Consider the following 57,671-nt stretch of genomic DNA (forward strand, 5'->3'; position numbering starts at 1 on the left):
CTGGCGGCTTGCAATGGCCCACAACACTGGGTTTGGGCCGGTACAGAGACGGAAATTGCTACTTTGGCGCAACGTCTGGAGCAACAGCAGATTCGTTGCCAGCGTCTTAATGTTGCTTGTGCAGCACATTCAGCCATGCTTGATGGCGTACTGGAGGCATTTTCTCTGCGTTGTAGCCAGTTGCAACCTGCATTGGGGGAAATTCCGCTGATTTCTACCCTGACAGCTAATATTGCAACGGCTGAACAATTGGCTTCACCGGACTACTGGCGTAACCATATGCGTCAGACTGTACGTTATTACCCGGCTGTTGAATTTGCCCGCCAGCAAGGGGCGACATTATTTATGGAGATGGGGGCTGATGCACAATTAACCGGCATCGGGCGGCGCATCAGTCTGCCACAGGAAACCTGGATTGCTGGCGTACAGCGTCAAAGCTCTCCAGAGACAGCACAGCAAACGGCGCTTATGCAACTTTACTGTGCTGGTGTGCATCTTGATTGGCCGCATCTTTTCCCCATCACTGGGGAAAAATGCCACGCGCCGCTTTATCCATTTGATGAACAGCATTACCGTTTCCCTGCTACCAAATCTGTGCCGCCCACAACCAATATCAATGCTGGACTTGATGTAAATGCTCTTCTCGATCCTGCCATTGAGCAAAACTCCGATGCTGTAACACTACGCGTGTTGTATACCGATGCATTGGTATATCAATGTCATGGGCGTGATGCTGAACAAGGTTTCGGGGCCACCGACACGATTCGGGCTGGCCGACTGCAACCTTGTTGGCGTCCTTTGTTGGAACAATTATTAACCTATTGCGTCCAGCAAGGTTATTACCGGGAAATTTCTGGGCCAACGGCGAGTAAAATGTATCGTCCTGAGCGTCCTCTGCCTTATGCCAAACGCCGGTTATTAGAGGCAAGTTTACTCACTGTTTTCCCGGCTTTGATTTATGCCGGTGAGCGTCTGTTTGCCCTGTTGAGCGCTCGTTGCGATTTGCCGCGCCAGTTTGTGGCAACACCAGCTGTGGTCAACTCATGGCTTCCGGCGCCACAACCGTGCCCTGATACCCACTATGCCCTACATTGGCGTACAATAAACACCATAGATATCCCAAGATCTTCAACGGCATATGCTCTCTGTTCTTCAACTACAAATGACGAAGTGGTCAATCGTTGGCATCAGGCGGGTATTCGTTTACAGCCAGAAAGCGGAAACATCTTATTACTGCTTACCGGCAATGATGTACTTGAATTATGCAATCAGGTTATTACCGAATTAAAACGTGATGAAGCGACATCACTAACCGTTGTCACCTGTTGCGCTCAACCGGAAACCACCTTATCACCAGAGAATATCAACCTAGCTCAATACGCTGTCTGGGCGTTGTTGCGTGTCGCAGTTGAAGAATATCCCCATCGTCGTATTCAAGCGATTGATATTGCTGATATCAATGATGCTGATGCTTTGTCATTAGCGCTTGGTTATTTGAGTGAACGTAACCGTTGGCTGAGAGTACGCGGCAATCAAGTCTCTGTACCGGTTTTACAACGTCAACCATTGCGGTTCTCTCAACAGCCGATGTCGATTCCCCATCAGGGTTGGCATATCGTAACCGGGGGAATGGGCGGAGTTGGTCAGATTTCCATCCGTTGGTTGTTGGCCCAAGGCGCACGTAGAATTGCGGTATTTGCCCGTCGTCAACATGCGGATTGGGACGCTTTTGTTCAAGAGTTATCACTGAATACTGAATGTGAGATACGCTGGATTAAAGTTGATGTTACTGATACGCCAGCCATGTTAAATGCAGTGCGGACGCTGGCACAAGAGGATGGTATCGCCGGGGCAATTCATGCGGCGGGTATCGCTGATCACACGAGGTTGGCAGAACTTGAACCTCAACGTCTGTCACAGATGTTATCAGTAAAAGCGCTGAGTGCATCGGCATTGCAAACTGCCCTTAAGCAACATAATGCACACTATCTGTTGCTTCATTCTTCTGCCGCATCAATGTTAGGCGCTCAAGGACAAGGTGCCTATGCCGTTGCCAATGCTTACCTGGAGTCTTTGGCTCTGACGGCACCGGATTCATTGATGGTAAAAGCGCTGGTCTGGGGTGTTTGGGGTGGCGTTGGTATGGCCCGCGACCAGCGATTAGTGGAAAAACTGGCACAAGATGGCATGTTGCCGTTCAGCGTCAATGAAGGTATCTGGCATTTTAATCAATCTCTGCGCAGTGCATCTCCTTGCTATCTGGCAATACGGTTGGATGAGCATCATCCTGATATTCTGCGTCGTTTACAGGCTGACATTACAACTACAACGCTGACTTCTTCGCACGTTGTCGATAACACGCGGTATCAGGATGAAGAAGAACGGCTCTATTGGTTGCGTCAACGTATCGCTGCGTTGTTACGGTTGGAACAGCCTGAACGTTTGGAACCGCAACAAGACTTACTGCAATTTGGTTTGGATTCCCTGCTGTTCCTAGAGCTAAATGCGGTGATCCACCAGCAATTTGGTTTCAGACTAACTGCCGAGTTGGCTTATCAGAATATGACTTTAGAGGGGCTTAATCGGCTTATTGGCGACGCGTTACCTGAACAACCAGTAGCCTGTTATCAGCCTGAGATCATTATTGACAACGCCCAACGTCATGCTCCATTCCCTCTGACCCCTATTCAGCATGCTTACTGGATTGGTCGTACTCAGGCTATTGATTTTGGCGGTGTTGCGTGTCACGTCTTATTTGAGTGGGATCTGACACTGGATCGTTTTGATATTCCGCGTTTTGAGAAGGCATGGAATGCTTTGATCCAGCGTCATGGCATGTTGCGCATGATAGTGGATGAAGATGGACAGCAAAGAATTTTGCCTGAAACGCCTTGGTATGTTTTATCGCAAGATGATTTGCGTATGCTGGATGAAACAGCTTGTGAACAGGCATTGGTTCAGCGTCGCCATACACTTTCTTATCAGGTTCCTCCAGCAGAACAGTGGCCGTTGTTTGAAGTTTCTGTTTCTCTGCTACCGAATGCGCACTGTCGCTTACATATGAATCTGGATCTGTTGCAGTTTGACGTACAAAGCTTCCGAATCATGATGGACGATTTGCAACGCGCTTATCACCAGCAACCATTGGCTCCACAAGCATTTACTTTCCGTGACTATGTGATGGCGGAACAGGCTCAACGGGCAAGTAAAGAGTGGCGAACATCATGGGCATACTGGCAGGAACAATTACCTTCGTTGCCTCCGGCGCCAAGATTGCCGTTGAATCCACAACTACCTCAGCGTAGTCAGCCACAATTCACAACTTATGAAGGTCGATTAGCACAATCTGATTGGCAAATGCTTAAACAACGTTGGCAACAATGGGGAGTGACTCCTTCTGCCGGTCTGTTGACGCTGTTTGCTCATACTTTGGAATGGTACAGCCGCCATCCGTTGTTTACCCTCAATCTGACATTCTTTAACCGGCAACCTTTCCATCCAGAGGTTCAAGATCTGATTGGTGATTTTACCTCCGTCATGTTGATGGATTTTGACTTACGCAAGACAACTTCCCTGCGTGCCAGCATGGAGAAAACCCAAGCTTTGTTATGGCAACGACTGAGCCATAACTATGTCAATGGTGTTGAGGTATTGCGAGAACTTGGCCGCCAACAAAATGGTGAAGCCCATAGCAGACAACCGCTGACGCCGGTGGTTTTCACCAGCATGTTAGGAATGGCGCAAGAAGGCGTCGCTATCAAACAATCCATCACCCAGTTACTGGGCGATCCGGTCTTTGTGCTGAGTCAAACCCCGCAAGTCTGGCTGGATCATCAGGTCATGGAAGTGGATGGTGATCTACTGTTTAACTGGTACTGCATGGATGACGTATTGGCGTCGGGAGTTATTGAAGCACTGTTTGCTGCTTATAGCGCGCTGTTAGTGCAAATTTGCCGACAATCTGACCGTATAGAACATTATGATCTTCATACACCACCTTCTGGCCATGCACGTTATGATTTCTGGCCGCAACAACCTGAATTGCGTCAGGCCGAGCAATATCTGCGTGCTAAACCTGAAATCCGACTGGCAGAAATTCAACCATGTCAGGACGACACGCAAGGTTATAATGTATGGCTGGTGGCGGAAAATAATCTGCCATTACAGTTATCAGAACCACAGGCGATAAACACCGATCTGTTACCTCTGCCTGAGTTAACCGAACAACAGGCGTTTGAACGCTCTTGGCAATACATTGAACAGCAAGCATTACTCGGCTTGAGCCAGACATTACTGCGCCACAACTTGTTCACTTCTCCTCAGCAATATCACTCTCGTGAAGAGATTGAACAACGTTTACAACTTGCGCCACAGTATCAGCGTCTTCTTACCCAATGGTTGACGTTATTAAACAACCAAGGATTTATTGAAAAAACCGCTGGTGGATACCGCTGTTTGCAACCGCTGAATCATGTTCCTTCTCCTACGGCAAAGCTGGACGACGCAGTGTGGTGTCAAACCATTAGCCGTTATGTCGCGACATGTATCGAGCAACATGACGCCCTGCTTGCCGGGCGAGGTAATGCTTTGGAACTGCTGTTTGCCGATAAACAGACCACTGCCAGCCTCTATAGCGAGAATCCCGCGTTGCGGTGTCTGAACCAAACTGCCGCTGAAATTATCCGGCAATTGAATCAAGTATCTGATCATTTCACCATGCTGGAAGTTGGCGCAGGAACCGGTGCAACCTCAGCGAAGGTACTTGAATATAATGCACAATCGATTGAAAGCTATCACTTTACCGATGTTTCGCCGCTATTCCTGGATGATGCACGCCAGTTGCTCAATCATTATGGCGAAACCGTAAAATTTGCTCTGTTCGATATTAATCAGCGTATTGATTTTAGCCAGCATCCAGAATCCGGTTACGACCTGATTATGGCGGTTAATGTGTTGCATGATGCAACCCATCTGCAAAACACCTTACAGCGTCTGTCACGATTACTGAAAACCGGTGGATGGCTGCTGATTATTGAATCAACGAAACGTGAAAGCGCTATGCAACTCGCTAGTGTTGGATTTATTGAAGGTATTAATGCCTGGAGTGATGATCGCGGCGACAGTGCATTGATGGCGCTTGCGGGTTGGCGTAAGTGCTTGGAAAAATCCGGCTATCGGGTTTCATTGGAATGGCCGGGACAAGATGGACCAGAACTGCATCAACAACTGATTCTGGCGCGTGCTGAACGGCAAGTACGGCTTAATGTCAGTGAAATAGCGGCGCAATTTTCCGCTTTGCCTTACTCATTGCATGTTCAACAGCAAGAACAATTGCCGTTGATCGTGACCGCTAAAGAGAGCACGGCACAGTCATCAACTTCGGAAACAGCGCAACCGGAAACGGCGGATGACCAGTTCTATGATATAGAACAGCAGGTTATCGCGCTCTGGTGTTCACTGCTTCCTCAGCCAATACAGCGCCACAGTGACTTTTTCCAGAGTGGCGGTGACAGCTTAATTGCTACCCGGATGGTAGTGCAATTGCGTCGTCAGGGCTATGAACAGGCAAATCTGCAACAACTGTTTGAACATCCTAAGTTGAGCGAGTTTTGCCGTACTTTGCGGACAATTGAAACAGTTGAAACAACACTAGCTACACAGGTTGTTCCACTTGAGACTAAACCAGCATCGGAGCAAACACTTCCACTTACTGCGTTGCAATATGCTTATTGGTTGGGCGAGAGCCAACTGTTCCAGTTTGGTAACGGTATCGCTCATTTCTATGCTGAACTGGCTATCAATAATCTTGATCTGCCTCGTTTCACTACTGCCTGGAACCGTGTAATCAACCATCATCTGCAATTACGTGGCTATGTGAAGGATGGGCAATATCATATTCTGTCGGAAGTTCCCTGCTATACCCCGACGGTAATCGACTGCCGTGACATGATACCTGCTCAATGCGAAACAAAGCTCGCTGATGCCCGCGATATTCTGCGCACTAAAGGTGTTCCTAGTGATAATTGGCCGCTGTTTGATTTGACGCTATATCATATTGATGACCGGACACATCTATTGCATTTGACTATCGATCTGTTAGTCGCTGATGGCAAAAGTCTGACGTTAATTCTAAGTGATTTGCAACGCGGGTATCAGGAGCCCAATTGGCAGCCAGAACCACCGGCCGCGACTATTAGTGACTATATTCAAGCACTGGATGATGAGAAAACAGGGGAAGCCTGGCAACAAAGCAGACAATATTGGCTTAATCGCTTACCTTATCTGCCTGATGCACCGGAGTTGCCGTTAAAAGATCATCAGTCACAAGAGCTTAATCAACAATGTCTGACGGGATGTATCAATCCGCAACAATGGCAGCGTTTGCAACAACGCGCAGCAGAATACCGAGTGTCCCCATCACAGGTTATGTTGACGTTATTCACCCATGTTCTGGCGGTATGGAGCAACAGTGAGCATTTCACTATCAATGTCCTGCATGGCAACCGACTGTTAATGCCACAACATTGCGATACGTTGGTGGGGAATTTGTCTACCACGTCATTGTTGGAAGTGGATTTACGCAACAGCACAGGATTCAGTGACTCGGTAAGTCGGATTCAGAAACAGTGGTTAGCTGATCTGCAACATGCTCTATTTGACGGTCAATTAGTACTCAGAGAGAAAAATCAGCACCGTCACAATCTGAACGCCGGTATGCCGATCGTGTTCAACGATACAACCGGTACTGCGGGTCAAGGGCCATCAGGGTTGGGAACGCTGAATCTTTTCGGTGCGCAAACACCGCATGTTTATCTCGACTGTATGCTGATTTCCAGCTCAGATGGTGGCGTTATCATTCAATGGGCAATTTTACCGCAACTGTTCCAGCCACAAGTCGCAGAAAACATGTTTGCCCATTATCAGGCTAGCGTCGCCGCCTTGCTTGAACCCGATTACCAATGGAATGTCCCACTTCCAGAGTGGCTCCCGGTAAATGATCGGATTTTGTGCCAAAACAGTAATGCGACAAAGAATGGTTTTCCGCCACATACGCTCTGTTCGTTAATTGAACAGACGGTAAACCGCTACCCACAACGTACTGCCGTAGTCGATGCTCACCGTCAAATCGATTACCGCACTTTGTGGTCACAAAGTCTGGCATTGGCTGACCATTTACTGGCGCAAGAAAATCAGCATTCGTCTCTGATTGGCGTGGTGATGGAAAAGGGTTGGGAACAGGTTGTCGCGGTTATAGCGATTTTATTGGCGGGACGGGCTTATCTGCCTATTGATGCCAGCTACCCGCAACAGCGCATTCATCAGCTATTGGCATCAGGAGAAGTTGATACTGTATTAACTCAACCTAAGTTTGCTCAACAGATGAGTTGGCCTGATGGTGTACAGGTTACCGCGCTGGATGAAACATTACTTAACTGCTTGCCGAAAAATACCGGCGAGCAGCGCTTGTCTGCCTGTCCTGAGGACTTAGCTTATGTGATCTTCACATCAGGCTCTACTGGCAAACCGAAAGGCGTGATGATAGATCACCAAGGAGCCGTTAATACCATCCTTGATATTAACCAACGTATTGCCCTCAATGAACATGATAGCGTGCTGGCAATCTCAGAATTGACATTCGATCTTTCAGTTTATGATCTGTTCGGTACTTTAAGTTGCGGGGCCAAACTGGTTATTCCTTCTCCCGGTGACAGCCGACAACCCGACAAATTATTGACGTGGTTACAGCAAGAATCGGTCACTGTTTGGAACTCTGTTCCAGCATTTGTACAACTGCTTGAGGAGTATGCCAGAGATTATCCACATTCTTTGGATAGCCTGCGTTGGGTATTGATGAGCGGTGATTGGATACCGACCAGTTTGCCGGAAAGATTATCTGCCCTTCACCCTGCGTTGAATCTTCTCAGTTTGGGCGGTGCAACCGAAGCATCAATCTGGTCTATTGCCTATCCTATTGCTCAGGTTGATCCAAACTGGCGCAGCATCCCATATGGAAAACCACTGGCTAATCAGACTTTCTATGTGCTCAATGCAACGCTTTCACCCTGCCCGGTCTGGGTAACGGGGGAACTCTATATTGGTGGACAAGGGTTAGCACTAGGCTACTGGGCTGATTTAGAAAAAACTGCCCAAGCCTTTATTACTCATCCTCAAACCGGTGAACGGTTGTACCGCACCGGTGACTTAGGGCGCTGGCGGCCAGATGGTAATATTGAATTCTTGGGGCGCAACGATCACCAAATTAAAGTTCGTGGCTACCGGATTGAGTTAGGCGAGATTGAACACCGCTTATGTGAGCACCCGGATATACAACAAGCGTTAGCGTTTGCACATACTACGTCAAACGGCGCATTGCAACTCGTCGCGGGTGTGCGTTTATCTGATGAAGCACCGCTATCTACAGAACTTTTACCGGTTCTGCCGCATTGGTTGCAGCAGACCTTACCTGCTTGGATGTGTCCACAGCGCTTTATCATTCTCGATACCCTACCCGTATCAGACAACGGTAAAATTGACAGACGCGCATTAGCGGCCTTGGTTGGGGAAGTACAGGAAGTCAATCCAGTATCATCCGTTGCTCTCAGTGTGACAGCACAAGCTGTGTTGGACCTTTGGCAATCGGTATTGGCACAACAAGCTATCAGTGTGCATGAGAGTTTCTTTACGCTAGGCGGTGATTCTCTGGCGGCGGTGCGGTTAATGGTAAAAATTAATCAGACGTTTAACCGTCAATACCCACTCAGCCTGCTACAAACTTACGATACCGTACACTCATTGGCTGAATTTATTGAACATCAGCCAGAAAGCCTTTGCCAAGGAGTGATATTGAACAAGGGAAGTGTTGAGCAACCGGCACTATTTATTGTGCATCCTATTGGTGGACATCTGTTGGGGTATCGCCATATGGCGGCCAATTTCGGCGACCAACGCCTGATTGGGCTGGCGTTTTCCCCGGATAATTTAAATACAGATACCCCTTCCGTGGCAGCGTTGGCGGCTGACTATATCAGTCAAATTCGTGCTTTCCAGCCGCAAGGTCCTTATGCTTTGGCAGGATGGTCTTTTGGTGGATTGGTGGCCTATGAAATGGCTCATCAATTGCGAGCGATGGGTGAACGTGTTTCTCAATGCATCCTAATTGACAGCTTTGCGCCAAATGTCCGCACTGATCTGACGCTGGATGAAACATTTTGTCATCGTTATTTCCTGCTCGATTTGCAGGGACAATTCCCAAGTCTGACTCTGGATGATCATGTTATCGCTGCTGATACGGAAACTTTCCTTAATGCATTGCACGATGCCTTGCCACAATCTGCACAGATTGATAGCTCGCTGACCGCACTTTATGACGTATGGCGCTATAACTTGAATGCATTGCTTGACTACTGTCCACCGCAGACTTCACAGCCTTTCTGGCTTATTCGGGCAGCACAGGCACTACCTGATTTTATGGATTATCTCGATCCAACCACCATCGCCTCAAGCGATCTGGGCTGGCAGGCTTTTGGTCCGGTCAATGTGACGCAACTTGCGGGCGACCATTACACCCTATTCCAACATGAACATGTTGGTTTATTGGTTACTTGTCTGAAAGATATCTTGAATTCAGTATCAACCACTAATTTTGTTAAGGAAAACATATGATAAAGCCACGGCGGGTTCTGATTGTCGGTTCGAAATTTGGCGAATTATATCTTAATGCATTCTTACAACCTCAGTCTGGTCTGGAACTAGCTGGCATTTTGGCTCAGGGCAGTGCTCGCTCGCAGCAACTTGCTCGTGATTTTAATGTGCCACTATTCCGCTCATTGGATGAGCTACCAGATGATATTGATATTGCCTGTGTGGTAATACGGGCAGAGGTGATTGGCGGCAAAGGTGATCGGCTCACTCAAGCACTTTTGGCTCGTGGAATTTCTGTCATTCAGGAACATCCCCTTGATGCAGAGGCCATCAAAAGACATCAATTAACCGCCAAAAAACATAATGCAGTGTTTTGGGTAAATAGCTTTTATAGCCAATGCCATGCTGGAAGAAGTTGGTTACACGCGGCACGGCAAGTTAGTCACTTATCACAGCAGCGTCCGGTAAGTGGTTATTTGACAACCAGTCGCCAATTGCTATTTTCCGCGCTCGATCTGTTGTTACAGGCATGTCACTGTCCGGAACAGATGGAGATAGTCTATGTTGGTCAGCGAAGCAATGCGTTTCACTGTTTTGAACTTAGCTTCGCAAGAACAACCGTAACGTTAAACGTGCAATCCTACTTGGACCCGAGAGATCCAGATATGCACAATTTGGTGATGCATAAAATGACACTAATCTGGCCTGTCGGTTATCTGACACAGGAAGCCAGTTATGGGCCGGTTATTTGGACACCCGTTCTTCATGCGCCTGATCATTTGAATAACAAACAAAGCCTCTACCTGAATGCCTGTCAGCCGGATGGTAACTATTTGCACCAGACAACATCACAAATCCTTTGTCCAGCGACGAAAAACTGGATGACGGCATTTGAATGTGATGGTGCTAAAGGTGTGGCATTGCTACTCAATACTTTGAGTTCTGTATTGAACGGCGCCCCCTGCCCGCCTGCTTTTGCTTACGATTACCAACTGCGGTTAGCTGGTTTATGGCAACAAATTTTGCGCATTATGGGAGAGCCTATTACTCAGGATTTACCGTCCCCTGTTTGGATTGAGCCAGCAAAATTGATGTTAACTGAGGAAGAATGTTGATGACGTGGGCACTCCCTACACATCCGATGATTCGTCCGTGTCTGACGACTCACGGCGAACCCAAATACACGTTGTTAATCTGCCCCTTTGCTGGGGGCAGTACCAGTGCATTCCGCCACTGGTCCACACTGAAAAATTTAGATATAGCGGCTTCATTGGTAATTTACCCCGGACGTGACAGCCGCATGGCGGAAAAGGCTGCTGCCAGTATTGCTCCATTGGCGCAATCACTTTCTGACTTGATGGCGTCATTCACCCCCGCACAGAGAGAGAACCTGATACTTGTCGGTCACAGTATGGGAGCACAAGTTGCTTTTGAAACTTGCCAACGCCTTGAGCAACAAAGTTGTTCACCCAAGGCGCTGGTACTTTCGGGGTGCCATGCGCCTCATCTTCAATCTCGCCGCCAATTGAGCGGGTTGCCTGATCATGAGTTTCTTGAACAATTGATTGATATCGGCGGTTGTAGCCCGATTTTGCGAGAAGATCCCGGCTTGCTTGAGCTGTTCTTACCGATGCTACGGGCCGATTTTCTTGCTACCGAACGTTATTACCGGCCCATTCAGACTGACGCTGTAAAACTGCAAACACCAACATTGCTGCTTTATGGCAGTGAAGACAAAGAGGCTTCTGCGATAGAAGTTCAGCAGTGGCGGCAATGGCTTGCAGACGGAGAGCAACATCTTTCATATCGCTACAAGGAGGTTGTAGGCGACCATTTTTATATTACTCAAGAACCTGAAAGTTTTATTCGTCACATTACACAATTTATACAATATGTACAGGAGTTTGCATAATGGCACCTTTTTCTATTCCAGGGAAAACACTTACTTTGACGCCAGACTATCTTTGGAATGGCAAAACGCTAGACCAACAACTTGCCGGGTGGGCTGGTATTTGGGGCGATAAAACAGCGCTGATCTGTCAAGAACAACAACTAACTTACCGTGAATTGCACCAATCCGCAGAGAGATTAGCCAGCGGACTATTTCGTCGTGGGGTCCGTCGTGGAGATAACGTTATGGTACAACTGCCTAACCGTATCTCTTTTGTCGTTACCTGTTTTGCCCTGTTTAGGTTAGGCGCTCACCCGGTGTTATTAATGCCGACACAGCGGACACATGACGTTCATGCCCTTTGCCAGATTGCTCGCCCGGTTGCTTACATTATTCCCGATTGCATCCATGATTTTGACTACCGGGAAATGGCACGAGAAATTGCGGCATCTTGTCCCGATTTGAAACAAATTATTGTTGACGGAGAAGCGGAAGAATTTACCGCATTGGCATCCATTGATGATGAACCGGTCAATATTCCTGGTCCAAGCTATGGTGATATTGCTGTTTTATTGCTTTCAGGGGGAACGACCGGTACACCGAAATTAATTCCCCGTACTCACGACGCCTATACCTATGATTTTGTGCTCTCAGCCCGTCTGTGTGCGGTAAATACGGAAAGTGTTTATTTGGCCGTACTGCCTGTCGCACATAACTTCACGTTAGGCAGTCCCGGTATTTTAGGTACCCTTTCCCAAGGCGGAAGTGTCCTTCTGAGCGATACCGCCAGTTGTGATGAGGCTATGCCGTTAATCGAGCAACACAAAGTGACCCATTTGGCATTAGTACCGGCTCTGGCACGGCTCTGGGAACAGGCCCGCGACTGGGAACAAAGCGATCTTTCATCCCTACGCTGTTTGCAAGTGGGAGGCGGCAGGTTGACGCCAGAACTAGCGGAACAGGTAATAGCACGCCTTGGGCCTTTGCAGCAGGTGTTTGGTACAGCGGAAGGATTACTCTGTTATACCCGATTGGATGATTCCTATGAGGTCATCATTAATACCCAAGGGCGGCCGTTATCAGAAGAAGATGAGATCAAAATTGTTGATGCCAATTTGCAATCTGTAGCACCTGGCGAGGTAGGAGAACTTATTACACGAGGTCCTTACACCATTACGGGATATTACCGTGCAGAGCAGCATAATACCGTGGCTTTCACCACCGATGGGTTCTATCGTACCGGTGATCTGGTTCGTATGACCTCAGATGGCAATCTGATCGTTGAGGGCCGAATTAAAGAACAGGTTAACCGCAGTGGTGAGAAAATTTCGACCCAGGAAGTTGAAACCTTGTTGCTGCAACACCCTGACATTGATGATGCCGTTGTCATTTCTGTGCCCGATGAGCTGTTGGGTGAACGAATCTGTGCCTGTTTACCTAACAACGGCAATCAACCAGAACCGGCGCAGATAGAGGCATTTCTACAGCAGAGAGGGGTTCAGCGTCATAAAATTCCTGACCAATGGTTGTTTGTCACCTTTTGGCCGTTAACTACAGTGGGAAAAATTGATAAACGCCGTTTGGTACAGATGGCACAAGCGGAACATGGCTGTCCAATGCAGCAATATCATGAACAAACGGTTGTTATTACCAGCACTCCGCTAGATTTGATTACGCATTTGCTTTCAGATGACGAGGCACAACCTTATATGCTCTATGAGGTAAAAGGTGAATGGTCATTGGGGATAGGCTGCGCAGCGACCATCAGTGCGGATGCATCAGGACAACTGATTGATTCACAAGGTAATCGTCATCCATACGATATCAGCACATTGAGCCAAAAACTTGAACAGGCGCTTAATGCCCTTCCCATTCAGGATTGGCGGGCCTATGGAAGAACGTTATTTGAATTCTCTCATATGACATATGGGCTGCCATTAGAACAACAAAACGAAGCGTTAATAAAAATCACTATTCCACAACATGAATTACGCATAACTCAAGGACAGGTTCTGATACGAACGCTCGAAGAAGGTCAACTCGCCATATTGAGTGAGAAAGTTCGCCAGGCTGATCAATTAGGCACACCGGTTTTCTCATGTACAGAAGATATGGAAATCATTAATCAGCCAGACGCGGCGAAGCATTATCAGGATAACGTCGCCAATGCGGTTAAGGATATTGCCGTGGGCCATTACCAGAAAGTGATCCTGTCACGTCGGGTTGAACTTGGTTCAGGTATTGATATGCCACACAGTTACTGGTTAGGCCGTCAGGCTAACACACCTGCCCGCTCCTTCTTCTTACGGGATGAAGATTTCTCTGTTTATGGTTTCAGCCCAGAAACAGTGGTTGAAGCAGATGGTTCAGGTTGGGTCAGTACACAACCATTGGCTGGAACCAGAGCCTTGACACATGATAAAGATCAGGATCAACGGTTGAGAGCAGATTTGCTTTCTGACCCGAAAGAGATCTCCGAGCATGCTGTTTCGGCCAAATTGGCATTAGAAGAGTTGGCGTCGATTTGTCAGGCTGACACACTTTGTGTATCAGAGTTTATGGCGATTCGTAAACGGGGTTCGGTACAACATTTGGCATCACGGGTAAAAGGATTACTGCAAACAGACAAAAATCGTTGGGATGCATTTATCGCCCTATTCCCGGCGGTAACCGCTTCGGGGATACCCAAAAAACCTTCTTTACAAGCAATTTCACGTTACGAAGGTGAACCACGCCGACTTTATAGCGGTTGTGTCATGTTATTAGATAGCTCAGGTAAACTGGACGCGGCGCTGGTATTGCGTTCTCTCTATCAGCATCAAGGACGCAGTTGGCTCCAAGCTGGCGCAGGATTGGTCAGAGATTCCAAACCAGAAAGAGAATGGCAGGAAACCTGCGAAAAACTTGACTGCATTATGAAATACGTTCGCCGTTACTCTGGCAAAAAAGAGTAAATGAAGTCATAACACTTTTTCTTCCCAACCCCGGGAAAACCAGAATTGTTTCTGGTTTTCTCTAGAATTCAGGTTTCTAAGGAACAAGCCTCGTTATTTTCAACGAGGTTTGTCAGCGGTCTGAGCCATCATTAAGATGGCCAATAATAGTGAGACTCATCGTTTTAAAGGCATGTTATTAACTATGCAGTTATTGCCTTTAAGTTATTGTTTAATGCGTTCATAAATTGAACTATGACATCCATTGAATTAGTGTTTCGGATGGATAGAGCTGTGTTAATGGAACCGGTAATACGGGCTTGTTCTACCAACTCATTGTCGATGATCTTGTTTTTTGCGAGCCATTCAGCAATATCCGTCCAGGACCATAACGGGCGACTGCTATCCACGCGCAGAAGAGGCGTAGGGAAATCACCTGCTCCACGGCTACCCTTACTGTATCGAGATAAAGCGGCTTTGGTGGTTCCTGCCAGTTCAGCCGCATCACTTAAGCTAACTACATCACCAATATCTACAGATAGACACATTAAACCTGAAACCGATTCAATACCAGCTATTGCAGACATGACGGCTTTTGCGTAATTTTCGCTGTTGCGGGTAAAATTAACGTACAATGTACCATTGTATGCAGCAGGGTGGGCATCGCTGCATCCTGCTTCATACAAAGCATCTGATATATCAAACAAATCATCGTCAGTAGTGATTTTTTTTCCGCCTACCACAATGCTAAAACTGTATTTTCTCATATCTACTTTCCTATGATTGAGAAGTGAGACTTCGATAAAAAGGCCGCCGTTTGACGGCCTTGATATTATTTGCATTTATCGACTAATGAGATTATGTCTTTCGCGTGGTCTTAAGGGCTATCAGGTGTTCCCCAAACTGATTTTTGGTGGCATTTATCTTCACTGCCACAGCGTAAAATCCTGACTGCATGGCCTTTGCCTTTACGTTTCACGTAGGCCCAGCCTTGAGACACGGCATAGGCAATAGCCACATTAATCTCTTTGTTTTTGTGATACGCGATAGACAATACTCCTTTTAAGTCTCACTTTTTTAAAGAACACAGTTGGTCAAAGCAACCAACGGTAACAATAGTAACCAAAATGATTTTAATGTCAACCTTTGTTACCGGATTTAAGTTGCCGCGCCACATCTCGCCTCTGCCCGATTTCCAAGCTAACTCCTAGACGACTCATTTTCTACTATGCTTAATCAGTCACTTCTAATTTTTCCTTTCGTGACAACCATTAACTTAAAAAAACCAAACAAATAGATATCAGCTTGCAACTATTCCTGCTGGTACCCATTTTACTTGGAGGCAATAAATATGTTCTCTCGTCGTGATATCTTGAAGGCGTCCGCAATTGGCGCGGCCGCCGCTAGCATGGGCGGTATGATTAAAGCCGCTGTTGCTGATGAACAACACGATACAACCACTGCTGGCAAGAATAAACCGCCAATAAATGCCAAAAGTTTGTATAAATATAAATTCACCGATAGCAAAAAACGGATATTGGAAAATGGATGGGCGCGGGAAGCCACGGTAGAACAATTCCCGATATCTGAAGGGATTGCCGGTGTTGATATGTTACTTGAGCCGGGTGGCGTGCGTGAACTTCATTGGCATGCTGTTGCCGCTGAATGGGCATATATGCTTGAAGGTCATGCACGTATTACCATTATCGATCCGGAGGGCAAAAGTGAAGTAGCTGATTTTGGCCCCGGAGATATATGGTATTTTCCCAAAGGTCATGGTCATTCTATTCAGGCGCTTGGGGATGGCGCACATTTTATTCTGGCTTTTGATAATGGGCATTTCTCAGAATTTGGCACTTTCAGCATCACTGATTGGATAACCCATATGCCGAAAGAGGTGCTTGAGAAAAGTGTCAACATGCCGGCATCCGTTTTTTCTAAAATTAAACAGGGTGAAGCTTACATCGTCGGGGGCGCTATCCCGCCCAAACTTCCCCTACCTGCTGACGATGGCGGATTGAACGATGCCCCACTCACCCACCGTTATGAACTCTTGAAGAGCAAACCCTTCTTCGAGAACGACGCAGGGAGTGTTTATCGAGCATCATCGAAGGAATTTCCTATTTCTACAACGATCACCGGCCTTATAGAGACCATCAAACCTGGCGCAATACGTGAGCTACATTGGCACCCTAATGCCAACGAGTGGCAATACTACATTTCAGGTAAAGGACGTATGACTGTATTTAGTTCCCACGGACACGCACAAACCGCAAAATATGGGCCAACCGACGTTGGTTACGTGCCACTGGGATTTGGTCACTATATCGAAAATATTGGCGATGATGATCTTCAAGTGCTGATTGTACTAGATAACGGTGTTTATCAAGATATTTCACTCTCTGATTGGTTAGCTAAAACTCCGTCTTATCTGCTTGCGGATAATTTCAACAATAAACCTTCCGATTGGGTGAATCGTCCTAAGGATAAGCTAGTTATATCACGCCGTAGGACTTGAGATATTACACCGTGGTGTATTGAAGGAACCTGTATAACTTTGTATATCAGAAATAGCCTCGTTTACACGGGGCTTTATTTAACATCGGATAACACCTTTCTATCGGTAATTAGGTCAGACAGGGATTAAAAGAATAAATTCCTTATTTTCTGTCATGTTTAATGACTGCTTTACATTTATATAACCTGCTGAGACCATTTAAAAACGTTCTGTTAACATCAGATTATCCTATTCTCCAAGTTCTTTTGGCTTTGGTGCCTTCTCTTTTTTCTTTCGCTCATTTTATTATTTGTTTAACTAATCTTAACATAATGATTTAATTGGAAAAAAATCAACAAAAAATGGCAAGATAAAAGCTTGCTAATAATTCTCATGTAAAGTAGTTTTATATTGAAATTAACGATTAGAAAGCCAGAGAAAACCCTATATTTAAAACTGAAATTTATATTAGTCGCGATAAATTTAGGCGTTCTCTGCCAGAAGATTCATAGCTCAATAAACACTAACATAATGGAGAAATATAATGGATATAAAATTAACACCTGATGATAGAAGTGGATATCAACCCGTTGAAAAGCAAATAGCAGGAGAGATAATACGTGTACTAAACTTTAAGCAAACAGATGAGGGGTATACAGCATCACATGGAGTTGAATATCGGGCTAAGAAAATAATATTAGCATACGCTTTAGCTGTAAGTGGTATTCATGATGTGTCTCAACTTCCTGGTGACTATTATAAAAATAAAGAGACTGCCGAGGGAATTTATCAAGAATATATGTCTAATCTTTCATCTGCACTATTAGGTGAAAATGGCGATCAAATTTCTAAAGATATGGCAGATGGTTTTTACAAGAATGAACTGGATTTTGAAGGTGAATATCCTCAAAACATCTGGAATATTCCTGATCTTGAAAATAAACCATTGAGTGATTATTTAGATGACGATAAATTATTGGCGCTCTATTTTTTTGCGGCACAGGAAATTCCACTGGAGGAAAATCAACAATCAAATGCCGCAAGATTTTTTAAATTAATTGATTTCTTATTTATTTTATCTGCTGTAACTTCACTAGGAAGGAGGATTTTTTCAAAAAACTTCTACAACGGGTTAGAGTCTAAATCATTAGAGAATTATATTGAGAGAAAAAAGCTTTCTAAACCTTTCTTTCGACCACCTCAGAAGTTACCTGATGGCAGAATAGGTTATTTGGCCGGCCCAACAGAACCACCTAAATGGAGAGTTAGTTTTCAAGAACTTAAAAAGAACAGAGCCAGGAATGGATTTGCTAATATGGACGGTGCGGCAAAACAAAAGTATAGTTCATTTGTAAAAGAGGTGCAAAAGGGTAACGATCCACTTACAGCAGCAAAAAGTGTTGGTACAGCAAGCGGCAGTAACTTGGAAAAATTGCCAAATAATTTATTTAGTGTGAGGCTAAGTCAAAAAGACAGAGTAACCTTCACGCAAAATAATACCGAAAATACAATCACGATTCATAGTGTTGGAACTCATTATAAAAATATATGATGTGTGATCTCTGGCTTCGACTGACAAAGCATTTTTAATCTCTCATTTTTTCAACAGGAGTCTCATAAGGCGTTTTACTTTTCAAACCATTGTGTGGTTTGTGATAATTGTAAAACGCCTTCCTTTAGCCAATACACCTTACTGCCAAAAAGATATTACTGGAAGAAACCGGCTCTCCCTGTCCATAACGTTAGATGGTTATAATTTTTGATGTTATTTTTGATTTCCGTAACAAAACACATAATATATATGACAGGATAAAAGCCAGTAAAGAATAGGCTATTATGTAAACATATATATTTATGTAATTAAATTTCTCCAAAAATAAATTATGGACAAATTCGTTATGTATTTCAATAACAAAAATATTGTGAACAAGATATATGCCTAGTATATTCTTACTAATGTCATCTATTAATAATGGTATTTCGTTGATGTTCAAATTAACCAAGAATAAAAACAGGCACACCGAAGAAACCTGAAGGAATATATTATAAAACTTCCCATAAAAGAAGACCATTCCTGTCCTGGATGAAATGATTGATAAAGATATCAATGATATAATAAAAAATACCAGAAGCATTATGTGCTTAAAGGAAAAAGTCTTTATTTGCGGTTTCGTTAGCCCTAGATATCCACCTATCAAGAAACTAATCAAACCCTCAGCTTGGAACGGAATCAAAATATTGAATGGGATTAGTGAAAAAGAGAATTTGTAATCTGTTAGTGCATTCAGCAATGTAAGATTAGAAATTATAAGCATTATGACAAGTATTTTCATAATCCCCTTTGCGTTTGTTTCGTTAAATGCGTTACGCATTAGTGGTGTTAATATATATAGAGAGACAATTGCAAATATAAACCATAAATGGGTGGCATCTGATGTGGTTCTACTAACATTAATATAATTTAAAAAACTAGTATTAGGCACTGTTGTAAATTTACTGATAAAATATGTGTCATACAGATAATAAAAGATAAGCCAAAACAACAATACAGTTAATATCCCTTTGGCTTTATTAATGATGTAATCCACCTGTTTTTCATGTCTGTTATTTAGTAAGAAATAGCCACTGCACATAAAAAACAATGAGACCCCTAACTGACCGATCTGCCTAAGAAAATACAAAACCACGTCATTATCATCGCGCAACAAGAAAAATAAAGTAACGTGAGAAATTACAACGAAAAATATAGAAACGATCTTTAATAAATCTATGGTTAATATTCTCATTCTTTGTCTCTTAAATAGATAAAATGAAGTTTGAAATTTTTGGGGCAAGCCTGGCCATACCTATTTTTGATGGGTGCAAACCATCGGACACGGTGCCCAAGCTATTGCTGGTCATAATATCGATATTTCCTTCATTGAATCCAGATTGTTTTAACAAATCCAGATATGGGATGGAATGTTTTTCGCAAACTTCCCGACAAACGTTGCAATAGTCAGATAAATAGTACCCTTTGGCGTTTTTGCTGTTCATACCTCTTTGTACTGATATTGGCGTTGTTATAATAAACCCTATTCTTGCTAATGGGTATTTTTTGGTAACTCCGGTCATTAATAACTTCATACCTCCAATAAATGTCAATGGGGTTTTATCTTTATAATCACCTATTTCCAACCCTCCATAGGAGCCAAAATCAAATCCAAAATCATTTACCCCTCCCCATATTGTAATAATATCTGGATTGCTTCCCATTTTTTCATATCTTAAACAAATGGCTGAATTGTCATTTTTATCTTTTTGGGCTATGCATGTTCCCCCTACTCCGTAGTTTTTCCATTCTTTTAGACCTAAATTTTTAGTCACTATTGGTTGATACCACCCTCTTTCAGTTATACTGTCGCCAAGGGTAAACCAACACCCTTCCTTCAAATGCGATTGAATATAAGACATTTACTTTTATCCTTCTAAAAATAAAAATTCGGCGAGAGGCCGTTGCGAGAAAAAAGCGAAACGGAAAAAAGCGTGTTTAACTTTGAAATAACCGCCTTCATTAAAATCAGGAAGAGCATACAGAGCAAATTGCTTCGCATCCGTTAAGGTGGAGAGTCTTTTACTTTTATCGGCAGTTTGGCCTATATGATGAGTCATCATCCTGATCCCATGCAAATCATGTCCGTATAAAGATCGCTGACCGAATAGTGAAAATGAATTTCGTCACTGCGGTTGGATCTCAGATAAAGTTGTCTCATATAAATAATACGATATCAACCTCTATTTACGACCCTTTAATCGTACACACTCATAACAGAAATACGGATTGGTTATCATAAACAAGTTATCTATCAGGTGCTAGAAAATGCCGATAGTGACAATTAGTTTGCTAAAGAAGTGGTGGATAGATTAGCTAAAGAAAAAAATGGATCTGAAACATAATATTGAATTACTGACCATCTGAGTTTAATAACAAAAATGCCGATCTTGAATATCGGCATTTTACAGTGAAAGAGAAGATTAATTTAATGCTTTAACGCTTCAATTTTATCCCGGCTCAGTCCGGTACTGGTGACAATAATGTCCAAACTCACTCCATGTCGTAATAAGGCGCGAGCCGTTTCCACTTTACCTTTCTCTCGGCCTAGCTCAATACCTTGCTCAATACCCCGCTCAAGCCCTTTTTGTTCAAGCTGTTCTGCAATAGTCATCAACATCGTTTCATGCTCCGGAGATTGTTCAATCAGTTGATGGACAAATTGGGAGAGATCCAGCGTATGTCCATTCAGTAAAATATAGCGTAACACCACATTGCGCTGCTCAGTTGTATTATACCCTCCATTCAGGAGTTCCACCAATTGGGGGACCAGATTCCAAATAAATTTGATGTGATGACAATATGCTGCCCGCCTAAGACTGGGGCAGCAACGGTTAATTATACCTGACATGTACTCTTCTCTCACTCGTAGTAAGGAAAGAGCAGTTATATTATCTATTTAAAGAGTGAGCTCCACCATCGATAGACGGGTATTTAATTCTTTTTGTGGAACTTGTTGAAATAAATGTCTATCTTTGATTGAGAAGCATTCAACCTTTCCGTTTCTCATGCCGTCATTCCTTACAGCAAATCGCACGCTGGGCGGATATTTGTAATTTGGACTTAGAGACATACCGCAAGCCAACAGGAAATCAATTTTCGATGATGATTCAATAAGCTCATCATTGCGTTCGCCTGGCTTAACTGTCTCATAATCGAGGCATAAGTTAATACTAAACGGGCAGTCGTCAATTATATTGTTATCGATGGAGAAACCATAGTTCATGTTATTATCATGCTCACCAACATGCTGAGTCTTGTTTAGAACTTCGACAGTTAATCCATCTGTAAAGGTAAATATAAACCCATTATTAGTTACTTTATCTCTAAGACCGAAATCAATCTGTGAAGTTGTACGCTTTGGCCACATTGACCTTTCAAATCGACCATCATTTTTCTTTTTAAAGTTATTGCTTATTAAACAGTAATTCAACGGTTCAAATACCCCGTCCTTGCTAGTTTCTACCAAGACTACTACCGTTCCTGCCAACAGAATGATTTTACCCACTTCGTTTTCGGGCAAGGAATTCATCAAACTTTCCTGTGCATCGGATAGATGATGCATCATATAATCAGTGAGTTGATATAGCTCATCTTTGTTTTTGAGCGTATTCCATTTTATGTTCCAAAAAAACTCAGGTAAGGAAAAAAACAATGGGGTGTTTTTTTCTTTATTTTCTGATGCGGAAATAATATTTTCTCTCACCAAATCAATTCTACGTTCTATTTCTTTCGCCAAGTAATCTTGTATACTCTGTCCGCTTTCTCTATCAAGAGAAAACTCAGAGAGGAATGTCGCTTGTCTTATAGATGCTACATTAATTTTCATATTCTTCTCCTTTGGTTTATCCATTCTAATTCTCCTTTCTTGTTGGTACCGGATGTAATGGCGAAGATAAAAGTATCGCGAAAACTTCTACGCTGCCTACAATTTTGTTTGTAGGGGGATGAATCCTAACTATTGTATTAGTCATCTGACGACGAACAGAGATGAATATCTTAAACAGTATATAAACAACATAAAAACAATGGCTAAGTAATCAGTTAATAAACACAGAAATAATTATCTCGCAATTAATGTCAATGTTGACTACCTAATATTTTTATTTGCCATAGTAACCAGACTTGTAAGAATTGATAATTCCTTCAATTAATGATTTTTCTCTTTTATTTGGAGTCTGATTATTATCAATTTTTCTATATGTACTTTAGGTAAAATGAATGTTTCTAATATGTCGATTTTTTGAGTAGAATTCTCTCTATAAAATTGCTCAAAAAAAGAGTTGTAATTATTTAAAGATAGGAGTTTATTTATGTGACTTTTTCCTTATATCATTATTTCAACATGCAATGTAATTATTCTTTACCAAGTAGATTATTAAACGGGATAATTATTTTGGAAAAAATCAGAATATATCCGATTAAATTCATCTAATCAAAAATGATTATAATTAATCATGCGTTTAATAACTTTATCAGAGAAATAAAAAGATATTTTTCCAATATCATCCAACGATTCTTGACATTCCATAACCGACTTCTAGTCTCTATATACACATCATTATGAATGTCTAATCTAAAACTTGAACATTCCAATCCTGAATATCGGGATGTGGAATTTATAATCTAATATAAAAATACAGGCTTAACTATGAATCCATTCGATCATGTAGTCCCCATGAGAAAAGAAGAATTGCACCATGTCCCCGCTGCGAAGAGTGCGCTGAATCGTTTTGCCGATGCTGAAATACCTCAACACCCGTGGATGGCGCAGAACGACTTCGGGAGTCCGCACCAAGACAGCTGGTGTTCTGAGTCCGTGTCGCTCAACGGTCCTGTTAATGACAATCTTCTGCTTATTGAGCAGTACAACCCTTTCGGATACACGCCGAACATGGTTTGTAATAGTCAGAATCAAATGGTGGGCGTCTCGCTGGACTACTCCGCATCTCAGTTCTGGGTGGTGGTATTTGACGAAAACTGCAACATTATTTCAGCCACGAAGGCGGGTACACTTTCCGGCAATAGTACCTTCGGCGGCGGCTACTTTTACCTAGACAACAACGACAACACGATAGTGGTACAGGACAACCAGATCGTCAGCTATCCAACAGCGGATGTACAGCCAACAGAGGGTGAGATTTATGCGCTCACACCGAACTGGCAGAGTGCTGATATCATCGAAGTGGTCACTGGTTCAGCGGATGGCAATTCCCTTTACTCGTCGCTGCCTGTTTGGGATGCGGATCGTCCGAATCTCTATTGGTGCCTGATTGCCGGTGATTATAACTACCAGAGCTACCCGGAGAGTACACTCAGCTCTCCTGCATGGATAGCAGTTGTGCAAATTGATCCGAATGATGGGAGCACAACACTGATTGGCGCGAAGAAGCTGGAAAAACAGTGGAACAACAATACATTCTCTGTTGATGAGAATGGGGCTTATATCGTCACCAATGGTATCGACAGCAAGGGCTTATGTACGAAAGGGTATCTCTGGGCGTTCGGTCTGGAGGGGAATGAGATCACCATTCGCTGGAAGACGCCTTACAAGAATGCCGGATACCGTAAGCCAGGTCAGACGAATATTGGTTCGGGAACTACGCCGACGCTCACCAAAATGGAGGACGGGACTGAACTGGTGGGAATTACCGACAATGCCGATCCACGTCTGAACGTGTTGGTCTGTAACCGCTCGGATGGCAGTATTATCTCCGAGACCCCTTGCTTTTTGGAAATGAGGAGTGCCGACGAAGCCTCGTTGATCGGCGTCGGTGATACTTTTGTGGTCGAAAATAATTTCGGTCACTATCCGACATGGCCGTTCTCACAGCTAGTTCCAAATGGTCCCGGCATGGAGATGATCCGCGTCAACCCTGCGGATACTGAACAACCTGATGAAAAGAGATGGTCTATTCCAGACGTTCACTTTTACGCGATGAACATGCTCTGTCGCGGTAGCGGTATCATCTTCGCGCATACCTGTAGCTGGTCCGATGATATCTCAGCGTCAAAGGGTGGAATGTACTACATTAGCGCCATCGACTCCTTCAACGGCCGGGTGATCTGGCAGATTCCCCTCGGTAGAGGTGTGAACTATTGTCATGAGTACGGCGGCATTTATTTCAATAGGAATGGTGACCTCTACATTGGTACCAACCAGTATTTGGTCTCTATCAAGAATTTCCAGAGCCGTTCCGAAAAGCTTAAGGAGCAGGTGGGCAAAATCGAAAAGGAAATCGGTGCGAACGACTGAGATGATTGCGTCAACTCGGTTCAGTGAGACCACGTAGAAAGCAAAAAACATCAATCTACGCTGATGGGCTTGTTTTTTGCGGGGTTAGCTTCCTCCGGTTACGTCACAGTCAATTCGGTGCTTCCGATGATAAGCATAACTCAGTCCGTTTTGGGGTTTGGGATTTTTCGCAATTGATCAGATCGCAAAAATCGGACTGAATTCCCTTCCGGTAATCTACACTATTTTGAAAATTTATTTAATTAGAAAAATTTTTTAAGAAATTATAATGTAAATACATTTTTAGGCTGGTTATCATCAATTTTAAAACTACAGTGTAATTGGCAATAATTTATTATGTATCCAGAGCGACAATTTCTATTGTCTGAACCTGTTTTTTATCTGAGTCATCACATTTACGTTGTTTGAATAAGTGACAAAATGATATTTATGTCAATTTAATCAATTCATTATAATAATTTCAAGGTTGGGCGTACCGTTTTCGTTCCATTAATCTTCAAATCTCACAAAAGCTTAAATATGTATAACTCTTTACATATTATTATTTATTCTTATAAATTAAAGTGCATTGAATCATAAGCGTGGGTTTTACTACAGGGTTAATCAATGAATAATATTTGTCAATTGATTGAAAAAAGAGCATCAGAAAATGCTGGTGAGTTAATTTTCAGGTTTCTTTCTGACGGAGAAAGAGAAGAACAATTGAGCTGGCAGAGTCTGCACCGGGGACAAAAAAGTATTGCTTATTATTTACAGCAATACTGTCAACCTGGCGATCGGGTAATAGTTATGTTGCCTTCCGGCCTACTCTTTGTTCAGACTATGGCCGCGTGTTTATACTCAAGTGTAGTTGCTGTACCAGTAAATAGCGCCCGACCTGAGGGAAGAGGTTGGGATACTATTCTGAAGATCATAATGGATAGTGATGCTCGATTCGTTATCACGACTTCAAAACAGAGTGAAAAAATAAAAGAAGCACTTGCGAAGGAAGACAACTTTAATGAAGTCAGGGTGATATCTGCAAATGAATTGATAGAGGCTCAGGAAAATACGTCTTACCGCGGCGGATCAAATCTGGCATTCCTCCAATATACCTCGGGTTCAACTGGTGACCCTAAAGGTGTCATGGTCGGTTATGAAAATTTAATCAGTAATCTGGCGGCAATAAAGGATAGGTTTGCATGTTCAGAAGAGGGTTGTGGCGTCATTTGGCTTCCGCCCTACCATGATATGGGCTTATTAGGCGGTATACTCCAGCCTTTCTATAGCGGCGTTCCGGTTGTACTGATGCCACCCACTTCAGTGATTCAGCAACCAGCACTATGGTTAAAAGCCATTTCAAAATATAAAGCGACTATTTCCGGCGGGCCTAACTTTATATATGAGCAAAGTGTTGAAAGAATAAGTGACAAGGATTTGGAGTCTATTGATCTTTCAAGTTGGAAGAATGCATTTAGCGGAGCAGAGCCGGTCAGAGCGGATATTCTTCAACGTTTTGCTGAGCGATTTGGCCCTTACGGTTTTAATAAGGACGCTCTTTATCCCTGTTATGGGTTGGCAGAGAGTACCCTGTATGTTTCGGGACCCGTAACTAATAACCTCGGAATGAAAGTAGAGAATTTTAATTCGAAAGCATTGAGTGAAGGAAACGTTATTAAAGCCAATAACGTGAATGGCAACACCACATTGGTCAGTCATGGCAAACCATACGAAAATCAAGAAGTTATTATCTGCAAAACTGATACGGCAGATGTATTGCCTGAAGGTAAAGTTGGCGAAATTTGGTTGCAGGGACCTTCCGTAACTTACGGTTACTGGAATAATGAGAATGCTACCAGCGGTGCGTTCAGTCAGTATACATCAGATAATAAAGGCCCTTATTTGCGAACAGGCGATCTGGGATTTTTATTTGATGGAGAGCTATATATTAGTGGCAGGATCAAAGACGTCATTATTATCAGAGGAAAAAATCACTATCCCCAGGATATAGAAAATACGTCACAGATGTCTGACGCTGCGCTTATTTCAGGGGGATGTGTCGCCTTTGCGGATGAAAAAGGGGTTATCGTCATACAAGAAGTAAAAAGAAGCGACATTAAGAAAATCGATGTCAAAGAAATAATGAAGAAAATAAGAGTTAATATTACTAATAACCATGAAGTTTCTGTTAGTAAAATTATTCTTATCCGGCCTGGCGGAATACTTAAGACATCAAGTGGTAAAGTACGTCGCAAAGCCATGCAGGAATTGCTTCTCTCTGGCAAGTTAACTGTAATCGATGAATGGAATGCCCAGTCTGCAAGTCGTGATCAGCAAAATAACCGTCAGGATACGAATAGATCCTTCGTCATAAACTGGTTTGACAACTGGTTGATTCGAGAAACGGGAGAAGAGCTGCCTGATATGACGGCTGGAGAAATTCATCTCTATAACCTTGGGATTGATTCACTCCAGAAAGCTACTTTGCTTGCCGATTTTTCAGATTTGACCTCTCACCAATTACCTTCAGATATCTTCGAGCGCCATGAATATCTAGGGTCTTTTTTAAATGAATTAGAAGTTATTTACAATTTTATCAGAGGATACAATCAATTATCGCCTGAATTACGCACGCAGATTACAGATCAGCTAGAAAATGAAAGTGATCATCAGGCATTTGAAAATATTGACGATATACCGGAAGAATTCTTTGATCCTGTACATTTGAAAGGTGTAAAAGAAATTGAGGTTCGTCTCGAATCAATGCAAGGTGTCAGTCTCCCCTTCTTTACAACTCATGAAGGGGTGAATGGTTCTCATACAGTAATGAATGAGGAAAACTACCTCAATTTCTCTAACCATAATTATCTTGGCCTGGCTCAGCATCCTGATGTTCAATCAGCTTCTATAGAAGCAATCAACCAATATGGCACTAGTCCTTCAGCGGCAAGGATTGTAGCGGGTCAACGCCCTGTTCATGTTGATCTGGAAGCTGAAATAGCAAAGTTTACCGGTCATGAAGACGCCATTACTTTTGTGAGTAGTAATTTTTGCAATGTGACCGTTATTGGTCACTTAATGCAACGTGGCGATCTTATTTTGTACGATGAATATAGCCATGACAGCCTTCTCCAGGGCGGAAAATTGTCTCAGGCGGACATGTTGCCATTTGCGCATAATAATTGGCAAATGGCCGATGAAATTCTTAATAAGAAAAGGAAACATTACAGAAAAGTCATGCTCTTTATAGAAGGTGCTTATAGCATGGATGGTGATATTCCTGATTTGAAGAAATTTGTTGAAATAAAGAAAAAGTATAAAGCACTGTTGATGGTAGATGAATGTCTTTCCATTGGGGTTGTGGGAGAAAGTGGACGGGGTGTTTGTGAGCATTGCGATGTCATACCGTCTGAAGTAGATATTTGTATGGGTGGAATTAGTAAAAGTTTCGCAAGCTGTGGTGGTTATATTGCTGGTAAGCGATCCTTTATAACTTATCTACGGTATACGACACCGGGTTTTGTTTACACCACCGGTATGCCACCGGCTGTTGCCGCATCGGCGCTTACTGCCATTAAAGTGATACAAAAGGAAAAATACAGAGTTCATGAAGTGCAAGAATTATCAAAGTATTTCATTAATAAAGCGAATGCACTCGGCCTGGATACAGGATTTAGTAAAGATACCCCTGTTATCCCTCTCATGATAGGCGACGAGAATAAATGTATCTATATTTATCAAAAGCTGAGGGAGAATTTAATTAATGTGCAACCTATCTTGTATCCAGCCGTACCTGAGAATAAAGCTCGTTTACGCCTTTTTATTAACTATGGACACACGGTTGAGGACATCAATAAAGTGCTCAATATCATAAAAGAGTATATTTAACTAATTTTCTATGTAAAGGAAACTAATAATGAGCACGATGATGAAAGAAAGAGAGCATTATAAGAATGCATGCCTCTTTTTAGGGCACAATGCTTCCGTGGTCATATGGAATAATGCCAGTGATATGTTTGCCATTGAAGATGAAAAAGAGAGTCGCTCAAAAGGTGGGGAATATGTCCCCATCCACACAATATTGAAATTAATGAAATATGACATTGATGAATTGAATATCATTAATTTTCTTGGCGAGGTTGATTATAACCATACTATAAAGGCTTTATGTGGTAACGATAGAGAAATATTTGAGCAATTTATAAAAAAAGTAAAGTTGTATGAATTGAAAATAAACCATCATGCTACTCATGCGATAAATGGTATCATTGAAGCTTGGGAACATTGTAAAGAAAACAATCTGCCTAAAAAATATCATATATTGATTACTGATGGTACGGGAGATGATTATGAATCAACATCTCTCTATACTGTGACAATCGATAAAAACAAAGCATTGGCAGATTGTATAAAAACACTACAAAGGGTGAAAAGAATTTCCGCGGCAGATCTTTCATGCGGAATATTTTTTGCCCGTTTGGTATGCAATGCCGATACAGGTTTTTCGCCGTTGAAAGATGAATATAAGTCACTTGGTTACGAAACGGAAATAACAAGCCTGTTAAACAACGATGAACTTAATAAACTCAACCGGATTATAATAAAATTATCCGATGGCTTTTTGTCAAATAAGAAATATGGGCTGATGTCAGCCATTAGAAATGATATCAAATCTTTCCTACCCGGTGTTAATGATGAAAATTTTTCTAAAAAGAAAGCGTATTACCACGAACGTCATAAAATCCAGCTTGAATGGAACGATTCTCGTAAGCCCGTTACCTTGTTGGGGATAAAAAAATCTCCGTCAGAAGTTCTTTTAGAAAAAAGTGTGCATCAGCATTTTTCACATGGTTTTTCTGTTAAATATATGCAGGAAATTGCCGTGAACCATGTGAGAATGCCGTCGTGGCTACAACAGCATTTAAACGGATTAAGTCAATATGAGATCCGTATTATTTCTTCCTATATTGCTAATAAATTTTTAGAAACCTACTTGGTAAAACTCATTGATAATGAAAAAGTTGAGAACCTTATTGTTGGCGGCGGCGTTCATTTCAATGTCAAACTCAATAATGTTTTATTGAACAACATACAGGGAGATATCTGTTGCACCCCCCTTGCTGGCGATATTGTGCACGCACTGACAGGCGCTGTTATTCTTGATAATACGTTATCTAATAGAAGCGTAAATCTGTTATTACTAAAACGTGATTTATCTTTACCATATAACGGTAAGTATTCAGAAAATGTCATTTATACAGACAATAAAGATGATTTTATTAAAAATACTGCTCATTATGTAAGCAAAGGATATATTGTTAATACAGTAAAAAATTGGGGGGAATTAGGTCCCAGAGCACTGATGTCAAATTCTACGCTATGTTTACCGACGGGTGAACTTAAGAAAGAAATTAACCTTCTTAATGGTCGGGATGACCATATGCCAATGGCTCCCGTATTAAGATCAGAGAATTTACCGGTTCTTTTTAACATTAAAGAAGTAAACAGAGTGATAGGATCACTTCATGGCATGATTATTGCGCTAAGTTATAATGATAATATACCAGAAGAAAAATATGAAGGAGTGATGCATAAAATGCATGATGGTAGAACTACTGGCAGGCCGCTTGTTATTAAATCAGGCGTTGATGTTGAAGTATTACAGGAAGTCGAAAAGAAAACTGGCTATGCAGCATTAATCAACACCTCTTTCAACATTCATGGCTATTCTACAGTTCAGCGGATGCAACATGCGTATCACGACTTCGACTATCAGTGTAGGAAAGCTGAAAAGGCGGGTATCCGTAAGCCTTTCCTTATTATCGGAAACTTTTGATAAAATATAAAAGGAGTACAGAAGAGTGAACTATAAAGAGATTAAGGAAGTAAAAGGTTTGCCTTTACTCGGTTCAATACTGGATTATAAATCGGATGCGTTATCGCTATTTCTTAACGCAGCAAGAGAGAATGGTGATATTTGCGCGATAAGAATGGGTCCGGAGCGTATAATTTTCGTTAACAATCCAGACTGGGTAGCAGAAATATTAGCGAAAAGAATAGATTTTTTTGTTAAAAGCCCCAGTTATCGTGAGTTAGAGTTATTGCTTGGTCAGGGTATGGTCACCACAGAGGGTGAGGTATGGAAAAAACAACGCGATAATGCCAGGCATGCTTTCACGATATCCAGTTTAAACACATTGATTGCTCCGATAAAAGATATCGTCACGGACTTTTCCCATAATACTGTTTTGGATGGGCATCAACGCGACATATTCAAAGATATGCTTGATCTTTCCATGAACATTGCTTTGAAAACCCTCTTTGGACAAAGTAGTAGTGATATCAGCAGATACAGTGTTTCAATAGCGCTTGAGAATGCTTCTGATTATGTTATTAAACGTCTTGAGGCGATTATTAAATTACCTCCTCACATCCCTACGTTTTCTGCGTTGAAATTTAGGAAGGAAAAATCTGTACTTGACAGGCAAGTAATTGAAATAATTAAAAATCATGACAGTCATGGCGGAAAAGACTGTCTATTGAACATGATTTTGGAAAATGAAACCGATCATGATGAGATAAAAGACCAATTACTTACCTTTTTTTTTAACGTCTTACGAAACAATTGCATCCGCAGCCACTTGGACATTTTATTTCATTTCTCGCTATAAACGTTGGCATAAAATTATTAAAGATGAATATACGCAAGCTGTATTGGAAAAGACCGCTGATATTTTCGAATTGAAATATACCAATGCGGTTATCAATGAAAGCATGCGTCTTCTCCCTCCAGTATGGTCTTTTTCCCGGACAGCTAAAGAAGATATCACTATAGGCGAACATAAGATAGCCGCCGGGAAAATGGTGGTTATTTCCCCTTATTGTTTGCAGAGACACCCAGACTATTGGGAAAAAGCTGACGACTTCGTTCCTACGCGCTGGTTGGGGGAATTATACAGCCATAAGCTTAACCGCACTTTTATTCCTTTTGGCGCAGGCCCCCGGATATGTCTAGGTATGAATTATGCTCGCATGGTTTTACCGATTATTATCGGTGAATTTTGTAAGAGAGGATTTTTCGAAACGAGTTATCAGGGATATCCAGAATTAAAAGCAGGTATTACTATCAGACCTGTGAAGGGAGTTAATGGTATTTGGAAATATCTGGCTGATGATAAGGTGACATAAAATGAATTTGGCAGGAAAAAATATCTGGGTAATTGGTGCGTCTATGGGGATTGGCCATGCTTTAGTTAAGGTGCTTAGTTCTCATACAACAAACCTAGTCATTTCTAGTCGGAAAAAAGATTTGCTGAAAAAATTGGCTACTGAAATTAATCTTCCAGAAGAAAACGTTATTCCTTTCGACATTACAAATCATGACAAGGCGAAAGAAATGGTACATAAAGTGCTTCAACGGATCGGGAGTATTGACTGTATTATTTTCACTGCTGGCGTCAGTCAACGTTCTTTAGTTGCAGACACACAATTCTTTGTCTATGAAAAATTGATTAATTTAAATTTTTTATCCATTGTCAACATAGCATTAACTGTACTCCCTTCGATGATTGAGAAAAAGAGCGGGCATTTTGTTGTTCTCTCCAGTGTGGCTGGTAAGTTTGGTACACCGGGTCGTTCAGGCTATTCAGCATCGAAGCAGGCATTGCATGGTTTTTTTGAATTCTCTGCGTGCTGAGCATACGAAAGACAATATCAATGTTACATTTATTTGTCCCGGTTTTATTAATACTGATATTACCATGAGATCTCTCACTGGAAATGGGGAGCCTTATCAACGTATTGATAGTGAACTGGAACACGGCATGCCTGTCGATTTATGCGCCAAAAAAATTGTTAAGGCAATCGTTAGTGAAAAAAGAGAGATATACCCCGGAGGTAATAAAGAAGTCATTGGTGTATACCTTAATCGATTTCTTCCACGATTGTTACAGTATATTATTGCATTAAAAGGAAAATAAGCTAGATGGCGGTAATCAGTTTGCTAAAGAAGTAACGGATAAATTAGCTGAGAAGAAAAATGAATCTTCAACATAATATCTAACGTATTAATCATCTTGGTTTGATAATAAAACCCTCTACTTTGTGGTAGAGGATTTTCAACTTATTTAAGTAATCTTTTCCTTATATCACTATTTCAATACGTAATGTGATTATTCTTTACCAATTAGATTATTGACTAGGATAATTATTTTAAAAAAAGAAAATCCGAATAGATTTGATTAAACTCATCTAATCAAAAATGATGAAAATTAATCATATGTTTAATAACTTTATCAGGGAAAGAAAAAGAGATTTTCCCAATGCTATCCAACAATTGTGTTTCAAATCATTAGCAATATTTTAAACTAGATTATAGTGTAAATATATTTTGAATCTGGTAATAACCAATTTTAAAGCCATAGTGTCCGGGCATAACATCGCTCTTCGTTATGCCCTAAAAACAGGAACCTCTATATACCTAAGTCTCTTTTCCTATTTTAAGGAATCACATTATGGCAAATGATATTAACGCTAATAGATTATTAAATAAACGTCCTAGTTATCAAACGCTCTTTAATGATAATAAGGACCTTTATTGTTTTCCTGGTTCACCAGAAGCTAATGATGGCCCTTTAGCATATTTAGTTGATTTGTATCAACAGGCACTCGCCTTTGAAAATACCGCAAATGAAGAAAGCGCTCGATTTATTAGTAAGCGGCGTCCAGACATCGAGAAATTATTACTCGACAGTAAAAGTATCAATGAAATCAGCAGCATTTTGCCGCTGATCATCGAAGTTTTAGCGCAAAAAGCGCAGTCTCATTTAAATAACGCCCAACCTTTAGCCGAATCACTGGCAAAGATTCATTATCCTTTTTCATTACCTTTTCATTTCCCACTGCGTCAAATAACCGCAGTACTGGAGAAAAAGAAGATTCCGTTGCTAGAACTTATCCAGCAATCTGATCGTGCATTTCCCAATTTTATCGATAACAATCTACACTTACCTTCACTGCAAAAGGCTATGGTGGTCAGCAATGCTTTGGCGCCAGAATTACAGACATTGCTGCTTAAAGCATCCCAAAGTGGTCAACAAGATTTCTTTGCTAAATATTATGGTGTATCCGGTGATGCAGCACAGGCCGCATCGACCCTATCTCAACTCACTGTATTTACACAGCAAACTGGTTTGACTTCTCAGGATGTTGAACGCTTGCTAGCAGTCAATGGTCTGACTGAAAGTAATGAAACCCACAGTTCGGTGACTTTCTCTAGCAATGTAACGAAACCTTCAAACACCAATATCCAGTTTCCTTCCGGGGCCAATTACGGCGCGGCATTTATCAACGGGGGAACTGAACCGGCCATGTCTCTGGAAAAGGTCACAGATAAAGCGACCGGAGAAGAAGTCGTCTGGATTAAAGGTATTAATAATGACCGCTTTGACCGGATTCAGCGTTTTCTACATATTCAACATGCATTGAAACTCTCTTATGAACAGCTTGACCAGTTATTGACTTCCGCATTGCGGGCTGAAAAACAGCAAAATTTGATTATTACCGAATCTACGTTACGCACATTAGGGGTATTTTTACATTTCCATCGGGAATATAAAGTCACAGTTGAGCAATTCTGTACATTTATAGACGAAATTACTCCCTATGCACTTGATAATAATTTCTCCTTTTTTGATCGGTTGTTCAATTCACAAGGGTTGTCAAAACAAGCAGCTTCGGCATCGGTACTTAACTTGGATAATAGCGAATTTGATCCGACAGCTACCGAAGGCGTGGATGCGCTGACTGTCAATCAGCTATGTGTTGGTCTGAATATTGATGATGTCACTTGCCAAACACTGTTAACCTGGATAACTGTGTCACTTGGAATAAAAAAACCTACCCGCTCACTGACTGTCGTATCTGCCTTATATCGACTGGTTTCTTTACCCCGTTTATTGAAGCTCTCTTTACCGAATGAATTAGCTCTGTTTTTATTGCTGGAACGGGATAACCCAGGCTACTTAAAACAATTAGCGGGCATTCCGGTATTAAAGAAAATTGATAATACCGTACAATCCCATGATTTTGACATTCTTGACGCAATAGTCGCTTTTATGAATGCGGCACAATGGCTTAAACTCCATCGCCTGTCAGCTCCATTATTAAATATCTTGCTTACGCCTTACAACATCAGCGGAAATGCTGACAACAAAATCAAAAATATCGACTTTTCCAAAGTAACTGAAAAGATTTTACCCGCCCTCAATTCTGGGCTGTTAAGTGAAGATAAAATTGCCACTGCTATGACAGATTTTCAGCACAAGGAGCAAACCAACAATTTTTCTTGGCTAACGAAACTTTCTGAGTTGATTGATTCACAGGGAATAATCAAAGCTATTGTTATTCCAGAGGGCAAAACCTTAGAAGAAATACTGGCTGAAAAAGTCAGGGCTATTCTTCAACCGTTGGCTGATGAAACCGTATGGTTGGAATATGGAGACAATTGGTCACAAAAACTGACGACACTGATTCAGAATGCCTTTATCGCCCAAGACGATATGATTATTAAATCTGTCAGTTATGTCTTAACGGTAGATGAGCCCCTCGCTTTACCGTTATTCCAGTGGACAGGCAGAAGTCGTACAGAATTTTTGCGCGAACTCATCACTCAGTACCAAGAAAGAGATCAGCAAAACAATCAACTCAGCGAAAATGCTTTTGCCATTTGGTATGATCTTAGTCGTTATGCCACTGTCAGCAAATTGTTTAAACTCAATGCCACAGGGATACAAACATTGCTTGATCATCCTATTTGGTTTGGGCTGAATCTGGCTGATGGTAAGCTCCGTTCTCTGGATCTAACGGTATTGCACCGTCTTAGCCGTTATGGTGATTGGCTAGATTTATTGCCTGAAACTAAAACGGGAGATGATATTCTCTATTATCTGAACCAAGCTAATAAAGTTGGAAAACCACCCCAGACGCCAGATGAAAAGATATGGACACCACAACAGGCGGCGGACAATCTGGCCGAATTAATCGGCTGGTCGAGTAATGAAATCCTGCGCGTCACCCATGATTTTGACAACGGCGTGGCACAAAGCCTTGTCGGCATCAGTTTTGTTTTACGTCTTCAAGCATTAACCAAACAAAGTGAGCTTTCTGCTCAACCTTTATTGGATGTTGCTCAACTCCCCCTGAAATCAAATTATGATACTTGGCAGCAAGTCAGCAGCGCTTTGTTTGCAGCCTGCTCTCCTGAAGAACAAGCGTCACTGGAAAGTTTACAGAATGAATCCTGGCGTGATGCTTTAGTCCACTATCTGTTAGGTCAGTGGGTACCTGCCAATGAAAAGCTAGTTGATATTTCAGATGTTGATGCATTATCAACCTATTTCCTGACAGATCTGCAAGTGACTTCAGAGGTGAAAAGCAGCCGGATTGCTTTTTGTATTGCCAGCTTGCAAAACTATCTTTTCCGTCTCTTTTCCCATCTGGAACCCGGTTACGGCAGCATGACAATCCCAAGTGCTCAGGTCGAGAACTGGAATCGTTATCTTAGCCAATATGCTCATTGGCAAGCTTGGCAAAGACAACGAAATTTCCCGGAAAATAGTCTCGATTCCGCTCAAAGAATAAGAAAAACCCGTGCTTTTGCTAATTTGGAAAATGACTTAACCCAATCCCGGTTAAATAACGACATGATACAAACCGCTATCTTGAGTTATTTGACTGAATTTGAACGGCTCAGTAATCTCCAGTTAGTCAGCGGCTATATAGACGGCACAGATCCCAAAAGCGACCAATATCATTTTATCGGTAAAAATAATACCGAACCGGTGGAGTACTATTGGCGTACACTTGATATCACACTACGCGATAATCAGGATCGCATCAGCCCGTTGGCTTGGAGTGAATGGGGAAAAATCACTCTGTCACTGACAGGCGACCTGTTAGCACTAAGACCGGTTGTTATCGCTGGACGTCAATATGCTGTCTGGGTTGAACGTGAACCCACACCACTACTTGGCGCAGACCAGAAGCCATCTGTCTACCGAGCTATCAATGTGCAGTTCATTTTTAAACAAAGTAATGGTGAATGGAGCGCCCCCAATAGGCTATATCGTTTGGATGGCAGAGATGCCAGTGGTGAATACCCCAAAATCCCTACGACTGACCAACGTGTACCCGATAATCTCAATATTTACATGAAAGATGAGAGTTATAAACCGGGTTTGATAGCAATGGTGGATGTACAACGCCAGAACGATCCGTGGATGGGAGTATTACTCTATGATACGGCGAAACAGGACAGTAGAACTTGGATAAAAAACAAAGACTATTATCTGGAACTCCGTGATTTACTATTAATAGACAAAAAAACCTTAAGTGCGACGGAAGAAAAAAACCTTATCTCTACTTGGTACAAGTTTTATCGGGACCCCGGAACATTGCAGCATCAATATGCTGGCAGCCTAAGCTATATCACATTAAAGGCTGAAAATCGTAATCATCCTGACTTGAAGCTAACAGCCGCATTAAGCGCAGACAAAACCAAAATTATCCTGACAGGGATAAATACAATTAGTAAACGTAATCCCCAAGGGATCGGGACTCTATATGGAACATATCCCTTCCCTAGTTTCATGCGTTCCAAACAACTTACCTGGACAATCATCAATCAGGATTTCCCTATAACAGTAAACATAGCCGCACAAGATTCTTCGCAAAAATCTATCACTTTTCAGTGGCAAGGACAGAAATCACCGACCAAAATATTAATTATATATTATGGCGAAACACAGCTTTTCGAGTTATTACCTAAGGATTGGAAAGATAACAAGATAACTAAAGAACATAACTTTGGCTGGGTAGGCGGATATGTATTTCAGCAAAGTAAACAATCACAAGTTGAACCTACAAAGAAACTTGCCATATCAGTAAAAGGAGAAGCGCCATTTAGTAGTATCGACTTTAATATAGAAGATAACTGGGAATATACTCCATCAAAGCTAACGCTGAGTACTGGCTCAAAAGTACTTTTTTCCTCAAATATTGCATTAAATGGCAAAGTCACTACCGGAAATATAACTTTTCCTATAGAGTCAGGAGTAAATCGATATTCCTTTATTCTGACAACTTCAACAGAAGTGCAATTGTTCCCTCTTGAGGCTCCTAGATACATTGGAGAAGCCAAAAGCAAATATACTGTAACTATTGAAGAGATAGATAAAACTCCACCAGTTATACTGCGCCGTAATAACCAACAGGCCCAATATCTGGATATCCAAGCGCTAAAATTCCCTTACTCTTTCATTCGCTTAAATACCCTGTTTGGAACGCAGTTAGTCGCTCGTGCCACTCAATCAATTGAGCGGGTTCTGGCATGGGATACCCAGCAGTTATCTGAACCGCCTTTGGGTACTGACACTCAGGTTACTCCGGTAGATTTTCGCGGCGCTAATGGGCAATATTTCTGGGAATTATTTTTTCATCTCCCCTTCTTGGTCTCTTCTCGACTCGGCGAAGAACGGTGTTATTACGATGCTCGGCGTTGGTTTTTAGAACATTTGTTCGATCCTTATGGCAGCCGGCTTTGGAATTCCCGCCCATTAAATGAAAGTGGTAGTGATCTTCCCACTTCCGTAAGTACTGATGACCCGGATATTGTGGCCTATAGCTTGCCGGTCTACTATCAAAAAGCCTTGTTCCAATTCCTTATCAAGCTCTGGATACAGGAAGGCGACGATCTCTACCGGCAACTGACCTCAGACAGCCTGAATGAAGCCAATCTGTGTTATCAGCAGGCACTGCAACTACTCGGTTCCTTACCAGAGGGCCTTACCGCTACCCGCTGGCATCCGGTTAGCCTTGAAGAAATCAAAGCAAGTCTTGGCATAATTCAGATAATAGTTGATTCAGATTTCCGGGCTGTTGATGGCTACTTTATGTCTCCTTTTAATACCCGACTTATCGAGTATCAAAAGACACTAGAAAGTCGTCTCTATAACCTTCGTCATGGATTGACACTGGATGGTAAAGCGCTATCCCTGCCGCTATATGCTGGATCTCTTGAGGGGGACAATTTAACACAACGTCGTACGGGTAATGTCCAGAATACGTTTAACAGTTCGATACAGCCAATTCCCCCCTATCGTTTCCCAGTAATGTTAAAACGTGCGAGTGAGGCTGTGAAACAGTTGATCCAACTGGGGCACCGACTGTTTAGAGCAATAGAAAGTGGAGTCAACGCTGAACAAGAAGTTTTGGAACAATCACAAATCATCAGATTGTCCGCTTTCGCGATAGAGCTGCAACAGGAAGCGATTCAAATTGCTCAAGCGGGCAAAGCAGCTCTGGAAGAAAGTAAAAATATGGCACAACAACGCTATGAGCATTATTACGATTTATACGACGATGATATATCTGGATTAGAAATTGCGGCGATGACCGTTAAAATCGGGTCAGAAGTCACCAGAATGGCTGCGGTTCCTTTTCATATTATGAGTGCCGCCGTGGAAACTCTGCCTAATATTTTTGGCTTGGCTGTCGGAGGAAGTAAATATTCTGCACCGCTGGTGAAAGCGGCGCTTGTCACTGAAATAGCCGGGCTAGTACAAGGAACTATCGCAGATCGGCTTCAAGATGGAGCAAACTATCAGCGACGGCGCCAAGATTGGGAAATTGAGTGGAAACAGGCACAAAGTGAACTCAATATCATCGACAAACAGTTAAAAGAGCAGGAATTACTGATTAAAACTGCCCAAACCGCATTACGGGAAGTTCAAGCACAACGAAATGCCGCAACCGAATTGTATGAATTTATGACAACTGGTTTCTTGGTTGTGCCGACATACCAGTGGTTAATGAAACGACTTTCTGCTTTGTATTCACCTGCGTATGATGCAGTCCTGTCATTGTGCTTAATGGCGGAAGCGGGCTGGCGTTATGAAGTGGGTGATTATCAGCGACAAAGTTTTATTGATACCAATGCCTGGAATGATTCCTATCAGGGACTGCTTGCTGGGGAATCATTGCAATTAAATCTACAGCAAATGGAAACAGCTTGGTTACAACGTCACGAACGTCGTTTAAATATCAAGAAAACCTTTTCTCTTAGCGCGCTCTCTTCCCTCTCAGAGATAACTAACCAAATTGATAAAAAACAGGCGCTGAACTTTACGCTGGATGCAAAAGCCTTTGATAAGAATTATCCCGGACATTATCTACGGCAGATAAAACGGGTTTCTGTATCGTTATCTTTGGAAAGCGCCGGTGCTGATCCAGTGGTTATCCCAGAAATTTGTGCGATTCTGACACAAACAGGCAGTTCAACGTTAGTGGATACTGATATTGAAGGCGTTAACTGGCTCTATGATCCGACGAGAGAAACGGGCAACAATAGAAATATTAAAACCAATTTACGTGCACAGCAGCAAATCGCCCTCTCTTCTGTACAGGAAGATGATGGCCGGGTGGCAACAGAGAATTGGTTATGCACTTTGATGTTTGACGATGGTCGTTATCTGCCGTTTGAAGGAACCGGTGCTATTTCAACTTGGAACCTGAAATTCCCCGACCGACAAGTTATCGATAAGGTATTAAAAGGTGCCGATGGTAAATGGAAATTAAAAGATATTCTTATTCATTTACATTATACCGCGCTAGATGGCGGTAATCAGTTTGCTAAAGAAGTGGCTGAGAAATTAGCTGAGGAGAAAAATGGATCTGAGACATAATATCTAATGTATTAATCATTTTGGTTTGATAATAAAATCCTCTACTTTGTGGTAGAGGATTTTCAACTTATTTAACATTTAATATTTAATTTGGTCGATATATTGTGTTCCATCCGATTCCCCTTGATAATATGGATGAAATGATATCGTTCTGACATTAAAGATAAATTAATAATTCGTTATCGGGACTACTGGAATCTGCTGACTCTATTGTCTGCATCAGGCCGCAACAACAAACTAAAAGGAGATTATCATGCAGAATAATATTCTGGTCACAGGTGGTAAGGGGAAAACTGGAAGGTTGATTAGTGAGTTACTGACCCAAAATGGGATCGCGCATCGGATTGGTACCCGCACCCCTGAATCAGGCAGTGAAATTGCTTTTGATTGGATGCGTCCTGATCTGGCCGAAGCCGCATTTTCTGGCATCAGGTCACTATATATTGTGGCGCCAACGAACACTAGTGATCATGGTTCAGTAGTACCACCATTGCTTGAGATAGCGCTAGAAAAAGGGGTTCAACGTTTTGTGTTGCTTAGTGCATCGTCGCTGGCTTCTGGTGCTCCAATGATGGGAAAAATTCACGCCTGGCTGGAAGCTAATACGCCAGAATGGACAGTATTACGTCCTACCTGGTTTATGCAGAACTTTTATGAGCAACGGCATTTGGTAACAATAAATGAAGAGAACGCTATCTATTCTGCAACGGGCGATGGCAAAGTGGGGTTCATTGACGCCCTTGATATTGCTCGTGCTGCTGTTTCTGCATTAACATCAAATCGAACCATAAATAAAGATTTTATCCTTACAGGACCTGAAACACTTAGTTATGGAAATATTGCTGCTGCATTGAGTAAAGCCTTAGGCCGCAAAATTAGTCACCGAAATCTAACGACCAGTGAATTGGCCAGTCGGCTACAACAAAATGGACTGGATGAAACCTACTCAAAAATCCTTTCAGCAATGGATAATGACATCGCATCAGGTACTGAGGAGCGCATTACAGATGGCGTTAAAGCATTAACAGAAGTAAATCCTTGTTCACTGGATATCTTTATTCAGAGGGAATGTCATCGCTGGAAGGTTTAATTGTATGACGAGGGATAACACTTGTCCGAAGTAAAATAAAGATCGGAGAACATCATATTTTATTTACCCGCGGAGAGTTGGTGATATTTATATCCGTCCATGGAAAGCCTTAGTTAATTGTTTTTTAACTGACGGTGATTATTTGCATACCAGGAAATATAGTCATTACTGGATATTGGCGTCTCGATTCCAATTTTATCCACGCCAAAACTGGTAATATAATCGTTTACTCTGTCTGCATGTTTACGTATATATTCAATACGTCTCTCGTCTATTCTTTGCGATTCCTGTAAATTGATCACTTCACTTTTCAGGAGATTACTCATAGTACGGTGAATCCAATCAAGGAGATAACCTTCGATGATCATATAAAAATCATCATTATTGTTATGGTATGTATCAATAGTTGTCGTCACCACGGATAAAACCGCATATGTTTGGCTTAGTTCTAGAAAATCCCCACTATGATTATTAAATGTATCTAAGTTTATCCTTTTATTATTATTTACTATTAATTTATTTAGTTTTTCATATAAAAAGTCCATATAATCATTCAAAATGGAAAATAGGTCATGCTGGAAAGATATTTTATGTGTATTTATCATCTTATTGAGAATAATTCTCCCTCCGGCTTTTAATGATAATACAAGATTATCACCTTCCGAAGTAATTGCGCCAAAATTAGATATTAAATAAATGGGGATCTTATTAAGCGTAAATAAGCCCTGTGCACCGCAGCGTTCACGACAATTAATTAATATTTCTTGCGTGCGCCATGTGCACAAGGACTTAGTAGTAATGATTTCAATAAGTAATTCATCTGGAAATTTAAAGTTTTTAACTGATTCTGATAATATAATTGAAACTTTTCTTGTTAATTCTCTTAAGTATAATGCGTGAGTGATTGTGCTCAAAGTATCCCAGGCAATACCCTCTTTGAAATGAGAATAATTAATTATTGGCATAGTACCTGAATAACCGAATGTTTGTCGTTTATTGCCATATGTGCTAGTTATATGAAGAGCTGATTTAGCTCCTGTAACTGAGATCACTGCCATGCATAACTTCCCTGAATGTATTCTATTTGTAATTAACGAAAACCTTTCTGTTAATTCTTTAGTATGCAATGATACTTTACCCTCCCTGGTCAGTGTTATCATATTGCCCGCAAGTAGTCCTTCAAAAGGAATTTCGACATTATTAAATGAAGTTATTGCGTTATCTAAATAAAATCCTGGCTTATCGCCAAGTGGAGTAATTTTAACTCCAGGAGTTAATTTGCCATTTACGGACAGAGGGAGAATAAATGGGAAAATACCATATTTCCTTCCTGATACATTTAACTGAGCTAAAATTACAGCTACTTTTGGTAGTTCACAAGGTGTAGTATTAGGCATAAATTTATATGCATTTTGGCTAGGTGAATTCAATATGAATACGCCTTTTCCCGGGAGATAATTAGCTTGTGTTTCGATCGCGATGAGATTATTTCCGTGAGCCAGCTCAGTTGCCAGATATACTCCAATGGCATGACCTGAGCAAAGTTTTCGGTAAAGATCTTCCACATATGGAGTTTGTGCTCCTAAGTTAGCGATAGTGCCTATGGCTAAATTAAAATGAATTGATAGCATAGAAACTACAGCGCAATCATGTGGGGCTACAAGTTCATGAAGGGCAACTAATTAATTAAATGATGTCGTATGAATATTATTATTTTGAATATATTTGAGTAGTTCTATGAATTTTTTTACTGACGACTGGTAATTATCACAAGTGCTTTTAAGTACTGCCAAAAGGTTATCAGATACTACCGAATTTCCTATTCCTAAATAAGGCATTAATTTTGATTCCGAATTGCACAATGATTTATTCATATAGATGAAGCCTTTCCTAGAATAATATGTATATTAGCTATCTAATAGTGTCATGGGATACACTAGAAATATATACCTCTAATTTAAAAAAATTTATTATATAAAAGTGATCTGTTAAAAATTTTCCTTCTTATAGCCCAGTAAAAAAAGATGTATTGAAACATGTTTATCAAGTAAATAATTTATCGTCGTTATCTTTTTCAAATAGGAGATTAATCATTTTATCTTCATAATTAAAATTATCTGAATATGAATAGTCTGCTATGAGATTAGATTTTTGTTGTTTAAATATAACCAGTTAATGAATTGGTTATGAATCTTAGTGTTTGATGATTATGGTACCAGATGGTGGTAATTAACTTGTTAAAGAGATAACTGATAAATTAGCAGAGAAAGAAAATTAGTCTGTAACATAATACTTAATTTAACGATGAAAACTTTTACTTTTTAGTAGAGATTCTTTTATTATTTTAAACAATATTGATGTTATCTTATAGATAAAAATCACTATGTTGTTTTTATCAATCACTTATTTAAATGGAAAAACTTCTTGCATTATTTATCAGGAGATTCACCTATTATATTAATATAAATTTGATGCAAAGATTATTTGCATAATTTACACTGCAAAACGTCAGACTCTCTCTCTATTATTAATCAGGAGTAAATTATGAAAAAATTGATATCTATGTTATTTATTTTAATTGGTATGATTAGCGTCCCTGCATTCTCAGCGGAAACGAATAGTGGCATTGTTAAAGTCGCGGAAATTAAAGCTGATTGGGATAATCCCGCACATTATTTTTATACATTTAGCGGAATTTTAGCTAGTAATTGTGGAAAACCAGGTTATATTTGGTCAGGATCAAGTGCTGAAAACGTTAATAGGCTATTAAGTCAAGCTTATGCACAGGGTTTAAATATTAAAGTTGGTATAGAAAATGCGAGTTGTAATATAACTACCGTTTACGTTATTAAACAATAGTAATTATTTCTTATGCCATTATTAATGGGGCAAAAAGATAGATAAACATTGATTTACCTAACTCTATAATAAAATCCTCTACTTCACACCGTAGAGGATTTTTAATTGATACAAATATAATAATTATATCATTATTGCTCTCTTGTTCTCTATGCAAAGCTAATTTCCATGAAAAATAACACATTGACTCTAATAAATAAAAATTCAGGCGTTATTTATCAGACAAATCACCTTTTATATTAACAAGAAATTAATGAAAATATTATCTCCATCATTTACACTCCAAATCTACCAAATTACTTTTATTATTAACCAGGAGTGGATTGTGAAAAAATTTATATCTATGTTTTTTATTTTCATTGGCATGATTAGCACCTCTGCATTTTCAGCTCAATCCAACAGTGGGATTGTCCGTGTTTACGAGCTTAAAGCTGATTGGAAAATTGAAACAAATAATCCTTCACTTTATCTTTATACATTTAAAGGAAATTTAGCTGGTAACTGTGGGAAACCTGGTTTTCTGTGGTCAAAATCAAGCGATGAAAACATTAATAATCTATTGCGTTCAGCTTATACACAGAGATTAGATATTAAAGTTGGAATAGAAAACGCAAACTGTATTATAACTACTGTTGAAATAGTTTTAAATTAAATAATTACGTTTAGTCAGATATGAGTACCTACGATAAAATCCTCTACTGCACTGTAGAGGATTTTTTAAATTAATTTAAACAACATTTTCTTTGTGAAATTATCTCAGCGTAACATCTATTTATTCACAATATATTTCAGTGACAAAACTTGGTGCATTCTCAATGGTGTCGTGAACCGGGCAGGTTCTATTAATAAAGTCGACAAAAGCATGAATTTCTTCTTCACTATTATCAGCTTTAATATGAAATTTTGTCACTATTTTAGAGAAACCTAATTTCGCTTGTTTATTTCTACCAGTGAAACCATCAGTATCAAGTTCACCTTCCAGATCAACGTGAATATCAATTAAGTTAATTTTGTGTAGTTTAGCAAAAGCCTTTGCTACGATACATTTACAAGCCCCGAGAGAACAGAGTAGAGCTTCAACTGGATTCATCCCCTGATCAGTACCACCTAAATTACGCGGTTCATCCAAATAAAAGGAGAAATCTCTTGATGTACATTCAACTTTCACTCCAGCTACAGATTTTACTGTGGCAGTAAATAGTTCTTTCGCCATGATTCAACTCCTTATAATTAATATTAATTTTTCACCGGGGCAAGCAGAGATAGTTACTATAGCTTTTAAATTTTCTCCATTTTGTTTTTAAAGTGCTCTTAGAGCTTAGCTGTTAAAACTTTCGTTTGATTATTCATATAGAATTTTGCTAATCAGGATAAAACTCAGGGGACAGTATCTGGGACATACCCCAAATGCATACATCGGGAAACGCATCTAATCCGGTTTCGTTCATTGCTGAGGCAACGGCTTTAGACCAGACAACATCAACCCAGTCTGAATCATCTAACTTTGTCTTTAAACTAAGAGATTCTTTTAAACCATAAAGAATCTCTTTTCTTTGCGCTTTAATTGTTTTTTCCCAACTTGTTCCTCTATGGCTTGGTTGGTATTTCCATTTTAATAAGTGAGCAATTAATACTGCCATGCGGCTAGCCAACTCACGCTGTTCGCTCTTGCCTACGTCTTCTATCTCCTCAGCAATATTGGCTATATCAATCTCAGAGAATTTACCGTCACGTAATAACGCTGCTTGCTCATTTGCCCAAGCGACCACATCAGTTTCGTAACGGGTATGATTCATAATTGCCTCCGCTAATAGGTCTATTATGCTAGCAGTCTGTCAGAGAATACGCTTTAGGTCAAAAAAGAACTTATCTTCGATAACTCAGTATTCAGCTTACTGCCGGCAACATTCCACTTACGATGCCAATTTGGATTGCTATTACTGCAACACCGCAGGCAAATACCAGCAATAGTACGGGTTTACCACCAGGTACCCGATATCGACGTTCATTTTGCTGACGGGATTTATATGCCAGGAGGCTAGGTAATAATAACGCTAAAATTGACAGCGCGACCGCGGCATATCCCAACGCCATTACAAAACCTTTTGGGTAAAATAGCGCGAAAATCAATGGTGGAACGAAAGTCAGCAAACCAGTTTGCATACGTCCGGTTACATTATCTTTGCGTTTAAATAGATCACCTAGAAAATCAAACAGGCCAAGTGCGACACCGAGGAATGAGGTTGCGAGCGCTAGATTAGCAAACATTTGTACTGCGAGTTCAGTTTTCGGTGAAGCAACAACTTCACGAATGCTGTGTAATAAGCCATTCAACCCGGCGTTTTCAGCTAAGATATCGACAAACGTGTTGGAATTGATACTCCCTAATGTCGCCAATTGCCAGAAAATATAAGTAATTAACGGAATTGCACTGCCGATAATAAACACCCAACGGAGCCGACGTACATCGCCGTTCATATATTTCACAATACTGGGAACACTGCCGTGAAAACCAAACGATGTGAATATCACCGGAATTGAAGATAATATTAACCCTTGTTCTAATGGTAGTGTCAGTAGGTTAACATGCTGAACATGCGGCATCATCAGCCCCAACATCAATACCAGGAAAATAATTTTTGCACTGAAAATAACTCGGTTAACCATATCTACTGAACTGGTGCCAATGCAAACGATTCCTCCGGCAATTACCGTAAACAGAATAACGCCCACGGAAGCAGGAAGGGACAAATTAAGCCATTTATTGAGGCTGACTGTCAGTAATTCCCCGGCACCACTAATATAGGCTGATGTTAATGCATACATCAAAAACATCATACTGAAACCCGTTAATATTTTACCGCCGTTGCCAAGATAACGTTGAGCAAGTGTCCCTAATCCCGTATCAGGAGACTCATATTGATAAGCTTCAACCAGTAATAATGCGGTGTAACTCATCAAAACCCACAAGCCAACCAACATGATCAAGCTTACACCAAATCCTACACCGGCGGTGGCTAATGGCATGGCTAACATACCAGCACCGATAGTGGTTCCGGCGATAATAAAAGTACTGCCAAAAGTACGGTTCTTCACGTTTTTTTCCCTTCGAATAAACAACAAATATTTAATAATAGAAAATCAGGCCACTTTCTTTTTTTCTTCTTCATCAACAATCTGAGTCAGTTTGTGAATAAAAATTTTCTGGAGCCTTTCCCAATACTCGTCAAAGTCGTCAGCACTACGTAAACAATGAGTCATCACAGCAGCACGCAAAACATATAAACTGTGGACTTTCTGCCATTCTTCTTGGTCAAAACCGCAACCTTCAACGTAATGCCAAGGCGTATCACCATACTCTCCATAACCAAGGGAGGTGGAAGAAGTCAAAAAATCATTGGTGTAACTACGCCCAGAAGTATATGAACAAAGCTCGTACATCCGTTTATTAAGACGGTTGTGGTGACTTAAATCATTATTTCCTTGCTCTTTAAAAGTGAAATTGACCATATGGAAATCAGGATTTGGCATGGTATGAATTGCAAACCGGCGTTTGCCAACAACCAATGGTTCTGTGGTTAAAAGTTTTTTAATCATCCAATTAGCCGTCACAATACCGGCAGCAATGACTTTTCCGTAACCACTGATATTAAGTGGAACCAATCGGTGCGCGGCCCAAATTGCGGCGGCGATAGCTCCGGCTTTAGATCCCTCCATAATAGAGGCGCCGAGTACGACATGCCGGTCAATGGCTTGCTCTGGTTGAGTATCAACATCTTCAAAAACATAAGCCGCACGGTAGGAAATTAAGTCAACAATACGCTTATCTTTCATACATACCGCACCGGCGGCATATTGAATAAATCCAACTTTGTGGGGATCTACGGTGATTGAATCAGCCTGACACATGGCCCGGAAGCTTTGGTAAATTTCAGGTTTAGGCCAAATAATATCTTCGGGAATAATCGCCAATTCATGATAACGACGGATAAGTTCGTCATATTCCATAAACTCTCCCTGTTCGTTAAGGAACATTGCGCTGGCATAACCTGCATAAGCGGCATCAATATGCACATAAAATGAGACGCCATAACGCTCTTCACACTCTTTGCGCAACGCAATAACTTCATCAACTCGGTCAATGGCTCCCACTTCTGTCGTTCCAACTACAGTTACCATCGCCAGAATAGGCTCCCCCTGCTCTATCAGACCGAATGTAATTTCACGCATTTTTTCAACATCGGTACGATAATTCGCATCGACCGGCAATGGCACGATATGCTGTTGACCGATTCCCAGAACATCCATTGCTTTCATCCATGAATAGTGTTTCGACTGTGGAACCAGGACTTTGCCAAACATCCCCTGCTTTATCCCGGCGCCACGGCAAGAAAGTTCACGAACTTCTTCGAAAATGCCACGTTTTTTTAATTCATCCGTCAAATCCAGAATATCTGATGGCGACATATTCAACAGTTGTTGTTCTGATTTATTTGCGACCAGATCGCTGGATTGTGGATATTGTGCAATGGCAAGAGGCATGGTTTTTAAATTACGCGCAACCCATAACCCTTCATAATTGGCGACGGTTCCTCCTGATGTAATATGTCCCCAGGCTCGGCGAGGGTCATAACCAAACATCCGGCATAGATCCAGCCCCGCTTCAATTTCTAGCTCCGTTGTTGTCGGTGATGACTCGTGGGCGCAATTGTTTGGGTTGTACATCATTGCCATGACATAAGCGAGATTGGAAACCATCAGGGTGTCGGCATTCATATGCCCCATATAGCGAGGAGAAAACCAGGGAATAGAGGTGTTTTTCAGCTTAGCGGATAACTGGTTTAGAATACCCTCTGTCCGATAAAGCGTTTCCCTATAATCAGGTGCATAACGATCAACCGAGGTGACTAAGGCGGGATCTTCTGGGTGAAAATCAGAGCGCCAGTGCATGTGCTCACTTACGGCATATTCCATCATTTCTCTAAAAAAAACCGTATTTTCTGATTTAGGGCCTAAAAACAACGCATCAATGTTCAAGTGCGAAGTAAACTGCTTGGTCATAATTATATTACCCTTTCAACTAACAAAAACGGCTGTCAGCAACAGAGAGATTCTGAAATTCTTTACTTGTTAATGAAATCACTATCTTTCTCTGATGGTCAGACAGAAAATTATATGCCACCTAACTTACCAATAGCTGGTCATACCTCATTATTCTAGACATTCAGAAAAATCTATTAGGTGGAATAGATTGATCATTAACATATCTATAAACGATCGTTTGTTAATAGATATAGACTATATTTGTTAAAATATTAACAATGACGTTAAATATAAATTCTGATTTTGTGCGCGAGGACAAAGAACGAATAAAAACAAATCAAAAAACAGAGGAAAATAGGGGCTTATTTGTTGTTAACCTTGTTAATTATAAGGATTTTTTTAACGTGAAGTGGTTAGCAGATAGAACGCAGGGCTACAAATTAAAATAGCCCTGATTTAAGCAGAAGTACTATTAAGATGATACATTTACCAACATAACCTTGCCGAGAACATCACCGGCTTCCATCATTCGATGTGCATCAGCAGCATCTTTCAGATCAAAAACTTTACAAATTAATGGACTGACTTTTCCTGATTTCAATAATGGCCAGACATGTCTTTCCAATTCCCGAGCTATCTCTGCTTTTTCCTCTACACTGCGAGAACGTAATGTAGAACCCGTGTGAGTCAGACGTTTTAGCATTAAGGGCATCAGATTAAGATTTTCAGGGTTTCCTTTCATCATACCAATCTGAATAATTCTCCCGAATTTAGCAGCAACCTTATAGTTTTTATTGACATAATCACCGCCGATTAAGTCAACAACCATATCAACGCCATGATTACCCGTGATTTTCAATACCCGATCAACGAAATCTTCTTTACGGTAATTAATAACAAAGTCAGCACCTAAACTGTGTGCGACTTTAGCTTTTTCATCAGAGCCGACGGTAGCAATAACTCTGGCGCCAAAGGCTTTTGCTAACATAATAGTGACGCTGCCTATCCCAGAAGTACCACCGTGAATCAGCAAATTTTCTCCTTGTTTCAACTTGCCAGTCTGAAAAACATTAGCCCAGACGGTAAAAAAGTTTTCTGGCAATGCGGCTGCCTGAACAAAATCCAAACCATAGATGGGTAAGGCAACGGAGTCATGTACCAGGCAATATTCGGCATAACCGCCGCCGGCGACAAGAGCGCAAACTTTATCGCCAAGATTCCAGCGTTCACAACCTTCACCTTTGGCAACCACCTCTCCTGCAATCTCCAAACCCGGCAATGGCGATGCATCCGGTGGTGGTGGATAGGAACCCATTCTCTGAAATATATCAGGCCGATTAACACCCGCCGCAGCTACTTTTACTAACAAGTAGCCTTTTCCTGGCCGTGGTAACGGAACCTGAACCAGATGCAATTTCTCCGGGCCTCCGGGCTTAATGATACTGATCGCTAACATATATTGGGGCAATGAATTAATTTGGCTATGCATATATACCTCTTATTTCTTTTGACGATCCTTTTTATGAATTTAGTCTAAGTTTAGATGATAATATTATTTATTCTGATTTGTGGAAAGAGTACTGAGAAATAATGCAAGAATCTCTGTTATGTACTAAGGCGTTTGGCTGAAATTCCTTCACAAATGTCTAAGACCATAGACACCAAAAAGTGGCAGGATGAAAATTGAGTAACAAGACGGTATCACCGACCTCGAGGTCTTCATTTCCAATGAACATAAGAGTTTTCACTGCGTTGATTCTAATATACCTATCTGTTATTAATCAATTCTTAGTACATGCAAAAAGAAACTGGTGACAGAACTTCCACATACTACCATTTCATGTATGCTGATTCTTTGAAATGACAAAATAATTGAGGTAGTTATGGGAACAACAGCAAAACAACCCAATGACCCGACAGTAAAACCGAAAAGCGGATTTGATCCGTCTGAGCTGGTCAAAGCACGCGTCATCAATCTTGCTGATCATTTTATTAATGTGCTTAAAAACAAAGATTCAGAGAGTGTTTCTCTGTTGTTAACCCTACCTGATAATGAATTTTGGGCAGAAGTCAAAGGGCGGGCTAACTATGTTGAAATGGTGGAAAATATCACACCGGAAAAGAAGGAACACGAGGAATTAATCGAAAGTAGAAACGCTTTTCTGGCTCATCTTGGGGAATACGGTGGCGTTTATAAGTCCAGTAAGGTTGCTGATATATTAGGAGTGACCCGCCCGACAGTAAATAAATATGGTGAAAATCATAAACTCATTGTATTAAATTGGGGAGTAGAGAATTTATATCCTGTATTCCAATTTTCGGTAAATAAAAAAACGAGTAATAAAGGATATTTAAAAGGTGTTCCAGAAATACTGACTAATCTAGGTCCAGTCAGTGGCGTAAAAAAGTGTGATTTTTTCATCCGTAAAATCAAGACATTTAATCCTGGTATCGATCTGGCTGAATCCACGACGGTACTGGATATCCTCAGAAATGGCGCCTCCAATGATGAAATTGCTCAATTGGTAAGGCTGGCGAAAATATTCGATTCTGTTGATTCTATGTAAAGAATTCCAGTATGTAATTGAAAACAGCCATTTTACCCTACTCTCCTTCGAAATATGCCAACTACCCAGAAATGCTTGTTCTCACAATACTACTGTTTGCCCGCCATCGACTAGCAGTGATACGCCGGTTACAAACGATGCGAGATCCGATCCTAACCATACGACTGCATTTCCTACCTCTTCCGGCTCTCCCAATCTTCGAAGAGGCATCCTCTCCCGTAACCCGTCAAACATTTTCGCGACTTCCGGCGAGGAAAGAGGAAGTGCTGTATTGATTAGCCCTGGGCATACGGCATTAACACGAATACCTGACGGTCCGAAAGCATCGGCCAATGCGGCCACCATCATATTGACGCCCGCTTTGCTAGTGGAATAGGCGGTTGTAAGTTGTCCTGTCCTAATGGACCCCATACTTGAAGTTGCCACAATACTTCCACGTTTGCCCAGTTTTATCATCTGTTCAGCAGCAGCCTGTGCGCCAAATAAAACGCCATCAAGGTTGACCGTAAGCAGCTTGTGAAAATCGTCTGCACTAATCTGTGGGCCATCGGTAGCTAATGCAATTCCGGCATTGCAAGCCATCAAATCAACACCGCCGAACGGTATAGCGACATCGACTAATGCATCCATATCGCTCCGCGAGGTGACATTACATCGGTGGAATATGGCTTTTGTACCAAGCGAATAAAGACGCTGGAGCACCGGCTCTCCTCCCTCTCGGGGTTGATCCGTGATATCACCGATAATTACGGTTGAGGCGCCATGACGCGCCGCAGCTAAAGCAATACCTGCTCCGATGCCACTTGCGCCGCCAGTGACAATGACAACCTTACCTTCTAGCATACGGTCCATTTGATGTTCCTCATTGTATCGCGCTATCACAGGCGCTATTCGAGATATTTATTGACCCAGACCATGCAGTTGTTGCTGCGAAATATCGCTTGAAACATCTGATCGAGGTCGAGTTGACACAGATAACACTACCCAAGACCTATTCGCCATTGATCATTCATGCGGTAACGTTATTAATATCTGCTTAGTGAAACACAGAATACCTATAAAGAATTACTCCAGAAGTGCTCATATAAGGCATATCGGTGAGGTAATGTTGATTTTATGAATTATGTCCCATTTTTCCTAAATGCTTGACATATTCAGACCTCCAGTTACCGTCAGAAAATGCTGGAGGTCCAATTTTTCACAAATAGCTTATTCAGACTTTATCATTATTATCTTATTTCGAGCCTAACCCGCGACCTGGCAATGTTTGGCATGTTGGCCCACTTGATAAAGGCGCGCCTACTGGATATTTGTCATCAGGGGTAATGTAAACTCGCGTTGTTGCCACATATCCATCACTGAAAGTTGCTTCAATATAAGTCGCTTCCCATCCCATGTTTGGGGAACCCAACGAAATTTCAACTTGTTGCAGCGTATTAATATCGAGTGGTGATGCTTTATATCGGATACCACATGCATAACGAAAATCTCGTGAAATTGGATTGGTAGCAGTCCAACGTATCACTTTTTCAGGTTTTTCTGAAAAATTGACGGTTAGTATTTGCGAATTCTGTTGTGCATGCAGAATTGTATTAAGCTTTGGCAAAGGAATAGATTGCTGTAACCGATTAATAAATGTAATCAATGACTGTTCAGTAAAGTTCAGAATGCCACGATGATCAGAATTGGGGGCTACTCGTAAAGATTTGTCTCCAGGCAGAATATCATAATAGAGTCTTGCATTATCAGCCGCGAAATAATCATCCCCACTGGCATTGACGATGTATTTAGGAATGGCAAGTCGAGACTCATAAATTGATCCCAAATATTGCAGAGGATCTTCTATCTGCATTAATTTAGCAAATGCAGGCGTATTGACTTTTTCATCGACATGTTCCTGATAATACGGATAAAAAGCAATCGGCCAGTTTTTTCCGTAAGATTCATATACATGTTTAAATGCTGCGTGTGTGTTAAGTATGTCGATAATAAAAGGCACAATTGCATCAACCCGTGTATCTGCTATTGCCGATAACCAGGTTGTCCAGCCTCGTTTCGAGGCACCAGAAACAATAAATTTATTAATATTCCACGGTGTTAATTCCCGCTGTGCCAAAGTCATTGCTTGAGAAACAGAAGTCGCCATAGGAATATGTAAAGGTATCAACGGCAGCTTCTCTGGCTCGTTCATGAATAATGTCCAACTGTGAGCAATACTATCATCTTCTTTTCGGGGTGTTCCATCGTCCCGGTACACGAGATATTGATTAGGAATATTACTGATCGAGATAATTATCGTATTTGTTGCCCGCGCAATAGTCGCCAAAGTTGTCACGCTGAAATCTGTCGGCAAAATTGGCGCCTCAGATCCACTATTATAGTTAGTTCCATTATTCACAACGACAAGTGCACGTGGTGAAAGCGGATGATCAGGAATAAATATATCAACATTGTGTTGCCATTTTGCAGGTAGAATAACGTTTCCTGGAGACCAGAATTGTGATGTTAATTGATAGTGACGTAGTTCAATCTGAGGTAATTTTTCTTTACTTAAAAGCGAATATTTAAGGGGCTGGACTGCTAATCCCTCTCGATAGCAGGGAAGTACATTGATGAAATTTATATAAGCTTCATTAGAGCATGGTGATTGTTCTGTATTAGACTGGGCATAACTATTAGTATTAGTAGCCGCCAATACCCACAGGGTAATAATTATTCTTTTGAAAAAACCAGACATTAATTCATCCTTAATATATAGATAATTGAATAATATAGTTGGATAACTTTACCAATATGATAATTTAAAATCATAAACCTTAATATTGTAAATAATGTATTTCTCTCCAGAAAACCTGACTTCAATTTCAATCAAATCATCTAAAATAAAGTGATGAGAAACTTTTACACTCAAAGCCATTTTCATTTAAATTGGCACTGCCATCAAATGGCCTGCTATCATTTATCTCTGCAAGATATTGATTATTCTTTTTAATAACATATTGATACGACGTGTACCAATCACGATCAATGGTGAATTCAAGTTGACTTTTACTTAATGACCTCCGGCCAGTATCCCGGTAAAAAAAGGTCATGCTCATTTATTATGGTATCCGAATACCAAATTCTAACGGTTGGGTTTCCCTCTTCCTTGAGAGTTTAAAGGCACCATAACGGTTTATATTCTCTCTGTAATAGGGGTCAGACCCCGAATGCTCAAAACGAAACCATATCTGCCGGATTAAGCGTGCTTATCACACCCAGAATACCCTTAGCCAACGGAATAGCTACCGGAGAGAGATAGGAACCCAGCGGGATACTCGCGTGGTCAATGCGGGTAAGCATGGTAAAGTCGTCGTTGCGTCCGGTAAGATCGTCGCTGATAGCTTTGCCAATGCGCACCGTTTGCGCTACTCCATGACCATTCCAGCCATGTACCATATACACAGGTACTCTGTCGTCGCTCTTGCGGGCATCGGTGGCGCCGTTCAGGGTCAGATCGCTGATCCCGCCCCAAGAATATTCTAGTTCGGCTTTTTCCAACTGCGGGAACACGGTTCTGATACGCTTAAGCAGATAGTTGTTCACATCACGCGGCGACCAGGAATTGCCAGTACCCTGTCCACCGAACAGCAGGCGGTTGTTGCGTACCGCACGATAGTAGTCGACCTGTAACTGTGTATCGTAGACCGGCAGATCTGACGGGAGCAGCTCTTTGACATCCACTGGCAACGGAGGCGTTACCGCTACGTAGGAGAAAAAAGGCATCGTGGTGGAAAGGCCGGAGATAAACTCACCCGTGGAGGCATGTACACCCAACACCACGGCTTTACTTGCCCTGATAGTCCCCTGCTCTGTTTCTACGATTGTGCCGCCAGTATCCTGCCTGATGCCCTTTACTTTCGTGCTGTCATAGATTCGCCCACCCAGTCTGGCGAAACCATAAACCAAGCCACGCAATAGTGCCAGAGGTTGGACCTGCCCACCGATACTGTCGATATTCGCTCCGTGGTAGATGTCCGAACGCACATATTTTTCCTGTAGTTCGTGCGGTCCGATAACCCTCATCGCCGTATCTCCCAACTGGCGCCGGGCATCGGCATTAGCCACCAGCGGCCCCATGTGGCCTGCGTGCACCGCAACAGTGATATGACCATATTTGCGGTCACATTCGAAACTATAACGCTCACGGAGTTCATCCACGAGATTCATCGCTTCAACAGATGCAAAACGCCATAAGCGTTTAGCCTCATCGAATGAAAGTTTTTCCAGTATGGTTTTAGCTTCCCAGCGTGCGAGCCCAGGGGTTATCTGTCCCCCGTTGCGGCCAGAAGCTCCTGAACCAATGTTATCCTTTTCAACCAGAATCACGTCCACTCCCGCTTCAGCAAGATGTAATGCCGTGGAAGCGCCCAGCAACCCACCGCCGATAACCACAACCTCGCAGTTCTGGTCTCCGGGCAGGCTTCCAAAAGCCGGCCAGTCAGTCAAAGAAGCTTCATAATAGTTGGCTGGCATGGCGTCAGCAGCAGCGTCTTTATGCCAACTCCAGAGGCGCGAATCCAGCCCCAACCGGCTGACTCTATGCTGCGCATCCTCCAACAGTGTTGGTCGTAGCTTATCAATATTGATGGCCGGATCATCGGCCGCAGTTAAGGTCCGGGCGAGTAGGGATAAGTTGGGAAGTACGGATGAAAGTACTCCCGCCCCCGCGAGCGTCGCGACGGTAGAGATAAAGTCTCTTCTATTCATTGTCATTTCAACACTCCTGTCATGATTTTGAAATCACCCGCTGGCCTGGCCTGGAGAGTTTCTCTATGAGTGAGTCCGGCTATCTGAGCTGTATTTATTGCTGCCCGAGCTCTCTTTCAGACCGGCGAGAATCAGCAGGATAACAGTGCCGATAAACGGTATGAGATGCAGTAGTAACCACCAAGCGCTACAGTTAATGTCGTGCAGGCGGCGGGCATTCACTGCTAGCGTGGGCAAAAGCGTGAGCAGCAGATAGACAGCGCTGAACCAGCCCATATAAACCTCAGGATTGGCAACGGCAAAGTAGCGCTCAAGGAAAGAGATAATAAATACAGCCAGGATCTGGAACAGAACGAAGTACCAAAACTCCTTACGCCTGGCTCGCCCCTTGAAGCATGCATAGTTCTTTAATACATTTAAATACCAGTGCATTGTTATCCCCTCTTGTGATGCAGCAGATTCTATCTACTGTTCAGCCAGATCGAGCAGTACAGACTCCAGAATGTTGAGCGCTTCATTAAAAACGTTATTTTGTATGGTCAGTGGCGGAAGGAAACGGATCACATTGCCGTGTACACCGCATGTCAGCAGGATCAGACCACGCTCCAGCGCTTTCTGACGTACCGCGTTGGTAAAGCTGACATTGGGTTCCTGACTGTCCGCATGGTTAAACTCCACCGCAATCATCAGCCCGAGCCCACGTACGTCGGCGATCTGCGGAACACGCGGTCGTAGTTCATGCAGCCGCTGTGTTAGCTGGTCTCCCAACTGCGTCGCTCGCGCATTCAGCTTTTCTTCTTCGATCACATCTAGCACCGCATGAGCGGCCGCAAT

35 protein-coding genes and 1 pseudogene (2 of these 36 running past the window's edge) are annotated in these 57,671 nt (G+C 41.7%); 18 read left to right on the forward strand and 18 right to left on the reverse strand.

The genetic code is table 11. From position 1 onward, the window contains the following. The 4 genes in view from C6H66_RS09985 to C6H66_RS10000 are tightly spaced (each overlapping or abutting the next) and all read left to right on the forward strand, a layout consistent with a single transcriptional unit that may run on beyond the window. Positions 1-9,663, forward strand: the 3' portion of a protein-coding gene (locus C6H66_RS09985) for a hybrid non-ribosomal peptide synthetase/type I polyketide synthase (RefSeq protein WP_105395484.1). The gene continues 2,052 nt to the left of window position 1, outside the view; 9,663 of the gene's 11,715 nt are visible here — the last part of the coding sequence; its start codon lies beyond the left edge, outside the window; its stop codon occupies positions 9,661-9,663. Continuing rightward, positions 9,660-10,757: a Gfo/Idh/MocA family oxidoreductase gene (locus C6H66_RS09990; RefSeq protein ID WP_105395485.1), complete on the forward strand. Its 1,098-nt coding sequence runs from the start codon at positions 9,660-9,662 to the stop codon at positions 10,755-10,757. Before C6H66_RS09985 ends, C6H66_RS09990 begins: the two co-directional genes overlap by 4 nt. Beyond that, positions 10,757-11,554 (forward strand): thioesterase II family protein, encoded by a 798-nt coding sequence (locus tag C6H66_RS09995; protein WP_228999278.1) that lies wholly within the window; start codon positions 10,757-10,759, stop codon positions 11,552-11,554. Before C6H66_RS09990 ends, C6H66_RS09995 begins: the two co-directional genes overlap by 1 nt. Further along, entirely contained in the window at positions 11,554-14,487 is a 2,934-nt protein-coding gene (locus C6H66_RS10000; RefSeq protein ID WP_105395486.1) for a salicylate synthase, read from the forward strand. The genes C6H66_RS09995 and C6H66_RS10000 overlap by 1 nt, the downstream gene beginning before the upstream one ends. Positions 14,488-14,669: 182 nt before the next feature. Here C6H66_RS10000 and C6H66_RS10005 read toward each other — a convergent pair whose 3' ends face one another. Both C6H66_RS10005 and C6H66_RS25900 read right to left on the reverse strand, forming a co-directional pair. Continuing rightward, complete coding sequence (locus C6H66_RS10005; protein ID WP_036805991.1) at positions 14,670-15,233, reverse strand: hypothetical protein; 564 nt, start codon at positions 15,231-15,233, stop codon at positions 14,670-14,672. A 110-nt stretch (positions 15,234-15,343) separates the two neighbouring features. Further along, positions 15,344-15,484, reverse strand: coding sequence for a hypothetical protein (locus tag C6H66_RS25900; RefSeq protein ID WP_181150179.1), 141 nt, complete (start codon positions 15,482-15,484; stop codon positions 15,344-15,346). A 333-nt stretch (positions 15,485-15,817) separates the two neighbouring features. Here C6H66_RS25900 and C6H66_RS10010 point away from each other — a divergent pair, with 333 nt between their 5' ends. Further along, positions 15,818-16,984, forward strand: coding sequence for a cupin domain-containing protein (locus tag C6H66_RS10010; protein WP_046396428.1), 1,167 nt, complete (start codon positions 15,818-15,820; stop codon positions 16,982-16,984). A gap of 523 nt (positions 16,985-17,507) precedes the next feature. Continuing rightward, entirely contained in the window at positions 17,508-18,515 is a 1,008-nt protein-coding gene (locus tag C6H66_RS10015) for a Txp40, insecticidal toxin (previously name A24tox) (RefSeq protein WP_105395487.1), read from the forward strand. 190 nt (positions 18,516-18,705) lie between these two features. Here the strand turns inward: C6H66_RS10015 and C6H66_RS10020 are convergent, their stop codons facing one another. The 5 genes and pseudogenes from C6H66_RS10020 to C6H66_RS10040 all read right to left on the reverse strand — a co-directional run bounded on the left by C6H66_RS10020 (position 18,706) and on the right by C6H66_RS10040 (position 22,407). Continuing rightward, complete coding sequence (locus C6H66_RS10020) at positions 18,706-19,749, reverse strand: acyltransferase (protein WP_046396430.1); 1,044 nt, start codon at positions 19,747-19,749, stop codon at positions 18,706-18,708. Between the two features lie 10 nt (positions 19,750-19,759). Then, positions 19,760-20,416, reverse strand: coding sequence for an SGNH/GDSL hydrolase family protein (locus C6H66_RS10025; protein WP_046396431.1), 657 nt, complete (start codon positions 20,414-20,416; stop codon positions 19,760-19,762). A gap of 6 nt (positions 20,417-20,422) precedes the next feature. After that, positions 20,423-20,617, reverse strand: a complete 195-nt coding sequence (locus C6H66_RS10030) for a hypothetical protein (protein ID WP_046396432.1) — start codon at positions 20,615-20,617, stop codon at positions 20,423-20,425. 365 nt (positions 20,618-20,982) lie between these two features. After that, positions 20,983-21,318, reverse strand: a pseudogene (locus tag C6H66_RS10035) (Rpn family recombination-promoting nuclease/putative transposase); the annotation flags it as partial. A 135-nt stretch (positions 21,319-21,453) separates the two neighbouring features. Further along, positions 21,454-22,407, reverse strand: coding sequence for a hypothetical protein (locus C6H66_RS10040; RefSeq protein ID WP_105395488.1), 954 nt, complete (start codon positions 22,405-22,407; stop codon positions 21,454-21,456). Positions 22,408-23,232: 825 nt separating this feature from the next. Between C6H66_RS10040 and C6H66_RS26740 the strand changes: the two genes are divergently transcribed. From C6H66_RS26740 to C6H66_RS10090, 9 genes are all read left to right on the forward strand, one after another. After that, positions 23,233-24,810, forward strand: a complete 1,578-nt coding sequence (locus C6H66_RS26740) for a hypothetical protein (protein WP_248000651.1) — start codon at positions 23,233-23,235, stop codon at positions 24,808-24,810. A gap of 606 nt (positions 24,811-25,416) precedes the next feature. Continuing rightward, positions 25,417-28,677: an aminotransferase class I/II-fold pyridoxal phosphate-dependent enzyme gene (locus C6H66_RS10055; RefSeq protein WP_105395489.1), complete on the forward strand. Its 3,261-nt coding sequence runs from the start codon at positions 25,417-25,419 to the stop codon at positions 28,675-28,677. A 28-nt stretch (positions 28,678-28,705) separates the two neighbouring features. Then, positions 28,706-30,625, forward strand: coding sequence for a carbamoyltransferase C-terminal domain-containing protein (locus tag C6H66_RS10060; protein ID WP_105395490.1), 1,920 nt, complete (start codon positions 28,706-28,708; stop codon positions 30,623-30,625). A gap of 25 nt (positions 30,626-30,650) precedes the next feature. Further along, on the forward strand, positions 30,651-31,460 hold the full coding sequence (locus tag C6H66_RS27265; RefSeq protein ID WP_105395491.1) for a cytochrome P450: 810 nt from the start codon (positions 30,651-30,653) through the stop codon (positions 31,458-31,460). Continuing rightward, positions 31,414-31,977, forward strand: a complete 564-nt coding sequence (locus C6H66_RS27270; RefSeq protein WP_105395492.1) for a cytochrome P450 — start codon at positions 31,414-31,416, stop codon at positions 31,975-31,977. Before C6H66_RS27265 ends, C6H66_RS27270 begins: the two co-directional genes overlap by 47 nt. 1 nt (position 31,978) lies before the next feature. Then, complete coding sequence (locus tag C6H66_RS10075) at positions 31,979-32,485, forward strand: SDR family NAD(P)-dependent oxidoreductase (RefSeq protein WP_105395493.1); 507 nt, start codon at positions 31,979-31,981, stop codon at positions 32,483-32,485. Then, entirely contained in the window at positions 32,457-32,768 is a 312-nt protein-coding gene (locus C6H66_RS10080) for a Rossmann-fold NAD(P)-binding domain-containing protein (RefSeq protein ID WP_105395494.1), read from the forward strand. Before C6H66_RS10075 ends, C6H66_RS10080 begins: the two co-directional genes overlap by 29 nt. Positions 32,769-33,302: 534 nt before the next feature. Beyond that, positions 33,303-40,529, forward strand: a complete 7,227-nt coding sequence (locus C6H66_RS10085) for a Tc toxin subunit A-related protein (protein WP_105395495.1) — start codon at positions 33,303-33,305, stop codon at positions 40,527-40,529. A gap of 253 nt (positions 40,530-40,782) precedes the next feature. Beyond that, complete coding sequence (locus tag C6H66_RS10090) at positions 40,783-41,619, forward strand: NmrA family NAD(P)-binding protein (protein ID WP_105395496.1); 837 nt, start codon at positions 40,783-40,785, stop codon at positions 41,617-41,619. 113 nt (positions 41,620-41,732) lie between these two features. Here the strand turns inward: C6H66_RS10090 and C6H66_RS10095 are convergent, their stop codons facing one another. Next, entirely contained in the window at positions 41,733-43,250 is a 1,518-nt protein-coding gene (locus C6H66_RS10095; protein ID WP_248000652.1) for an acyl-CoA dehydrogenase family protein, read from the reverse strand. A 913-nt stretch (positions 43,251-44,163) separates the two neighbouring features. Between C6H66_RS10095 and C6H66_RS10100 the strand changes: the two genes are divergently transcribed. Both C6H66_RS10100 and C6H66_RS10105 read left to right on the forward strand, forming a co-directional pair. Continuing rightward, the gene (locus C6H66_RS10100; RefSeq protein WP_105395497.1) at positions 44,164-44,478 is read left to right on the forward strand and encodes a hypothetical protein; all 315 of its coding nucleotides are present in this window, start codon (positions 44,164-44,166) and stop codon (positions 44,476-44,478) included. 325 nt (positions 44,479-44,803) lie between these two features. Next, a complete protein-coding gene (locus C6H66_RS10105) occupies positions 44,804-45,130 on the forward strand; it encodes a hypothetical protein (protein WP_105395530.1) in 327 nt (108 codons plus the stop codon). A 120-nt stretch (positions 45,131-45,250) separates the two neighbouring features. Here C6H66_RS10105 and C6H66_RS10110 read toward each other — a convergent pair whose 3' ends face one another. The 5 genes from C6H66_RS10110 to C6H66_RS10130 form a co-directional block, all read right to left on the reverse strand. Beyond that, the gene (locus tag C6H66_RS10110; RefSeq protein ID WP_036805959.1) at positions 45,251-45,691 is read right to left on the reverse strand and encodes an OsmC family protein; all 441 of its coding nucleotides are present in this window, start codon (positions 45,689-45,691) and stop codon (positions 45,251-45,253) included. Positions 45,692-45,839: 148 nt separating this feature from the next. Further along, positions 45,840-46,274, reverse strand: a complete 435-nt coding sequence (locus tag C6H66_RS10115) for a DUF29 domain-containing protein (RefSeq protein WP_105395498.1) — start codon at positions 46,272-46,274, stop codon at positions 45,840-45,842. A gap of 91 nt (positions 46,275-46,365) precedes the next feature. After that, positions 46,366-47,574 carry a tyrosine transporter TyrP gene (tyrP, locus tag C6H66_RS10120; RefSeq protein WP_105395499.1) on the reverse strand — a complete coding sequence of 403 codons (1,209 nt, stop codon included), beginning with the start codon at positions 47,572-47,574 and terminating at the stop codon, positions 46,366-46,368. Positions 47,575-47,619: 45 nt separating this feature from the next. Then, positions 47,620-49,539, reverse strand: coding sequence for a pyridoxal phosphate-dependent decarboxylase family protein (locus C6H66_RS10125; RefSeq protein WP_105395500.1), 1,920 nt, complete (start codon positions 49,537-49,539; stop codon positions 47,620-47,622). Positions 49,540-49,993: 454 nt separating this feature from the next. Next, entirely contained in the window at positions 49,994-51,010 is a 1,017-nt protein-coding gene (locus C6H66_RS10130; RefSeq protein WP_105395501.1) for an NAD(P)H-quinone oxidoreductase, read from the reverse strand. 394 nt (positions 51,011-51,404) lie between these two features. Between C6H66_RS10130 and C6H66_RS10135 the strand changes: the two genes are divergently transcribed. Continuing rightward, entirely contained in the window at positions 51,405-52,088 is a 684-nt protein-coding gene (locus tag C6H66_RS10135; protein WP_105395502.1) for a hypothetical protein, read from the forward strand. A gap of 81 nt (positions 52,089-52,169) precedes the next feature. Here the strand turns inward: C6H66_RS10135 and C6H66_RS10140 are convergent, their stop codons facing one another. The 5 genes from C6H66_RS10140 to C6H66_RS10160 all read right to left on the reverse strand — a co-directional run. Continuing rightward, on the reverse strand, positions 52,170-52,940 hold the full coding sequence (locus C6H66_RS10140) for an SDR family oxidoreductase (protein WP_105395503.1): 771 nt from the start codon (positions 52,938-52,940) through the stop codon (positions 52,170-52,172). A 382-nt stretch (positions 52,941-53,322) separates the two neighbouring features. Continuing rightward, entirely contained in the window at positions 53,323-54,825 is a 1,503-nt protein-coding gene (locus C6H66_RS10145) for a PhoPQ-activated pathogenicity-related family protein (protein ID WP_105395504.1), read from the reverse strand. Between the two features lie 476 nt (positions 54,826-55,301). Beyond that, positions 55,302-56,843 (reverse strand): NAD(P)/FAD-dependent oxidoreductase, encoded by a 1,542-nt coding sequence (locus C6H66_RS10150; protein WP_105395505.1) that lies wholly within the window; start codon positions 56,841-56,843, stop codon positions 55,302-55,304. 57 nt (positions 56,844-56,900) lie between these two features. Further along, positions 56,901-57,269, reverse strand: coding sequence for a DUF805 domain-containing protein (locus tag C6H66_RS10155; RefSeq protein ID WP_105395506.1), 369 nt, complete (start codon positions 57,267-57,269; stop codon positions 56,901-56,903). Positions 57,270-57,302: 33 nt separating this feature from the next. Continuing rightward, positions 57,303-57,671, reverse strand: the end of a protein-coding gene (locus C6H66_RS10160) for a 4-aminobutyrate--2-oxoglutarate transaminase (RefSeq protein WP_105395507.1). The gene runs 909 nt beyond the window's last position; only the last 369 of its 1,278 coding nucleotides appear in the window; its start codon lies off the right edge, out of view; its stop codon occupies positions 57,303-57,305.

Source organism: Photorhabdus hindustanensis, assembly GCF_002968995.1.
GTDB classification, from domain to species: domain Bacteria; phylum Pseudomonadota; class Gammaproteobacteria; order Enterobacterales; family Enterobacteriaceae; genus Photorhabdus; species Photorhabdus akhurstii.

What these genes read in the sequence shown, in the direction of transcription:
- C6H66_RS09990 (WP_105395485.1), top strand. Translation starts at nt 9,660, where the DNA reads ATGATAAAGCCACGGCGGGTTCTGATTGTCGGTTCGAAATTTGGCGAA.
- C6H66_RS09995 (WP_228999278.1), top strand. Translation starts at nt 10,757, where the DNA reads ATGACGTGGGCACTCCCTACACATCCGATGATTCGTCCGTGTCTGACG.
- C6H66_RS10000 (WP_105395486.1), top strand. Translation starts at nt 11,554, where the DNA reads ATGGCACCTTTTTCTATTCCAGGGAAAACACTTACTTTGACGCCAGAC.
- C6H66_RS10005 (WP_036805991.1), bottom strand. Translation starts at nt 15,233, where the DNA reads ATGAGAAAATACAGTTTTAGCATTGTGGTAGGCGGAAAAAAAATCACT.
- C6H66_RS10010 (WP_046396428.1), top strand. Translation starts at nt 15,818, where the DNA reads ATGTTCTCTCGTCGTGATATCTTGAAGGCGTCCGCAATTGGCGCGGCC.
- C6H66_RS10015 (WP_105395487.1), top strand. Translation starts at nt 17,508, where the DNA reads ATGGATATAAAATTAACACCTGATGATAGAAGTGGATATCAACCCGTT.
- C6H66_RS10020 (WP_046396430.1), bottom strand. Translation starts at nt 19,749, where the DNA reads ATGAGAATATTAACCATAGATTTATTAAAGATCGTTTCTATATTTTTC.
- C6H66_RS10025 (WP_046396431.1), bottom strand. Translation starts at nt 20,416, where the DNA reads ATGTCTTATATTCAATCGCATTTGAAGGAAGGGTGTTGGTTTACCCTT.
- C6H66_RS10030 (WP_046396432.1), bottom strand. Translation starts at nt 20,617, where the DNA reads ATGATGACTCATCATATAGGCCAAACTGCCGATAAAAGTAAAAGACTC.
- C6H66_RS10040 (WP_105395488.1), bottom strand. Translation starts at nt 22,407, where the DNA reads ATGGATAAACCAAAGGAGAAGAATATGAAAATTAATGTAGCATCTATA.
- C6H66_RS26740 (WP_248000651.1), top strand. Translation starts at nt 23,233, where the DNA reads ATGAGAAAAGAAGAATTGCACCATGTCCCCGCTGCGAAGAGTGCGCTG.
- C6H66_RS10055 (WP_105395489.1), top strand. Translation starts at nt 25,417, where the DNA reads ATGAATAATATTTGTCAATTGATTGAAAAAAGAGCATCAGAAAATGCT.
- C6H66_RS10060 (WP_105395490.1), top strand. Translation starts at nt 28,706, where the DNA reads ATGAGCACGATGATGAAAGAAAGAGAGCATTATAAGAATGCATGCCTC.
- C6H66_RS10075 (WP_105395493.1), top strand. Translation starts at nt 31,979, where the DNA reads ATGAATTTGGCAGGAAAAAATATCTGGGTAATTGGTGCGTCTATGGGG.
- C6H66_RS10080 (WP_105395494.1), top strand. Translation starts at nt 32,457, where the DNA reads ATGGTTTTTTTGAATTCTCTGCGTGCTGAGCATACGAAAGACAATATC.
- C6H66_RS10085 (WP_105395495.1), top strand. Translation starts at nt 33,303, where the DNA reads ATGGCAAATGATATTAACGCTAATAGATTATTAAATAAACGTCCTAGT.
- C6H66_RS10090 (WP_105395496.1), top strand. Translation starts at nt 40,783, where the DNA reads ATGCAGAATAATATTCTGGTCACAGGTGGTAAGGGGAAAACTGGAAGG.
- C6H66_RS10095 (WP_248000652.1), bottom strand. Translation starts at nt 43,250, where the DNA reads ATGCTATCAATTCATTTTAATTTAGCCATAGGCACTATCGCTAACTTA.
- C6H66_RS10100 (WP_105395497.1), top strand. Translation starts at nt 44,164, where the DNA reads ATGAAAAAATTGATATCTATGTTATTTATTTTAATTGGTATGATTAGC.
- C6H66_RS10110 (WP_036805959.1), bottom strand. Translation starts at nt 45,691, where the DNA reads ATGGCGAAAGAACTATTTACTGCCACAGTAAAATCTGTAGCTGGAGTG.
- C6H66_RS10115 (WP_105395498.1), bottom strand. Translation starts at nt 46,274, where the DNA reads ATGAATCATACCCGTTACGAAACTGATGTGGTCGCTTGGGCAAATGAG.
- C6H66_RS10125 (WP_105395500.1), bottom strand. Translation starts at nt 49,539, where the DNA reads ATGACCAAGCAGTTTACTTCGCACTTGAACATTGATGCGTTGTTTTTA.
- C6H66_RS10130 (WP_105395501.1), bottom strand. Translation starts at nt 51,010, where the DNA reads ATGCATAGCCAAATTAATTCATTGCCCCAATATATGTTAGCGATCAGT.
- C6H66_RS10135 (WP_105395502.1), top strand. Translation starts at nt 51,405, where the DNA reads ATGGGAACAACAGCAAAACAACCCAATGACCCGACAGTAAAACCGAAA.
- C6H66_RS10140 (WP_105395503.1), bottom strand. Translation starts at nt 52,940, where the DNA reads ATGGACCGTATGCTAGAAGGTAAGGTTGTCATTGTCACTGGCGGCGCA.
- C6H66_RS10145 (WP_105395504.1), bottom strand. Translation starts at nt 54,825, where the DNA reads ATGTCTGGTTTTTTCAAAAGAATAATTATTACCCTGTGGGTATTGGCG.
- C6H66_RS10150 (WP_105395505.1), bottom strand. Translation starts at nt 56,843, where the DNA reads ATGACAATGAATAGAAGAGACTTTATCTCTACCGTCGCGACGCTCGCG.
- C6H66_RS10155 (WP_105395506.1), bottom strand. Translation starts at nt 57,269, where the DNA reads ATGCACTGGTATTTAAATGTATTAAAGAACTATGCATGCTTCAAGGGG.